Annotated in this window: 55 protein-coding genes (1 of these 55 cut by a window edge); 32 read left to right on the top strand and 23 right to left on the bottom strand. The window is 70.5% G+C overall.

The window, feature by feature from the left end; translation table 11 throughout:
- Positions 1-48: 48 nt before the first annotated feature.
- A complete protein-coding gene (locus ABT297_RS14420) occupies positions 49-345 on the bottom strand; it encodes a hypothetical protein (protein WP_350548829.1) in 297 nt (98 codons plus the stop codon).
- 251 nt (positions 346-596) lie between these two features.
- Here ABT297_RS14420 and zwf point away from each other — a divergent pair, with 251 nt between their 5' ends.
- Positions 597-2,099 (top strand): glucose-6-phosphate dehydrogenase, encoded by a 1,503-nt coding sequence (gene zwf, locus ABT297_RS14425; RefSeq protein WP_350548831.1) that lies wholly within the window; start codon positions 597-599, stop codon positions 2,097-2,099.
- A gap of 114 nt (positions 2,100-2,213) precedes the next feature.
- Here zwf and ABT297_RS14430 read toward each other — a convergent pair whose 3' ends face one another.
- Complete coding sequence (locus ABT297_RS14430) at positions 2,214-3,503, bottom strand: MFS transporter (protein ID WP_350548833.1); 1,290 nt, start codon at positions 3,501-3,503, stop codon at positions 2,214-2,216.
- Between the two features lie 178 nt (positions 3,504-3,681).
- Between ABT297_RS14430 and ABT297_RS14435 the strand changes: the two genes are divergently transcribed.
- Positions 3,682-4,803 (top strand): serine hydrolase domain-containing protein, encoded by a 1,122-nt coding sequence (locus ABT297_RS14435; RefSeq protein WP_350548835.1) that lies wholly within the window; start codon positions 3,682-3,684, stop codon positions 4,801-4,803.
- Between the two features lie 83 nt (positions 4,804-4,886).
- Positions 4,887-7,706: an AfsR/SARP family transcriptional regulator gene (locus tag ABT297_RS14440; protein WP_350548945.1), complete on the top strand. Its 2,820-nt coding sequence runs from the start codon at positions 4,887-4,889 to the stop codon at positions 7,704-7,706.
- A 52-nt stretch (positions 7,707-7,758) separates the two neighbouring features.
- Here the strand turns inward: ABT297_RS14440 and ABT297_RS14445 are convergent, their stop codons facing one another.
- Complete coding sequence (locus ABT297_RS14445; protein ID WP_350548837.1) at positions 7,759-10,980, bottom strand: AfsR/SARP family transcriptional regulator; 3,222 nt, start codon at positions 10,978-10,980, stop codon at positions 7,759-7,761.
- 294 nt (positions 10,981-11,274) lie between these two features.
- Between ABT297_RS14445 and ABT297_RS14450 the strand changes: the two genes are divergently transcribed.
- The 5 genes from ABT297_RS14450 (at position 11,275) to ABT297_RS14470 (ending at position 15,584) form a co-directional block, all read left to right on the top strand.
- Complete coding sequence (locus tag ABT297_RS14450; protein WP_350548839.1) at positions 11,275-11,835, top strand: dihydrofolate reductase family protein; 561 nt, start codon at positions 11,275-11,277, stop codon at positions 11,833-11,835.
- Positions 11,836-11,992: 157 nt separating this feature from the next.
- Positions 11,993-12,646 (top strand): flavin reductase family protein, encoded by a 654-nt coding sequence (locus ABT297_RS14455; RefSeq protein ID WP_350548841.1) that lies wholly within the window; start codon positions 11,993-11,995, stop codon positions 12,644-12,646.
- Positions 12,647-12,716: 70 nt separating this feature from the next.
- Complete coding sequence (locus tag ABT297_RS14460; RefSeq protein ID WP_350548947.1) at positions 12,717-13,898, top strand: MFS transporter; 1,182 nt, start codon at positions 12,717-12,719, stop codon at positions 13,896-13,898.
- A 65-nt stretch (positions 13,899-13,963) separates the two neighbouring features.
- A complete protein-coding gene (gene rpsL / locus ABT297_RS14465) occupies positions 13,964-14,338 on the top strand; it encodes a 30S ribosomal protein S12 (RefSeq protein ID WP_350548843.1) in 375 nt (124 codons plus the stop codon).
- A 148-nt stretch (positions 14,339-14,486) separates the two neighbouring features.
- Positions 14,487-15,584, top strand: coding sequence for a helix-turn-helix domain-containing protein (locus ABT297_RS14470; RefSeq protein WP_350548845.1), 1,098 nt, complete (start codon positions 14,487-14,489; stop codon positions 15,582-15,584).
- Between the two features lie 3 nt (positions 15,585-15,587).
- On the opposite strand, the gene ABT297_RS14475 is transcribed toward ABT297_RS14470, so the two are convergent.
- On the bottom strand, positions 15,588-16,430 hold the full coding sequence (locus ABT297_RS14475; RefSeq protein ID WP_350548847.1) for a hypothetical protein: 843 nt from the start codon (positions 16,428-16,430) through the stop codon (positions 15,588-15,590).
- 81 nt (positions 16,431-16,511) lie between these two features.
- On the opposite strand from ABT297_RS14475, the gene ABT297_RS14480 reads away from it, so the two are divergent.
- The gene (locus tag ABT297_RS14480; RefSeq protein WP_350548849.1) at positions 16,512-17,558 is read left to right on the top strand and encodes an amidohydrolase family protein; all 1,047 of its coding nucleotides are present in this window, start codon (positions 16,512-16,514) and stop codon (positions 17,556-17,558) included.
- Between the two features lie 71 nt (positions 17,559-17,629).
- Here ABT297_RS14480 and ABT297_RS14485 read toward each other — a convergent pair whose 3' ends face one another.
- Positions 17,630-18,523, bottom strand: a complete 894-nt coding sequence (locus ABT297_RS14485; RefSeq protein ID WP_350548851.1) for an alpha/beta fold hydrolase — start codon at positions 18,521-18,523, stop codon at positions 17,630-17,632.
- Positions 18,524-18,567: 44 nt separating this feature from the next.
- On the opposite strand from ABT297_RS14485, the gene ABT297_RS14490 reads away from it, so the two are divergent.
- Both ABT297_RS14490 and ABT297_RS14495 read left to right on the top strand, forming a co-directional pair.
- A complete protein-coding gene (locus ABT297_RS14490) occupies positions 18,568-19,185 on the top strand; it encodes a TetR/AcrR family transcriptional regulator (RefSeq protein ID WP_350548853.1) in 618 nt (205 codons plus the stop codon).
- Between the two features lie 451 nt (positions 19,186-19,636).
- Positions 19,637-21,082, top strand: coding sequence for a ricin-type beta-trefoil lectin domain protein (locus ABT297_RS14495; protein WP_350548855.1), 1,446 nt, complete (start codon positions 19,637-19,639; stop codon positions 21,080-21,082).
- Between the two features lie 139 nt (positions 21,083-21,221).
- Here ABT297_RS14495 and ABT297_RS14500 read toward each other — a convergent pair whose 3' ends face one another.
- On the bottom strand, positions 21,222-21,770 hold the full coding sequence (locus ABT297_RS14500; protein ID WP_350548857.1) for a hypothetical protein: 549 nt from the start codon (positions 21,768-21,770) through the stop codon (positions 21,222-21,224).
- Between the two features lie 71 nt (positions 21,771-21,841).
- Positions 21,842-22,741, bottom strand: a complete 900-nt coding sequence (locus tag ABT297_RS14505) for a polysaccharide deacetylase family protein (RefSeq protein WP_350548859.1) — start codon at positions 22,739-22,741, stop codon at positions 21,842-21,844.
- A 53-nt stretch (positions 22,742-22,794) separates the two neighbouring features.
- Between ABT297_RS14505 and ABT297_RS14510 the strand changes: the two genes are divergently transcribed.
- Positions 22,795-23,235 carry a MerR family transcriptional regulator gene (locus ABT297_RS14510; RefSeq protein WP_350548861.1) on the top strand — a complete coding sequence of 147 codons (441 nt, stop codon included), beginning with the start codon at positions 22,795-22,797 and terminating at the stop codon, positions 23,233-23,235.
- Positions 23,236-23,384: 149 nt separating this feature from the next.
- The gene (locus ABT297_RS14515; protein ID WP_350548863.1) at positions 23,385-23,711 is read left to right on the top strand and encodes a hypothetical protein; all 327 of its coding nucleotides are present in this window, start codon (positions 23,385-23,387) and stop codon (positions 23,709-23,711) included.
- 56 nt (positions 23,712-23,767) lie between these two features.
- On the opposite strand, the gene ABT297_RS14520 is transcribed toward ABT297_RS14515, so the two are convergent.
- From ABT297_RS14520 to ABT297_RS14535, 4 genes are all read right to left on the bottom strand, one after another.
- The gene (locus ABT297_RS14520; protein WP_350548865.1) at positions 23,768-24,496 is read right to left on the bottom strand and encodes an SDR family oxidoreductase; all 729 of its coding nucleotides are present in this window, start codon (positions 24,494-24,496) and stop codon (positions 23,768-23,770) included.
- A gap of 121 nt (positions 24,497-24,617) precedes the next feature.
- Positions 24,618-25,262 carry a response regulator gene (locus tag ABT297_RS14525; protein WP_350548867.1) on the bottom strand — a complete coding sequence of 215 codons (645 nt, stop codon included), beginning with the start codon at positions 25,260-25,262 and terminating at the stop codon, positions 24,618-24,620.
- Positions 25,250-26,560: a sensor histidine kinase gene (locus ABT297_RS14530; protein ID WP_350548869.1), complete on the bottom strand. Its 1,311-nt coding sequence runs from the start codon at positions 26,558-26,560 to the stop codon at positions 25,250-25,252. Before ABT297_RS14530 ends, ABT297_RS14525 begins: the two co-directional genes overlap by 13 nt.
- The gene (locus ABT297_RS14535; RefSeq protein WP_350548871.1) at positions 26,557-27,471 is read right to left on the bottom strand and encodes a CPBP family intramembrane glutamic endopeptidase; all 915 of its coding nucleotides are present in this window, start codon (positions 27,469-27,471) and stop codon (positions 26,557-26,559) included. Before ABT297_RS14535 ends, ABT297_RS14530 begins: the two co-directional genes overlap by 4 nt.
- Positions 27,472-27,631: 160 nt before the next feature.
- Between ABT297_RS14535 and ABT297_RS14540 the strand changes: the two genes are divergently transcribed.
- The 4 genes from ABT297_RS14540 to ABT297_RS14555 all read left to right on the top strand — a co-directional run bounded on the left by ABT297_RS14540 (position 27,632) and on the right by ABT297_RS14555 (position 29,794).
- The gene (locus ABT297_RS14540; RefSeq protein WP_350548873.1) at positions 27,632-28,060 is read left to right on the top strand and encodes a nuclear transport factor 2 family protein; all 429 of its coding nucleotides are present in this window, start codon (positions 27,632-27,634) and stop codon (positions 28,058-28,060) included.
- A gap of 54 nt (positions 28,061-28,114) precedes the next feature.
- Complete coding sequence (locus ABT297_RS14545; protein WP_350548875.1) at positions 28,115-28,687, top strand: dihydrofolate reductase family protein; 573 nt, start codon at positions 28,115-28,117, stop codon at positions 28,685-28,687.
- On the top strand, positions 28,684-29,058 hold the full coding sequence (locus ABT297_RS14550; protein WP_350548877.1) for a nuclear transport factor 2 family protein: 375 nt from the start codon (positions 28,684-28,686) through the stop codon (positions 29,056-29,058). The genes ABT297_RS14545 and ABT297_RS14550 overlap by 4 nt, the downstream gene beginning before the upstream one ends.
- Before the next feature lie 391 nt (positions 29,059-29,449).
- Positions 29,450-29,794 carry a DUF1801 domain-containing protein gene (locus tag ABT297_RS14555; protein WP_350548879.1) on the top strand — a complete coding sequence of 115 codons (345 nt, stop codon included), beginning with the start codon at positions 29,450-29,452 and terminating at the stop codon, positions 29,792-29,794.
- A gap of 197 nt (positions 29,795-29,991) precedes the next feature.
- Here ABT297_RS14555 and ABT297_RS14560 read toward each other — a convergent pair whose 3' ends face one another.
- Positions 29,992-31,332 (bottom strand): FAD-binding oxidoreductase, encoded by a 1,341-nt coding sequence (locus ABT297_RS14560; RefSeq protein ID WP_350548881.1) that lies wholly within the window; start codon positions 31,330-31,332, stop codon positions 29,992-29,994.
- Positions 31,333-31,381: 49 nt separating this feature from the next.
- Positions 31,382-32,434, bottom strand: coding sequence for an SGNH/GDSL hydrolase family protein (locus tag ABT297_RS14565; protein ID WP_350548883.1), 1,053 nt, complete (start codon positions 32,432-32,434; stop codon positions 31,382-31,384).
- An 848-nt stretch (positions 32,435-33,282) separates the two neighbouring features.
- On the opposite strand from ABT297_RS14565, the gene ABT297_RS14570 reads away from it, so the two are divergent.
- Positions 33,283-34,761: a flavin-containing monooxygenase gene (locus tag ABT297_RS14570; protein WP_350548885.1), complete on the top strand. Its 1,479-nt coding sequence runs from the start codon at positions 33,283-33,285 to the stop codon at positions 34,759-34,761.
- Positions 34,762-34,780: 19 nt separating this feature from the next.
- On the opposite strand, the gene ABT297_RS14575 is transcribed toward ABT297_RS14570, so the two are convergent.
- Positions 34,781-35,005, bottom strand: a complete 225-nt coding sequence (locus ABT297_RS14575) for a hypothetical protein (protein WP_350548887.1) — start codon at positions 35,003-35,005, stop codon at positions 34,781-34,783.
- The gene (locus ABT297_RS14580) at positions 34,963-35,943 is read right to left on the bottom strand and encodes a fatty acid desaturase family protein (protein WP_350548889.1); all 981 of its coding nucleotides are present in this window, start codon (positions 35,941-35,943) and stop codon (positions 34,963-34,965) included. Before ABT297_RS14580 ends, ABT297_RS14575 begins: the two co-directional genes overlap by 43 nt.
- Positions 35,944-36,040: 97 nt before the next feature.
- On the opposite strand from ABT297_RS14580, the gene ABT297_RS14585 reads away from it, so the two are divergent.
- The gene (locus ABT297_RS14585; RefSeq protein ID WP_350548891.1) at positions 36,041-36,718 is read left to right on the top strand and encodes a copper homeostasis protein CutC; all 678 of its coding nucleotides are present in this window, start codon (positions 36,041-36,043) and stop codon (positions 36,716-36,718) included.
- 33 nt (positions 36,719-36,751) lie between these two features.
- On the opposite strand, the gene ABT297_RS14590 is transcribed toward ABT297_RS14585, so the two are convergent.
- Complete coding sequence (locus tag ABT297_RS14590; RefSeq protein WP_350548893.1) at positions 36,752-37,336, bottom strand: DUF4291 domain-containing protein; 585 nt, start codon at positions 37,334-37,336, stop codon at positions 36,752-36,754.
- On the opposite strand from ABT297_RS14590, the gene ABT297_RS14595 reads away from it, so the two are divergent.
- The 6 genes from ABT297_RS14595 to ABT297_RS14620 are packed head-to-tail and all read left to right on the top strand — an operon-like array spanning position 37,335 to position 41,305.
- A complete protein-coding gene (locus ABT297_RS14595) occupies positions 37,335-37,676 on the top strand; it encodes a MazG nucleotide pyrophosphohydrolase domain-containing protein (protein WP_350548895.1) in 342 nt (113 codons plus the stop codon). The genes ABT297_RS14590 and ABT297_RS14595 overlap by 2 nt on opposite strands.
- A complete protein-coding gene (locus ABT297_RS14600) occupies positions 37,673-38,296 on the top strand; it encodes a hypothetical protein (protein ID WP_350548897.1) in 624 nt (207 codons plus the stop codon). Before ABT297_RS14595 ends, ABT297_RS14600 begins: the two co-directional genes overlap by 4 nt.
- Positions 38,297-38,322: 26 nt before the next feature.
- Complete coding sequence (locus tag ABT297_RS14605) at positions 38,323-38,862, top strand: MarR family winged helix-turn-helix transcriptional regulator (protein WP_350548899.1); 540 nt, start codon at positions 38,323-38,325, stop codon at positions 38,860-38,862.
- Positions 38,828-39,637: an ABC transporter ATP-binding protein gene (locus ABT297_RS14610; RefSeq protein WP_350548901.1), complete on the top strand. Its 810-nt coding sequence runs from the start codon at positions 38,828-38,830 to the stop codon at positions 39,635-39,637. Before ABT297_RS14605 ends, ABT297_RS14610 begins: the two co-directional genes overlap by 35 nt.
- On the top strand, positions 39,597-40,418 hold the full coding sequence (locus ABT297_RS14615; protein WP_350548903.1) for an ABC transporter permease: 822 nt from the start codon (positions 39,597-39,599) through the stop codon (positions 40,416-40,418). Before ABT297_RS14610 ends, ABT297_RS14615 begins: the two co-directional genes overlap by 41 nt.
- A 44-nt stretch (positions 40,419-40,462) precedes the next feature.
- Positions 40,463-41,305, top strand: a complete 843-nt coding sequence (locus tag ABT297_RS14620) for an SAM-dependent methyltransferase (RefSeq protein ID WP_350548905.1) — start codon at positions 40,463-40,465, stop codon at positions 41,303-41,305.
- Positions 41,306-41,330: 25 nt separating this feature from the next.
- On the opposite strand, the gene ABT297_RS14625 is transcribed toward ABT297_RS14620, so the two are convergent.
- Positions 41,331-42,362 (bottom strand): LacI family DNA-binding transcriptional regulator, encoded by a 1,032-nt coding sequence (locus ABT297_RS14625; protein ID WP_350548907.1) that lies wholly within the window; start codon positions 42,360-42,362, stop codon positions 41,331-41,333.
- A 161-nt stretch (positions 42,363-42,523) separates the two neighbouring features.
- Between ABT297_RS14625 and ABT297_RS14630 the strand changes: the two genes are divergently transcribed.
- From ABT297_RS14630 to ABT297_RS14650, 5 genes are read left to right on the top strand one after another with little or no spacing between them, the layout of a single operon-like run.
- Complete coding sequence (locus tag ABT297_RS14630) at positions 42,524-43,864, top strand: ABC transporter substrate-binding protein (RefSeq protein ID WP_350548909.1); 1,341 nt, start codon at positions 42,524-42,526, stop codon at positions 43,862-43,864.
- Entirely contained in the window at positions 43,861-44,772 is a 912-nt protein-coding gene (locus tag ABT297_RS14635; protein WP_350548911.1) for a carbohydrate ABC transporter permease, read from the top strand. Before ABT297_RS14630 ends, ABT297_RS14635 begins: the two co-directional genes overlap by 4 nt.
- The gene (locus ABT297_RS14640) at positions 44,762-45,619 is read left to right on the top strand and encodes a carbohydrate ABC transporter permease (RefSeq protein WP_350548913.1); all 858 of its coding nucleotides are present in this window, start codon (positions 44,762-44,764) and stop codon (positions 45,617-45,619) included. Before ABT297_RS14635 ends, ABT297_RS14640 begins: the two co-directional genes overlap by 11 nt.
- Positions 45,616-46,713 carry a Gfo/Idh/MocA family protein gene (locus ABT297_RS14645; protein ID WP_350548915.1) on the top strand — a complete coding sequence of 366 codons (1,098 nt, stop codon included), beginning with the start codon at positions 45,616-45,618 and terminating at the stop codon, positions 46,711-46,713. The genes ABT297_RS14640 and ABT297_RS14645 overlap by 4 nt, the downstream gene beginning before the upstream one ends.
- A gap of 3 nt (positions 46,714-46,716) precedes the next feature.
- Entirely contained in the window at positions 46,717-47,562 is an 846-nt protein-coding gene (locus ABT297_RS14650; RefSeq protein ID WP_350548917.1) for a sugar phosphate isomerase/epimerase family protein, read from the top strand.
- A 39-nt stretch (positions 47,563-47,601) separates the two neighbouring features.
- Here ABT297_RS14650 and ABT297_RS14655 read toward each other — a convergent pair whose 3' ends face one another.
- The 6 genes from ABT297_RS14655 to ABT297_RS14680 form a co-directional block, all read right to left on the bottom strand.
- Positions 47,602-48,480 (bottom strand): ROK family protein, encoded by an 879-nt coding sequence (locus ABT297_RS14655; protein ID WP_350548919.1) that lies wholly within the window; start codon positions 48,478-48,480, stop codon positions 47,602-47,604.
- 10 nt (positions 48,481-48,490) lie between these two features.
- Positions 48,491-49,519, bottom strand: a complete 1,029-nt coding sequence (locus tag ABT297_RS14660; RefSeq protein ID WP_350548921.1) for a phosphotransferase — start codon at positions 49,517-49,519, stop codon at positions 48,491-48,493.
- Positions 49,520-49,590: 71 nt separating this feature from the next.
- A complete protein-coding gene (locus ABT297_RS14665; RefSeq protein ID WP_350548923.1) occupies positions 49,591-50,658 on the bottom strand; it encodes a TFIIB-type zinc ribbon-containing protein in 1,068 nt (355 codons plus the stop codon).
- 7 nt (positions 50,659-50,665) lie between these two features.
- Positions 50,666-51,874 (bottom strand): SPFH domain-containing protein, encoded by a 1,209-nt coding sequence (locus ABT297_RS14670; protein WP_350548925.1) that lies wholly within the window; start codon positions 51,872-51,874, stop codon positions 50,666-50,668.
- 569 nt (positions 51,875-52,443) lie between these two features.
- Positions 52,444-53,325 (bottom strand): GH25 family lysozyme, encoded by an 882-nt coding sequence (locus ABT297_RS14675; protein WP_350548927.1) that lies wholly within the window; start codon positions 53,323-53,325, stop codon positions 52,444-52,446.
- Positions 53,322-54,272, bottom strand: a complete 951-nt coding sequence (locus ABT297_RS14680; RefSeq protein ID WP_350548929.1) for a hypothetical protein — start codon at positions 54,270-54,272, stop codon at positions 53,322-53,324. The genes ABT297_RS14675 and ABT297_RS14680 overlap by 4 nt, the downstream gene beginning before the upstream one ends.
- Before the next feature lie 198 nt (positions 54,273-54,470).
- Here ABT297_RS14680 and ABT297_RS14685 point away from each other — a divergent pair, with 198 nt between their 5' ends.
- Positions 54,471-55,265: a class II aldolase/adducin family protein gene (locus ABT297_RS14685; RefSeq protein WP_350548931.1), complete on the top strand. Its 795-nt coding sequence runs from the start codon at positions 54,471-54,473 to the stop codon at positions 55,263-55,265.
- 56 nt (positions 55,266-55,321) lie between these two features.
- Positions 55,322-56,180, top strand: partial view of an amidohydrolase family protein gene (locus ABT297_RS14690; protein WP_350548933.1) — the 5' portion only. The gene runs 392 nt beyond the window's last position; 859 of the gene's 1,251 nt are visible here — the first part of the coding sequence; its start codon is at positions 55,322-55,324; the stop codon falls past the right edge of the window.

Below are 56,180 nucleotides of genomic sequence, written 5' to 3' on the forward strand. Positions count from 1 at the left end.
GTCAGGTGACGTGATTGGCGACCAGGAGCCGATCCCGGGCCGGGCAGCCTACAAGTAGACGTCCAAACGGCCGGTGAAGAGACCTGAGGACTGCGGCCGCGGCTGCTGGACGGCATCGACGTTCGCCCGGGCGTCCTCGGCCCGCCTGCGCAGCCGGTCCTCGACCGTTCGCTGCTGCTGGATGCGCTGCTGATCCTGCTGCTGGGCCCGGCGCTGGTCGTCGAGGCGCTGCTGCTGCAGCCGCTCCTGCACCAGCCGCTCCTGGTCATTGTCCCGCGAGGTGGGCGGTCCCGCCGTGGTGGTCGGCACGGTGGGCGCGGCCCGCGTTACCGGTGTGATCGACATCGCGTACCCCCGTTCTGCGGCTCAATGCTCTACGCATTGGCACGACTTCTGTAGGTTACCAGAATTGTGATCATGGCGCTCGGTGAGCCAGCCCCCGCCTCGACTCGTGGCGCGTGGGTCGTCCCGAGGCCCTGACGTACTGACTACGCTTGCGAGGGGCCGCCAGAGACGCCGGTCACGTTCCGGAATCGTTGCTGCGCGTTCCGGTTGACTCGTAATGTCACGGCGGAAGTCAGACGGAGAGGCATCCCATGTCCAGCGACACGGTCCCGCAGGAATCCGACAACCGGCACGCCCCGCCGGCGACGGTGGTCATCTTCGGCGCCTCCGGCGACCTGACGCGCCGCAAGCTGATCCCCGCGATCGAGAGCCTGGCCCGGCACAACCGGCTCACCGAGCGGTTCGCGGTCGTGGGCGTGGCCCGCACCCCCATGGACGACGAGCAGTTCATCCACAACGTGCTGGGCGACCGCGGACTGTCCGGCATGCCGCAGCTGACCGGCGGGGTGCGGTATATCGCCGGCGGCTACGACGACCCCGAGACCTACAAGAGCCTGTCGGCGCTGCTCGACGAGCTCGACGAGCAGCGCGGCACCGCCGGCAACCGGGTGTTCTACCTGTCCACCCCGGCCGAGGCGTTCCCGCTGGTCATCAACGGTCTCGCCGGCGCCGGGCTCAACCAGGCCCGGGACGGCTCCTTCGCCCGGCTGGTCATCGAGAAGCCGTATGGGCACGACGAGGGCAGCGCCGGCCGGCTCGACCAGACCGTGCACGCCGCCTTCGAGGAGGCGCAGGTCTTCCGCATCGACCACTACCTGGGCAAGGACACCGTCCAGAACGTGCTCGCGCTGCGCTTCGCCAACTCGATCTTCCAGCCGATCTGGAACCGCACCTGGGTCGACCACGTGCAGATCACCGTGGCCGAGACCCTGGGCGTCGGCACCCGCGGCAGCTTCTACGAGAACGCCGGCGCGATGCGCGACATCGTGCAGAACCACGTGCTGCAGGTGCTCGCCCTGGCCCTCATGGAGCCCCCGGCGTCCTTCTCCGCCGAGGCGGTGCGCAACGAGAAGGTGAAGCTGCTGCAGGCGATCCGCCTGCCCCGCGGCCGCGACATCGACGACATCGCGGTACGCGGGCAGTACACCCGCGGCGGCACCCGCGAGGAGCTCATGCCCGGCTACCGCGAGGAGCCCGGCGTCGACCCGCTCTCGCGCACCGAGACCTACGCGGCCCTGCGTCTCGACGTGGACAACTGGCGCTGGGCCGGCGTGCCCTTCTACGTGCGCACCGGCAAGCGGTTGCCCAGCCGGGTCACCGAGGTGGCGCTGCAGTTCCAGCGCCCGCCGCACCTGCCGATCCCCGACTCGCAGCTGACCGAGCTGCAGCCGGACGCCCTGATCCTGCGCATCCAGCCGGACGAGGGCATCGCGCTGCGCTTCGGCGCGAAGGTTCCCGGCCACTCGTTCCGCGTCCGTTCGGCGAGCATGGACTTCTCGTACGACAAGACGTTCCGCGAGGAGTCCCCGGAGGCGTATGAGCGCCTGCTGCTCGACGCGCTGATCGGCGACACCACCCTGTTCATCCGCTCCGACGAGGTCGAGCAGTGCTGGCGGATCGTCGACCCGATCATCGAGCGCTGGGCCGAGGACCCGAGCCCGATCCCGACGTACGAGGCCGCCTCCTGGGGCCCGACGGACGCCAACCGCCTGATCGAGCGCAGCGGCCGCGCCTGGCGCAACACGGTGGCCTGACCCCGGCCCGTTCCCCGCGACTCCTTCGACGCCTCACGTTCGCGCCGCGGCCGGGTGGCTCACCACCTCGGCCGCGGCACACCGCTCGACCCGGGCCGGCCGCGTCCGCTGCGATCAGGCGCTGTGGTGGACGGCGACGGTCCCCGGACACGGACAGTGGCCCGGGACCGCCGTGCCAGTCCGCCACGACCGTCCGGAAGACCCCACCACGAAGGCCACCGCGGTCGTCACCGCGAGGATGAGCACGGCTGACGCGTAGATGTCGAATACCGAGGCGAGCCCGATCCACGGCACCGCGACACCCGCGAGCACCGCCGGCACTCCCAGGGCGAGGTAGGCGGCGACGTAGACCGCACCGACGACACCCGCACGCTGGTCGCTGCCCACCTCCGCGGTCAGTAGCCGGAAGACGCCGGTGAACGCGGGACCGAAACCCACGCCGACGATCGCGGTTCCCAGGTAGAACAGCGCGCTGTCGGTGCGATTGACGGCGATCAGCGTGAGCACGACACCGGCGACGAGCGTGCCGCTGCCGGAGATGATGGCCAGCCTGGGCGACCACGACCGGGTCGCGATCGAGCCGGCCGCTCCCGTGGCCGACAGCGTGAAGATGACCAACCCGCCGGCCAGGCCGGACTGTTCGTGCAGGACGTTTCGCACGATCGACGGGCCCAGGGACAGGTAGAGGCCGCTCAACGCCCAGAACGCGACGATGCACGGTACGAGCGTCGCGAACGTCGCGTTCAGCGCCGGTGGCACGCCGACGCGAGGGCGCAGCGCGGGATGCCAGCGGGTCCGCTGCGACACGGTCTCCGGCATGGCCAGCACGGCGCCCAGCCCGGCCACGAAGAAGGCGGCCAGCGCCCAGAACACCAGCGGCGCACGCGGCGGCGCGAAGGTGGTCACCAGGCTGCTGCCCAGGCCGCCGAAGGCGAGCCCGACCGCGGGCGCGACGCTGCCGGCGAGCGCCCCGGCTCCCGGGCGCTCGCGCGGCTGCACGTCGAAGAGCATCGCGCCGATCGCGCCGGTGGCGATGCCCGTGCCGAGTCCCTGCAGGAGCCGGGCGACGTAGAGCATCGTCGTGTCGCCGGCCGTCGCGAACGCGAGCATCGCGACGCACTCGATCAGCACAGCGACAGCCAGCACGGGTCGCCGTCCCAGACGGTCGGACGCCGAACCGGCCCACACGAGCGCCGCGAGCAGCGCCGCCACGTACGCCGCGTAGACGACGGTGAGCGTGGCCGTGGAGAAGTGCCACCGCGCCTGGTAAACCGCGTACAGCGGTGACGGTGCGCTCGCCGCGAACAGGAACATGACCAGGATGACCGCGAGAAACCAGAACGTCGCGGTGCGGGAGAGTCGCATCACCGCGCGGCCGGGGCCGGCGTCGCATAGATCATGCATCGACGCTATCGAAGCCGGGCATACGAGGGGTGATGCCCGGGCACACCGTGCCGCCGCCCTGGCGACAGCGGCCGCCGGCTCGGCGGGAGCGCCCGCGCACCGGTCCGCTTCGGCGGTAAGAATTCCGTAACGCCGGTGGAGATCATGGACACAAATGGCCTTTCCGAACGGAGGGAACATGCGTGACATGCAGCAACAGGTGACCGAGGCCATCCAGCAGATCGTCGCGTCGGGCCAGGAACGTGGGCTTCAGGTGGCGGTCTACCGGCACGGCGAACAGATCGTCGACGCGACCGCGGGCTACGCGGACACCGGTCGACCCGTCACCTCTGACACGCTGTTCCACGTGACTTCGACCGGAAAGGGGCTCACCTCGACGGTCGTCCACGTCCTCGTGAACGCCGGCGCGCTCAGCTACGACACACCGCTTGTCGATCTGTGGCCGGAGTTCGCGGCCAACGGCAAGGATCGCACGACGGTCCGCGACGTGCTGACCCATTCGGCCGGTGTGCCGGCCGTGCCCGCGGACACGAGGCCGGAAGACCTCTGTGACTGGGACGAGATGTGCGTACGGATCGCCGGGGCGACGCCGTGGTGGGAGCCTGGGACGCAGACGGGCTACCACCCCCAGTCGTATGGTTACCTGCTCGGCGAGCTCGTCCGCAGGGCGACCGGGCAGACCATCTCCACGCAGATGCGTGAGCGCGTCGCCGGCCCGCTCGGGGTCGTCGACGAGTTGTACTTCGCGGTGCCCCCGAACGAGCTCGGGCGGGTGGCTCGGCACGAGCAGGCCGAGGGCGAGCACCTGACCGCGGAGATGGCGGCGGCGCTGGCCGAGTCCGTCCCGTTCTTCCGCGTTCTCGACGGCTGGACAGCGGCGCCGCCGCACGCGATGCCGGACGCCGGCTACTGCAACCGGGTCGACGTGCTCACTTCCGAGATTCCCGCGGGCGGTGTGATGTCGGCACGTGCGATCGCTCGCATGTACGCGGCGTTGATCGGGCCCGTCGACGGCGTACGACTGATCCCGCAAGCCCAGTTCGCGGAGGTCGGCGCCGTCGAGGTGGGCGGAGTCGACGCGGTGCTCGGTTTCTCCGTCAAGCGGGGCCTCGGCTACGACGTCGGCTTCCAAGGCCCGCTCGACAGCCCCACCCTCTTCGGCATGGCCGGCAGCGGCGGCACCGCCGCCTTCGCCGATCCGGCCACGGGCATCGCGGTCGCCGTCGCGAAGAACCGTGTGACGGCCGGCGACTACAGTTCGTTCCTGGCCATCAGCGCTATTGTTGCGGAGTACCTCTGAGGACCGGGCTCCAGCCCGGCAAAGCCGGCACCGCGGTCTCATCTGGACGATCGGACCGCAAGGTCAGATCGCGATTGGGGACGATGGAATTCGGCGTTTTAGGACCGTTGCTGGTCAGGTCCGATCATGGGCAACCGCTCGACGTCTCCCGGCCAAAGGTTCGCCTGCTGCTGACGATTCTGTTGGTCCACGCAAACTCCGGGGTCAGCGTCGAAACGCTGATCGACAGCCTCTGGGGCACGCAGCCGGTGCGGTCGGCACGGGCAAATCTGAAGTCGTACGTGGCGGCCCTCCGGCGTGCCCTCTCGTCGGAGGGCCGTTCGGAGGCGCCCGTTCGTACGGCCGCGAACGGCTACTCGATCCATGTCGCGGCGGAGTCGCTCGACCTGCTGGTCTTTCAAAGGCTGGTGGAGGAGGCGGCACGCGCGCGCCAGGTGGGTGACCACGAGGCGGTCGCGGAGCGGCTCGGGTCGGCGCTCGCGCTCTGGCGCGGCAGCGCGTTCGAGGACGTCGCGGCACTGCCCGACGTGCTCGTCGAGGCCGCACACCGGTTGGAGGAGCAACGTCTGACCGCGATCGAGGACCTGGTGACGGCCCGGATCGCGCTCGGGGAGCACTCGGAGGTCATCGGCCAGCTCCATGCGTGGATCGCGCGGTACCCGCTGCGGGAGCGGATGTGGGAGCAGTTGATGCTCGCCCTGTATCGTGACGGCCGGCAGGCGGAGGCGCTGGCGGTGTACAAGCGCCTGCGTGCCCAGCTGATCGAGGAAATCGGAGTGGAGCCCGGGCCACCGCTGCGGGAGCTGCAGAAGCGAATCCTGAACGCGGACCCGGCGTTGCTCCTGCCGCAGAACCGGGTGCGCCGCGAGCCGCCCACACCACACCAGCTGCCGATGGACGTCGCCACGTTCGTCGGACGCCGGACCGCCCTGGACACGGTGCGCGAGCTGCTCGACGAGGGCGACACCGCACGACGCGTGCCCGCCGTCGTCATCCACGGCGCGCCGGGAGTCGGCAAATCGGCGTTCGCCGTGCGCGTGGCCGGCATGTTGACGGACCGGTTCCCCGACGGGGAGCTGTATGTCAACCTGCACGGCGCGACGCCCGGCGTCCCTCCGTTGAGCGCCGGCGAGAGCTTGGGCCGGCTGTTGCGTGCACTCGGCGTCGACCCCGGTCACGTCCCGCAAACCGCGGACGAAGCAGCCACGCTGTTCCGGACCCTGGTCGCCGGTCGCCGGATGTTGATCCTGCTCGACAACGCGTCCTCCGCCGCGCAGGTCCGTCCGCTCATGCCGGGAGGCTCGGGATCACGGGTCATCGTCACAAGCCGGGACGAGCTGTCCGCCCTGGACGGAGCGGAACATGTCCGTCTCGGGCCGCTCAGCGTCGACGAGGCGCAAGAGATGCTCTCGTTGCTGCTACCGGCCTCATCCGCGATCAACCGCGAGTCGACTCGCGCCCTCGCCGAGCTCTGCGACCGCCTGCCGCTGGGACTGCACATCGCCGCCGCGAGGCTCAGGGCCAGAGCGGACTGGAACGTCGACAATCTCGTCTCCCGTCTGTCGGACGCGCGGGAGAGGCTCAGCGAGCTCCGGGCGGGGGACCTTGCCGTCCGTACCAGCCTCGGGGTGAGTTTCTCGATGCTGCGACAGAGCGAGAGCGCGGTCGATCGGGCCGCCGCACGGGCCCTGTGCCAGCTGAGCGTGCTCGAGGTCGCGTGCGTGGACCTGTATGCCGCGGCCGCGGTCATGGAAACCACGGCGGCGAAGGCGGAACGGGTCCTCGAGCGGCTGCTGGAGTCCCACCTGGTCGAGGTCGAGGCCGGCGGAAGGTTCCACAGCCACGACCTGGTCAGGCTCTTCGCGGCCGAACGCGCCCATCACACCATGAACCACAGTGTCCTCACATCGACGGTCACCCGCGGCATGGCGTACTACCTGGCCACCTCGCGGCACGCGACGACGCTCGTATACCCGCGCCGCGCGCACGGGCCGGTGCCGGACTTCGTCTCACCGGCGCGGACGTTCGCCGACCCGGACGAGGCCGAACGATGGCTGGAGGTGGAGCGTGAGAATCTCGTCGCCGTGACCCGGCAGGCCCTGCGTGGCGACGATGAACAGGCGGCGTTGGGCGTGGGGCTGACGATCGCGCTGCACTGGTTCTTCGCGAACTCGGGCTACCCGAGCGACGCGGTGCTGCTCACGGAGTCGGCTTTGCCGGTGACGACGCGCAACGGTGACCGCGCATCGGAGGCGTATGTGCGTGACAGCCTCGGGCTCGCCCTGACCGTGCGCGGCCTCGTGCCGGAGGCACGTCGTCAGTTCCAGCTGGAGCTGGAACTCTGCCGTGCGATCGGCGACCGTTTCGGTGAGCAGCGGGCGTTGGGAAATCTCGGCCGGTCCTATGTGCTGGACGGCCTGGCGGAGCAGGCGGTGCCGCTGTTCGAGCAGCAGATCCGGATCGCACGCGAGCTCGGTTTCGAGGTGGGGGAGGTGTTCGCGCGCCTCTCCATGGCGCGGGCCTACCAGCAGCTCGGGCGTCTGCATGACGCGATTGAACTGTTGCGGGCGGCAATTGCCTGGTGCGACGCCACGGGGGATGACTATTTCGGGGCTTCCGCGCTCGTCGACCTCGCTCAGATATACATGGACGCCGGCGACGTCCGTGAAGCCGTCGACCTGCTGCTCGGGAGCCTCGAACGCGCGCGGCGGTCGCGCTACCGGCTCGGAGAGGTATGGGCGTTGACCGGTCTGTCCCGAGGATGGCGCCTGCTCGGCTCACCGGACCGGGCACTGGTCTGCGCGCGCGAAGCGTCTGCCCTGGTCCGTGCCAGCGGCTATACCCGGGCCGCCGAGGCGATCCGCGAAGAGTACACGCATGCGCTCAGCGCCGTCGGGCGGTGAAGGTGAGGCATGGGCCGGTGACGAGGGCCGGTCGGCGCGATGGCGCCGCCGGTCACCTCAGCACCTGCTTCGTCTCGCCGGTGCCGGTCGGCAGGTCGTCGGGCGCCAGGTCGAGACCCCGTTCGAAGTCGGCGTCGAAGTCCCCTCCCAGGGCGCCGCGGGCGGCGGTCGTGGTGCGCTCGAGGTCCTCCCGCTCGGTGGCGGTGACGGGCTTCCCGGCCGGCTCGCGGGCGGCCGAGGCGGCGCCGAGCAGCGTCGCGGCGGTGTGGTGGTCTCCGCCGGCCGCGGCCGTGCCGGCCAGGGCCGTCAGGGCGGCCGCGATGTCGCGGGCGGCGCCGAGATTGCGTGCGATCCGCAGCGCTTCGCGGTGGTGTTCCGCCGCCGTGGTCAGATCGCCGCGGTGCTCGGCGATGTGGCCCAGCTCGACGAGGACGCTGGGAACGTAGAGGGGTTGGCCCGCTTCGGTGTCGCGGTCGGCCGCGGCGTCGAGCAGCGAGCGGAGGTGTGTCGTGGCGCTGTCGTAGTCGCCGGTGCGCCGGGCTGTCCAGGCCAGACCCATGGTCGCGAAGTGAGCGAGCAGGGGCGCGCCCTGTTGCTCGGCGAGTGCCAGAGCTTCGCTGCTGTGTGCCAGGGCCTGCGGGTAGTCACCGCGTTCCATGGCGATCCAGCCCAGCCAACCGAGGTGGCCGGCGACGTCGGCCCAGAGGCCGAGTTCGCGGGCGATGCCGAGTCCTTCGGTGTGCAGCGCGACGGCGGTGTCGTGGTCACCGCCCAGGCTGGCGTAGGCCCCGAGCCACTCGGTGGCCTGCAGCACACCCCAGCGGTCACCGAGCCGGCGGAAGAGCGCGGCGGCGCGGGTGCCGTCGCGGGCGACCGTCTCGGCGTCACCGCGGATGTAGGCGAGCTTGGCCAGCAGGGTGAGGGTCGCGGCCGTACCCCAGATGTCGTTGGCTTTGTCGAAGCGGGACAGGGTGTCGTTCAGCAGGGTCTCGATCGCGGTGACATCGCCGAGGTCGATCTCGGCGTAGGCGAGGAACCATGCGGCGCGCGCGTAGGCGTCGTCGTCGGCGGTGTCGTCGAACTCGTGCAGCGCCGCTTCGTGGCGCGCGGGCCAATCGCCCACGTCACCGAGCAGGAAGGCGAAGCCGGTCTCCCATGCGATGGCCCTCGCCCGCGCCGATGCGGAGCCCGGTTCGGTGCCGACGGCGAGCGCGGCACGCAGCGCACGGTGGGCCTCGCCGAGGCGGCCGCGTAGGAACCAGTACCAGGCGAGCCCGTTGACGAGCCGCAAAGCGGCCTCGCCGGTCCGCTCGCGGATGGCGAAATCCAGGGCGGTCCGCAGGTTGGCCGCCTCGGCGTCGAGGATGTGCAGCCAGTGTGCCTGGTCAGGCCCCCGCACCAGGAGCTCGGCCTTCTCCGCCAGCGCGATGTAGTAGCGAAGGTGGCGCTGCCGGGTCGGGCCGAGGTCGTCGGTTTCGCGGAGGCGGTCGAGGCAGTACGCGGCGACGGACTCCAGCAGCCGGTAGCGGGGCGCGTCGGTGTTGCGTTCGACTCGCACCACCAACGACCGGTCGACGAGGCGGGCGAGCAGATCCGGCACGTCCTGCGGGCCGATGCCGGCGGCGGCGCAGATCACTTCGGCGGCATCGAGCGTGCAGCCGTCGGCGTGGACGGCGAGGCGGCGCAGGACGATGCGTTCGGGTGCGGTCAGCAGCCGCCAGCTCCAGTCGATGGTCGCGTTCAGAGTCTGGTGGCGGGGCTGGCCGCCGCGGTGTCCGGGCGCCAGCAGGCGGAACCTGTCGTCGAGGCCGGCAACGAGTCGCTGGATGCCCAGACCGCGCACCCGTGTCGCGGCAAGCTCGAGCGCCAGCGGGAGGCCGTCGAGGCGCCGGCAGAGGGCGGCGACCAGGCCGGAGTTGGACGGGTCGAGGATGAACCCCTTGTTGGCGGCCGCGGCGCGGGCCACGAACAGTCGTACCGCGCTGGAGCCTCCCGGGTCGTCGGCGGCCGCCGGCAGGTCCAGCGGCGGCACCGGCCAGACGACTTCGCCGGGCACGTTGAGCGGCTCGCGGCTGGTGGCGAGGATCACGAGATCCGGCGCCGCGTGCAGCAGCCGGGTGGCCACGGCGGCGGCGTCGGTGATGAGGTGCTCGCAGTTGTCGAGTAACAGCAGCATCCGGCGGGGCCGCAGTGCGGCGGCGAGCCGGTCGACGGGAGGTGCGGTCCCGGCCGCGGTGTCTCGAAGGCCCAGCGTGGTGATCACCGTGTCGACGACCGCGTCTTCGCCCTCGTCGACGGCGGCGAGCTCGATCAGCCAGGCCCCGTCGGGGAAGGACGGCTGCGCGCGACGTGCGGTCTCAAGCGCGAGCCGGGTCTTGCCCACGCCGCCCGGACCGGTCAGGGCGACCAGCCGGTTGCCGTGCACCAGGTCGGTGACCTCGATGATGGCCTCGTCGCGGCCGAACAGATCGGTGACCGGGGTGGGCAGGTTGCTCGTCGGCTGCGGTGCCGGTGGTGCTGCCGGCGGCGCGTCGAGCGCCGGATCCTGAGCCAGGACCGCCTGATGGAGCGCCGCGATCTCGGGTCCTGGTTCGACTCCGAGCTCCTCGACCAGCTGGGATCGAAGTTCGGCATACGTCTCGAGTGCCTCGGTCTGCCGGCCGGACCGGTAGAGGGCCAGCATGCGCAGCCCCCGAGTCCGCTCGCGGAGCGGGTTCTCGCCCACCACGTCGGCCAGCGAGTCGGCGACCGCGGCGTGCCGGCCCAGCGCGAGCAACGCCTCGGCTCGGTCGTCGACCGCCGTCAGCCGCTGTTCCTCCAGGCGGGCCAGTGCGACCTCGGCGAACGTCTCGTCGCGGTGGTCGGCGTAGGCGGGCCCGCGCCAGAGCGCGAGTGCGTCGTTGAGCAGGACGGCGCGGGCGTCCGCCCGCGCCTCGTCGGCTGCCCTGGCGAGCAGGGCGGCGAACTCGGTCGCGTCGACCGAGCGGGCGTGCAGCGTGAACCCGGCCGGCCCGGACCCGACGAGCGCCCGGCTGCCGGGCTCGATGTCGTCGAGCGCCTTGCGTAGCTGTGACACCTTGACCGCGAGCGCCGCCGGCGGGTTGCCCGGCGGGTTGTCGCCCCACAGCTCATCGACGAGGCGGTCCGTCGGCACCGGTTGGCCCGCTCGCACCAGCAGCGCAGCGAGCAACGCGCGGACCTTCGCGCCGGGCACCGAGACCGTGCGCCCGTCGTCCGCCCACACCGCCAGCGGGCCGAGCACCCCGAAACGCATGTAATCCACCCTCAACAGACAGGTGCCGGGCATACCCGGCAGTGCGGCACTTCAGGCCCGGCGGCGAACCGATGATCCGTCGGTGGCTACAGTACGTGGCCACCTGACCGATGCGCCGACGATAAGGCTTCCCCGAACGCGCGCGTATCGGCGCCGCCGTCGCATCAGCCGAGCGGCCGGCCGATTCGTGCGCCAGAAACCGATCGTAAGAGGACGGTAAGCGGTATCCGGCAGCCTGGAGGCAAGAGATCGCGGCCGTCACACGGCGGCGCCGGACGGGAAGGATCGCAGAACGTGGGCAACCTGATCATCTCCACCTTCATTACGCTCGATGGTGTCCAGGAGAACCCGCAGGATTGGTCGCTCGACTTCTGGAGCGTCGAGTACGGGCGCTACGCGCGGGATCTGCTGTTCGAAGCCGACGCGCTCATCATGGGCCGGGTGACCTACGAAGGGTTCTCGCAAACGTGGCCGACGGTCGACGACGCGGGCACCCCGATGGCGGGGTACGCGAGCCGCATGAACAGCATCCGCAAGTACGTCGTCTCCCAGACTCTCGACAAGGTCGCATGGACGAGCACCGAACTGCTGGAGGGCGATCTCGTCCCGGCCGTTCGCGCGCTCAAGCAACAGCATGAGGGAGCGATCGTCGCGTATGGGTCGGGCGGCGTGGCGCGGGCACTCGCCGGCGAGGGTCTGGTCGACGAGTTTCGTCTCTGGATTCACCCGGTCGTGCTGGGCAAGGGCGAGTCCGTCTTCGCGAGCTGGCCCACAACGCAGCTGGATCTGGTCTCCCAGACCCAGCTTCCCAACGGGGTGATCGTCCTGTCCTACAGGCCGAAGAAGACGGCCTGACATCGGGGAACGAGGAGCGCCGAGTCTTTGGCGCTCCTTTTCGTTGTACGCCACGATGCGGGCGCCGCCCTCAACGTGTGCCGCTCGCGCGCTTTCCGGTGTGCCGGCCCGCCGCATAATCACCGCCAGTGCCGGCGCCGAGTGAAACGAGCAGTTGATGCATGTAGTCGTACGGCCGCGAGTGCTCTATTTCGGGACTCCCGTGGTCCTTATCAGCACGGTGAACGAGGACGGCTCGGCGAACCTGTCACCGATGTCCTCCGTCTGGTGGATCGGCCAGTCGTGCATGCTCGGTCTCGACGAGACGTCCAAGACCACGGAAAACATCGCGCGGACCGGAGAGTGCGTGTTGAACCTGCCGTCTTCGGCGATGGTGGACGCGGTCGACCGACTGGCACTGTTGACGGGCAGCGAGCGGGTGCCACCGCACAAGCTCCAGAAGAAGTACCGGTATGAGCCCGACAAGTTCCGGGCGGCCGGGCTCACCGCATGGCCGGCCGACGAGGTCGCGGCGCCCCGGGTCGCCGAATGCCCCATTCAGCTCGAGGCGCGGGTCGACCGGATCCATCCCTTCGCCGAGGACGGATCCGGCGTGGTGGCGATCGACGCCCGGATCGTGCGGGTGCATGTCGACGAGGAGCTGCTCATGCCCTCGAACCCGCGGTACATCGATCCGGACAGGTGGGATCCGTTGATCATGAAGTTTCTGGAGTTCTACGGCGGCGGGCAGAACGTGCATCCGTCACGGCTCGCCGAGGGCTGGGGTGCGCCGTCGAGAACTCGCGAACGGCAGCCGGACGGGACGGCATGACCCGGTAAATCGCACCACACGAGCGCCGCCTCCAGTACAGTGCTCAGTTGACTTAACGTTGTTAAGTTTCGTGATCGGCCTGATCGGATTCGCCCTGGCGTCGGTCATGGCCGGCCTGACCCCCACGGCCGGGTTGTTGTTCGCCGGTCGTGCCGCGCAGGGCGTTTTCGCCGCGCTGCTCGCCCCCGCCGCATTGGCGATCATCTCGGCGACGTTCGTCGAGCCCCGGGAGCGCGGCGTGGGATTCGGCGTCTATGGGGCTCTGACCGGCGCTGGAGCGGTGATCGGGCTCCTCGTCGGCGGGGCGCTCACCCAGTACTTCGACTGGGGTTGGTGCCTCCTGATCAACGTACCGATCGCGGGCTTCGCGCTGGCCGGCAGCCGGGCCGTCACGGCTGATCGCCCCGTCCGCCGGGTGCGTCACGATCTCCTGGGCGCCCTCAGCAGCGTCGCCGCCATGACTGCTCTGGTATTCGCTCTCGCTGAAGTCGCCGGCCGAGGCTGGGCCGACCCGCTCGTTCTGACGCTGCTGCTGGTCGGGGGGTTGATGCTGGTCGTGTTCACCATCGCTCAGCGAACAGCCGCGCAGCCGCTGCTGCCGCTGCGGGTGCTCCTCGACCGGACCCGGGGCGGAGCGTTCCTCGCGATCGGGTTGCCGCAGCTGGCGCTGTTCGGATTCTTCCTGGTGCTGACCTATTGGTTCCAGCAGCTCCTCGGCTACTCGCCGATCAGCGCCGGGCTGGCGTTCCTGCCCCTCGCGCTGGCGATCGCGATCGGCTCGACGCTGATCGCCGGCCTGCTGGGGCCGCGACTTGGGACCCGCCACTTGATCATTCCCGCACTCGTGGTGATGGCCGCCGGAATGGCACTGTTGGTCGGACTCACGCCCGGCACGCCGGAGCTGTACCTCACCCGGTTCCTGCCCGCCGAGATCCTGATCGGTCTCGGGCTCGGCTGCACGATCACCCCCGCGGTCGCGGCGGCGACCAGCGGGGTGGGCGACGACACCGGTGCGGCATCGGCCGCCGTGAACGCCGCCACGCAGCTCGGCGGCTCGATCGGTACCGCGCTGCTCAACACCGTCGCGGCGATTGCCACTGCGAACGCGATCCGCGCGGCACCTGGCCAGAACGAGATCGACGGCGCCATCGTCGCAGGTTTCGACGCTGCTCTGTTGACCGCGGTGGCCCTCCTGGTGCTGGCGGCCGTGGCTGTCGCCGTTGTCATGCCCCGCACCTCCCGGAGCGTTTGACCCTCCCACAGAGGGAGACGCGATGCTGAGGGTGTCGGTTCGCCCAAGATGCGCAAAGGGGCACAATGCCAACGATCCAGCAACTGGTTCGCAAAGGTCGCAAGAAGAAGCCGAAGGCGTCCAAGACGCCTGCGCTGAACGGCAGCCCGCAACTCTCCGGGATCTGCGTTCGGGTTTATACGACCACGCCCAAGAAGCCCAATTCGGCCCTGCGGAAAGTGGCGCGGGTGAAGCTGTCGAGCGGCGCGGAGGTCACCGCGTACATACCAGGGGAGGGGCACAACCTCCAGGAACACTCGATGGTCCTCGTCCGCGGCGGACGGGTGAAGGACCTTCCCGGCGTCCGCTACAAAATCATTCGAGGGGCGCGGGATTCGGTAGGAGTGCGCGGGCGTGGACAGTCTCGCAGCCGCTACGGATCCAAGCAGAAGAGTCCGTAGTCGCCGGCCCGCCGCGTGCGACCCGCAGGCTACGGGCCGATAACCTGCGATACGGGCGATGTCGGTCGGCGGTCCGCCCCGCGAGGCGGCGGCCGGACGCCATGCCCGTGGTTGACTCTCCCACGATGGGAGACCCGATGGTGGAGGCGTGACGGTAGGCGACGAGGAACTGCTCAGCATTGGCGACCTGGCCAGGCGGTCGGGTCTGCCGGTCAAGCTCATCCGGCGCTGGTCCGACTGCGGCCTGCTGTCTCCGGCCGACCGCACCCGGGCCGGATACCGTCGCTACGACGCACGGGCCGTAGCGCGCCTCGAGTTGGCCAGGACGCTGCGGGAGCTCGGTCTCGGTCTGGCGGCGATCCGCGAGGTCGTGGGATCGGAGCGTGGCCTGTCCGAGGTAGCGGCCACGCACGCCGACGCGCTTGACGCTCAGATTCGCACGCTGCGGCTCCAACGCGCTGTCCTGCGTTGGGTCGCAGCGCATCACTCGACCGCGGAGGAACTCGCGGTCATCAGCGATCTGACCCGGCTGTCCTCCGCGGAACGTGCCGCGATGATCCACCGGTTCGTCGCCGAGACGGTCAAGGGTCTCGATGTGCCCGACTATCGCGACCGACTTCGGGCCGCCACGCCGGAGCTGCCCGACGACCCGACAGCGGAACAGGTCGACGCGTGGATCGAGCTCACTGACCTCATTCAGGACCCGCAGCTGCGAACGGCGATGCACCGTGTTGCCAGCTACGCGGATGAGCACGCACCGGGCCCGCACGAAGCCGCTGAAACGGCAGCTGTCGAACGAGTGACCGAGATGTGGACCCAAACGGTGTCCAGGGCGCTGGCGGACAACATCTCCGCTGACTCGCCGGACGCCGAGCGGATCGTCGCGGAGATCGTCAAGATTTGGCTGCCCACGCAAACGGGGATCGGCGAGGACTGCCGCGAGGCCAGGCACAGGCTGCTCGAGCAACTCGAGATCGCCGCGGACGCTCGCGCGGAACGCTATCGGCAGCTGGTGTGCATCATCGGTGGTAAGCCAGCGCCACCGAGCATCGCCGCTGCCGGTCGGTGGCTCGTCGTCGCCCTGCGCGCGAATCCGCAACCAGCTTCCAAACCCACGAGCACGCGAGCGTCCGCCACGGCCCGGCAACGAGCGCTGAATCCGGTGCCACCCCACCGGCGCCGGTGGTACCGCGTGGTCTTCACCGCGAACCGGAAACGACACGCAGTACCCTCGACAAGCGGATAGCGCTCAACCGGCATCGGTGCCCGGGATCAACACGGCGGTGCTCCAGTCACCAAGAAACGCGCTCGAATCGAGGTCCAGGGCGATGTCCAGGTCGCCGCCGTAGCTGATGCCGCCCAGTCGGCTGACTTCGATGTACCACGGCGACAGGCCGTCGCGCACTCCGTCCGGGGACATACAGGTGCCACCCAGGTGCTCGGCGTGGAAGACGTCGAACCTGTCCGGCACGTCGACGTAGGCGTCGGCGTCGGCGTCGGCGTCGGACGGGAAGCTGACCGGTGCCACGCCCGCGTTGGGGTCGTCGCGGGGGACCAGCCACAGGGAACCGAACTGGCCGTGCCTCGCCCTCCAGGAGCTGCTGTCGAACTCGCCAGCGGCGAGCGAGGGCGCCGCGGTGGGCCGGTCGACCCGTGGTCCGTTCAGCTCCGCCTCGGTCAGCCACACCATGGCGAGCAGGGACGCGACGCCATCGTCGGCGATCTGCAGTCGCGGGTGAGCCCTGGCCTGGGCGAGCTCGGCCCAGAACGGGTGCCCGGGCTGACCGACGTCGGCGGACGACCCGGCGATGACCGCTGTGACCTGCGGCGATGGATCCTTGAAGTAGAGCTCGTCCGCCCATTGGAATACCGCGACGGCCACCAGGTCGGGCCCGCGCCGCCGGTACGCCTCGGGCAGCCGCAGCGTGAAGCAGTGCAGCATCGGCTGACCGGTGCGCGGGGAGCGCGGCCAGGCCGAGACGTCGATGCCCGGCCCCGCCGGGCCGGCCCACCCCGCCGGCAGCCTGGGCCGGTCGCCGGCCTCCTCGGCGACATTGTCTTCGGTCCAGATGTCGAACGCCTCGATCCTCACGGGCCGGACAGTAGTACACGCTGGCTTCTAACATGCTTGACCATCTGCCCGTCTGGGTGGGATTCGGTACGGGGGTGTGGTGTGGTGGCAGTGCTGCGAATCCGCGGTTTCGCTCTTCCCGAGGGCGAGCCGGTCGATCTCTACGCCGACGGTGATCGGTGGACCTCGGATCCGGTGGCCGGTGCCGAGCTCGTCGCCGAGGGCTGGATACTGCCCGGACTGGTCGACGCGCACACCCATCCCGGGGCCGAGACGCCAGGCCAGCCACTGGATGTCGCCGTCTTGAGGGAGGACCTTCGGGCACATTTGGACTCCGGAGTCACGCTCATCCGTGCGCCCGGTCTCGCGGGTGACCCGCCTGAGTGGTTCGGCCAGGCGGACGAAAGTCCGCGAGCCGTCCACGCCGGCCCGTGGATCGCTCAGCATGGACAGTTCATGGAAGGGTGGGGCCGCCGCCCGGAGCTGACCGACCTGCCCGCCGTCGCGGCCGAGCAGGCAGCCCGCACCGGGTGGGCCAAGGTGGTCATCGATTGGCGGCCTGACGACGACGTCGTGCCGGTCGGAGTGCTACGCGAGGCTGTCACGCGCGTGCATGCGGTTGGTGGGCGCCTCGCCGTGCACTCACAGCACGCGGCAGGCGGAATGGCCGCCGTCGAGGCGGGTGTGGACTCCGTGGAGCACGGCATGGGCCTGAACCCAGACCTGTTACCGCGTATGGCCGAGCAGGGCATCGCGCTGACACCGACACTGTCGGTCATCACCGCTTCCCTGGCGGCGATCACCGCCGATCCGGAACGCGCACGCAGCAGCTGGTACGTGCCCGGAGCAAGCGCGCACGCCCGGCTCACCGCTGCCGCCGTCGAGGCCGGGGTCACCGTGCTGGCTGGCACGGACTCACGGCCGCATGGTGGCATCGCCCATGAGATCCGCGCTCTCGTGGCTGCCGGCGTATCGCCGCATGAGGCGCTCGCCGCCGCATCCTGGACGGCCAGGTCCTACCTCGGGTTGCCCGGCCTGGTGGACGGAGCCCCAGCGGACGCGGTCGTGTTCGACGTCGACCCACGGACCGATCTCAGCCAACTCGACAAGCCACGAGCCGTCATCGTCCGCGGAAAAGCGATTCGATAGCGGTGCGGGTCAGGAGATCCAAGGCGGCCTCGTACGCCGTTGCCACTGGCCGAACACACGCCGACCGTTCCCTACGAGATCGACTCCGTGGTACGGGCGAGGTCGATCGCGCGAGCGGTCACCAGGTCTACCGAATGCAGCGGCAGGTCGTGGCTCGCACCCGGCACGATCTCCACCCGCACGTCCGGCATCACCCGCGCCGCACGCTGCGCGACCTGCCGGGCGTCGTACATGACGCTGTGTTCGCCGAGCATCAGGTGCACCGGAAGCGTCAGCGTCGCGAGCTCGGTGTCGGTGAGCGGCGGCGGTAGTGGCAGCCGGCGACGGTACGCCGTGGAGAGCTTCACCAATTGTACGAAGTCGTCGTCGAGCAGTGTGACGTTGCGCAGGTGGCCGGCCATGCGGCGCCGCAGTCGATCCGGCGCGTGGCTCGCGAGGCCGCCGAGGATGACCCAGCGCAGGAATCTGGCGGTGATGCGTCCGAAGCCGGCCGGGTCGAGCAGGGTCAGTGTTGCCGCACGACCGGGCCGGTGCAACGCGTGCTGCATCGCGACCCAGCCGCCGTTGGACGCGCCGATCAGGTGGGCGCGGTCGATGCCGAGGCCGGTGAGCGCCTGTTCGAGCCAGTCGGCCAGGTCCCGGCCGTCGGCGAACGGCCGGGTGTGGGTCGAGCCTCCGGGCTCGCCGGGGGGATCGAGTGTGATTACCGGCCGTGCCGCCTTCAGCGCGGCGATGTGTCGGTGCCACATCAGCGAGTTGCCGCCCGCGCCGGGCAGCATGACGAACGGCGCGACATCGCGGGACTCGCCGTCGAGCAGGGCCCTGGTGGTGCCGTAGTCCGTCGGCACCTCGGACGTCGTACGGGCCGGCCACAGCCGGTCGAGCATCGACTCGTAGGTGGCCGAGAACGCGAGGCGCGCCTTCTCACTGGTGAAGGCGCTGATCCGGGGTTGTTGCGTCTTCATGATACGAGCGTATCAACAAATGTTGGGGCGTGATACACCTAGGCGTGCCCAAACGCGTCGACCACGACGAACGCCGCCGCCAGATCGGCGAGGCGCTGCTGCGCATCGCGCACACCCGTGGCCTGCAGGCGGCAAGCATGCGCGAGGTCGCGGCCGAGGCCGGTGTGTCGCTGCGGCTGGTGCAGTACTACTTCCACACCAAGGACGAACTGCTGCTCGGCGCGCTGGCATACCTGGGCGAGCAACTGTCGGCGCGGGTGACCAGGCACATCACCGAACTCGGCAGCCCGCCGACGCCGCGCGATGTCGTGTACGGCACGCTCACCGCGATCCTGCCCACCGACGAGGAGAGCCGGCGGCTGACCCGGACCTACACGGCGTACTACGCCTTGGTCCTCGATCGGCCGAACCTCGGCACCGAGCACGGCGCGACGTATCCGGACGCGGTCGAGCGGTTCCTCGCCAAGCAGGTGCGCGCCGCGCAGGAGGCCGGTGACGTCGACCCGGATCTCGACGCATCGATCGTGGTCGCCGGCCTGCTCGCGCTCACCAACGGGTTGGGCTCCAGCGTCCTTGGCGGTCAGCGAGACGGCGCGGCGGCCCTCGCCATCCTCACCTACCACCTCGACCGGCTCTTCCCATCCGGCGGATCGCGGCGCTGATGCGTTTTAGAACTGCAGCTCAGCACTGAGAGTGACCGTCAATTGGGCGCTTGGCATCGCGAGAAGCCGAGTTCGGGCGGCGCGGGCCGTGCCTGCGATCTGCGTCGCCCGACCATCATGTTCGCCGTGATCACGGAGTAAAAATGCACACGGAGCAGCACGTTCGCTCCGTGATCATGGAGAAGTCCGTGCACTGTGGGCGCCGGACGCATGACCACGGAGACTTTGCTCGGCGGACTGCCGCTGCCAGCCAAGTGACGGTCGCTCTTAGTTTACGTCGAATATTGACTTGCCTCGGGTGTCGGCATAGCCTCCGGTAGATCTGTTAACAGTCTTGACAGATCTGACCTCTGCCGTCACCCACGCGGTCGGCCGGGGACTGCTCCCGCCCGACACGGGACCACCCCCATCACACGGTCCGGTGCGGGCGCCGCCCAGAAAGGGACCGCACGTGACACCCTCAACCACCGCCCGACGCCGGCCGCGCCGCCGCGTCGGGCTCGCCATCGGCGCGACGGTCGCCACCGTCATCGGCGTGACCGTCGCCGGCGTGACGGCCGCCTCGGCCGCCTCCACCGGGCCGATCACCGGATTCGGCGGCAAGTGCGTCGACGTCGCCGGTGCCAGCTCGGCCAACGGCACCGCGGTACAGCTCTGGACCTGCAACGGCACCACCGCCCAGGCGTGGACGGTCGGCAACACCGACAACAGCATCCAGGCACTCGGCAAGTGCCTCGACGTGGCGGCGGCCAGCACCGCGGACGGCGCCAAGGTGCAGCTCTACGACTGCAACGGCACCGGCGCGCAGAAGTGGACGGCCAGCAACGGCCAGCTCGTCAACACCGGCTCCGGCAAGTGTCTCGACGCGACCGGGGTCAGCTCGGCCGACGGCACCCGGCTGCAGATCTGGACCTGCGGCGGCGGCGCCAACCAGAAGTGGACGCTGCCCGGCGGCGGCCCCACCAACCCGCCCACCAGCACCCCGCCGACGACCACCAAGGCGTTTACCTTCGCGCCCTACATCGCCACGTTCATCGGTGACGACGTGGCGAAGTTCGCCACCGACAGCGGACAGAAGTTCTACACGCTCGGATTCGTCAACGGTACCGGCAACTGCCAGCCGATCTGGTCGACCGACGACAACCGGCTGCGGGGCAACGTGGCCCGGCTGCGCGCGATGGGGGGCGACATCATCGTCTCCTCCGGCGGCTGGGACGCGGACGACCTGGTCAACCACTGCTCGACACCGGCGGCCGTCGCCGCCGCGTACCAGAGCGTGCTGACCGCGTACGGGACGACCTACCTGGACATTGACGCCGAGCACGGCACCGTGCACAACAACCTCGACCGCGCGGTGGTCGACAAGCGCAACGACGCGCTGAAGATCATGCAGGACAACCTGCGCGCCGCCGGCAAGACGTTCCACCTCTCGTTCACGCTCGGGGTCACCCCGGCCGGCGGCCTCAGCGGCGAGAACCTCTACGTCCTGCAGTCGGCGGTCGCCCGCGGCCTCACATTCGAGGTGGTCAACCTGATGACCATGGACTACTACGACGGCGTGTCCGGCAGCCGGATGGGTCAGGCCAGCATCGACGCCTTGAAGAAGGTTCAGGGCCAGCTGAAGGTGCTGCTGCCCGGGCGCAGCGACGCGCAGTTGTGGGCCATGATCGGGGCAACCCCGATGATCGGTCAGAACGACAACCCGACCGAGAAATTCACCCTGGCCGACGCGCAGCAACTGCTCGCCTTCGCTCAGCAGCAACACATGGCCCGGCTGAGCTTCTGGGCGATCAACCGCGACTTCGGCTGCGCCACCGGCACCCTGAGCGCCTCATGCAGCGGCATCAGCCAGTCGAACTACGCCTTCAGCAACATCTTCCGGCAGTTCACCGGCTGAGCATCGCCTCGACCGTTGGTCAGGCCGCCGCTCGAGCGGCGGCCTGACCAACCCGGCCAACACTCGGCCTGATCCGCCCCGGCGACGACACCGGCTGACCGGCTTCGCGCACTGACGAAGAACCGGAATTGGTACGATCTCAGAAGACGTATGCGTCGTGCTCCGGGAGCTGGTGGTGTGTCACCCGGGTATTTCCCTCGTGGCCCGGGCGCCAAGGTTCGGCTGATATGCCATTCGAGTCCCGGCCGTTGTAGACGTGCAGACCGATGCCGGTGAACTCGATCCACAGACCCTGCGTGGACCAGCCGGCGACGTTATCCATCGGCAACTCGCCGCTGAGGTCCACGTCGCCTCTGAAGTACGGGCTCTCGGTCACCGCCCACCCGGTCAGGACGCGGCTGGCAACCGCGGCGAGCGGGTCGAGCTCCGACGAGCGCCACTCGTGCGGCCAGCCGAGTCTGAGTGGCGGGGTCCTCAAGTCGATGGTGTTCCAGGTGATCGACAAGGAGTTCCCGGCCTGCCAGGCGAGCTCCAGCTGAACACCGCCGTCGAACACCAGCACGAGCGGGATGTCGGAGTCCCACTGGTCACGCTCCGGGTGCCAGCCGGTCCAGCCGGCCTGCAGCCGCCGACCCACGAGCGCGAGCAGGTCAGAGCGCTGGCGGCGCAGTTGCGTCGGCGCGGCCACGAAGTCGGACCGTCATCCGGACATGGCCTCGTCCCAGGGCTTCGACCCGTCGTCGTCCTCCACAACGCTGATCATACGGATCTCGTCGCCGCCACACTCGAGATGTAGTGCTCGGCGATCTCGTCGCTGGTGGTCAGCCAGATGTCGGGTTGCGCCGCGAGGTACGCCAACGCCTGGTCCAGGTACTTGGCCCGGAACGGCTGACCGGTGACGAACGGATGCAGCGCCAGTGCCATGACCCGGCCGCTGTGTTCGGCGTCGGCGTGCAGCTGCTCGTACTGATCCTTGACGATCTGAACGAACTCCGGTCCGGTGGTCCCCTTGCCGAACAGCGGGAGGTCGTTGAGTTCGACGGAGTACGGAACGCTGATCATGCCGGGGACGTTCAGCCGGTAGGGCTGGTCGTCGTTGGTCCAGTCCAGCAGGTAGCTCAGGCCGAGTTCGGCGAGCAGGGCCGGGGTGTTGAACGTCTCGGTCAGCCCCGGCCCCATCCAGCCGCGCGGCGGCCGGCCGGTGGCGGTGGCGATGGTGTCGACGATGCCGGTGAGGAAGCGGCGCTCCTCGTCGAGGGGCATCCCGGCCTGCAGGATCGAGTTGGTTCGCCCATGCGCGAGCCAGGCCCAGTTCCGGCTCAGGCCAGCCTTGATGATCTGAGGGTAGTGGTCCGCGACCGCGGAGTTCAGCAGGACACTTGCCCGGATACCGTACCGGTCCAGGCTCTCGATCGTGCGCCAGATCCCGACCCGGACGCCGTAGTCGCGCCAGCCGTAGTTGAGCGCGTCCGGCACCAGGTCCGCCGTTGCGGGCCAGATGCTGGTCGACGGGCGGTCGAGCAGGAAGTGCTCGACATTCAGCCCGACATAGGCGGCAACTCGGGCGCCGCCGGGCCAGCGGATCGCCGGCCGTTCGGTGATGGGGCTGTAGTCGAACAGCGTGTTTTCCGCAGTGCTGGGCAGGTTGGTGTTCGCCATGCCCGGACGGTATAAGTTGACATTGATGTCAGGTTCAAGCCCCGGGAAGTGTGATGCGGATCGGTGAGCTGGCGCGGCGCACCGGGGTGAGCGAGCGGTCGTTGCGCTACTACGAACAGCGGGGCTTACTGGTGGCCGACCGTACGTCCGGCGGCCATCGCGACTATCCCGAGCAGGCGGTCGACCGGGTCATCCGGATTCAGGAGTTGTTCGCCGCGGGGCTGCACAGCAGGAAGATCGCGCGGTTGCTTCCGTGCATGCGCGACGCCGACGGTGGCCCCTCGGAGATCGCCACTCCGCAGCTGGCCGCCGACCTCGCCGCCGAACGGGACCGCATCGACCGGATGATCACCGAGCTGGCCAACTCCCGCGACGTACTCGACGAAGTGATCAACGCGGCATCGCGCCGCCAGATCGAGGAGGACGCGCCTCGCGCAGGCCGGTCAGGACGCTGCCGACGCGACGACCGGTTCACGGGAGCGGGGCCAAATTGACCGGAACGCGCAGGTTCTGGAGATGGGTTGCAGTCGGCGTCACGGCGGCTGTCGTCGCGGGAGTCGGGTACTGGTTCCTCCGCGACGACCGGGTCTCCCTTACTTCGGCTGAGGTCGTTGGTGCGTGGTGTGGCCCGGGCGGTAGCAGTATGTCCTTTACCGCCGATGGGGCGTTCACCTTCGCGGGCGTGGACAACGAGGTGCTGCGGCCGGCTGAGGAGGGGAACGGCTACAGCTCGGGGTCGGGCACCTGGATCCTGGCCGCGCCGATTGTGGACCGCAGGGGGCCGCTCACGCAGGTCGACATGACCTTCCGCGCGATGAACGGGCGCCGGGAGGCGTACGGCAACCGGTTGCGTTCCGAGCGCGGCGACGGCCGTCTCCTGCTGTACTACTTCATCGGCGACCCCGACTCGGGCCGGATGTACGTGTTCCGCCGCGGGAGCATGCCCTCCTGCCCGGTTGATGCGACGTAGCGGCGTCTTGCGGTGGTGCGGGGCCCTCGAAGGATCGAGGGCCGCACCGCATTGAGTCAGGACTCGTTGACCGAGATAAGGCCAATATCGACCATCGTCGCAATGCGGCTTTGCGATGTGGCGAACAGGACGACGTCCGCTACGTCGTCAGGGGAGAGATATCCTGCGGTGGCGATACCCTCTGGTGTGCGTCCTCGCCCAACGGCGAAATCGGTCTTGATGCCGGCGGGGCAAATGACACCGACCTTGATCCCAAATGGTTGCAGCTCCTTGCGGAGAGCTCGCGAAAACCCGACCTGGGCGTGCTTGGTGGCGCAATAGATGGCTTCTCCGCCGTACCCGTCCAGGCCGGCCTGGGAAGAAATCGTAAGGATGAGACCGCTTCGCTGCGCGATCATCGTATCCACGACGGCTCGTGTGAAAACGAACGTGCTTCGCATGTTTGTGGCCATCATCTGGTCGAAGAGATCAACATCCGACTCGACGAGGTCTGCGTAGTGCCCCATGCCGGCGTTGTTGACCAGAATGTCCACCCGCCCGAACTCGGCTATCGCGAGGTCGACCACGGCGGTCGCGGTCTCTGCGCTGACGGCGTCGCCGGTAACGTGCCGGTAGCTGCCACTGACGGGCTCAGGGGTGATCGCGCCGACCTCGCGTTCATCCCGGCGCGCGACCCCGATAACGGCGGCACCCGCCGCGGCAAGCCGTCTCGCCGTCGCTCGCCCCACTCCGCCGGTGGTGCCAGTGACGACGGCTACCCGTCCGGTAAGTGCACTGCTGTCCATTGCGTCCTTTTTCTACCGTTTTTCAAGCACTCAATCTCGGGGTGGCCCCCCTCATCATCCCTCGAGGTTAGCGACAGACCGAGGCTAGGCTGACGCGTCCACCGCGCCGCTGGAGAGAACTTCAGGAGCGCAGGTAGGTGACGACGGCCAGGATGCGGCGGTTGGTGTCACGGTCGGTGGCCAGCTCGAGCTTGGTGAAGATCGACGCGACGTACTTCTCCACGGAACTCTCGGACAGGTGCAGCACGCCGGCGATGGACTCGTTGGACCGGCCCTCGGCCATCCCGGCGAGCACGTCCCGTTCGCGCCCGGTCAGGCCGGCCAGCCGATCGGCCCGGCGGCTGCGACCGAGCAGTTGCCGGACCACCTCGGGGTCGAGGACCGTGCCGCCGGCGCCGACCCGCTCGACCGCGTCGAGGAAGTCGCCGATGTCGGCCACCCGGTCCTTGAGCAGGTAGCCGATCCCACCGTCGGCGTCGGTGAGCAGGTCGGCGGTGTACCGCTCGACGACGTACTGCGAGAGCAGCAGGATCCCGGTCCCCGGCCGCGACGCGCGGACCGCGACTGCGGCCCGCAGGCCCTCGTCGGTGAACGTCGGCGGCATCCGAATGTCCACGACGGCGAGGTCGGGGTGGTGCGCGGCGACTGCGTCGAGCAGGGCGTCGGCGGTGTCGACGGCGGCCACGACGTCGTGGCCGGAGTCGGTCAGCAGGCGCCGCAGCCCGTCGCGCAGCAGCGCGGCGTCCTCCGCGATCACGATGCGCACGGCAGCTCCACGGTGACGGTCGTCGGTCCGCCGGCCGGGCTGTCGAGGGTGAGCCGGCCGCCGAGGCTCTCGGCCCGGTCGACGAGCCCCGCCAGCCCGCCGCCGGCCGTGATCGTCGCACCGCCCGCGCCGTCGTCGCGCACCCGCACCCGCAACACCGCCGCGTGCCGGGCCACGACGACGTGGATGCGCCCGGCGCCGCTGTGCTTGACCGCGTTGGCGAGCAGTTCGCCGACGCAGAAGTACGTCGTGGACTCCAGCGCGGCCGGTGGGCGCCGCGCGACGTCGAGTTCCAGCGTGACGGGGATCGGGCAACGCGTGACGAGCAGCGGCAGCGCGCCGTCGAGCCCGAGGTCGGTCAGCACCGCGGGGTAGATGCCACGGGCGAGGTCTCGCAGCTCCGTCAGCGCCTGCTTGGCCTGCTCGTGCGCGACGGCGACGTGCCGGGCCACCGCCTGCGGGTCACCACCGCCTTCGAGCGCCTGCCGGGCCTGCCCGAGCTCCATGGCCACGGCCACCATCTGCACCTGGGCGCCGTCATGCAGATCCCGCTCGATGCGCCGCAGGTGCGCCCCGGCCTGTTCAACCGCCTGGTCGCGGCGGCGTTCCAGCACCTTCGCCAGGTCGGGCCCCGCGGCCGGCCGCAGCATCCACCGCAGCCGGAGCCGTTCGACGGCGGCCAGGGCACGCACGATCCAGGCCGCGGCGACCAGGCCCGCGAGCCCCGCCAGGCCGATGAGCAGTGGCTGCGGCCCCGCGTCCGGACGCCACCGCAGCCCGGCGACCTCGAGCCCGTCCCAGCCGTCTGGGGTGTACCGGTACCACACCGGGTAGGTCGCCGCGGCGGCCGGCAGCGCCCAGACGAGGACGGTCGCGTACGCCATCGCGATCGCCAGCGGGCCGGTGGGAAGCAGGAACGCCAGCAGCCGCCAGCCGGTGACGTCGGTGAGTCCGTCGCGGACCCAGCCGACGACACCGGTCGACCGCCGGTGCGCCGCGGCCGGCTCGGCGAGGTCGAGCCGGAGCAGCACCCGAGCCCGCCACCGCTCGACCCGCGCGGCGAGCCGGGTGCCGCGCACGAACGCGGCCAGCACGGCGAGGCCCACGACCGTGAGCCCGGCGAGCGTCGCATAGCCGGTGAGGCCGATGTAGCCGACCATGAGCGCACCGACGGGAGCGCCCAGCAGGAGATGCCCGCTGTACCGCCACGTCTCGGCCCGCACGGGCGCCAGTAGCACCGCGACCAGCCGGGATCCGGTGCTGGGCGGGGCCGGCGGGCCGTTCATCGCTGCCGTCACGATTGGGTAGTCAACCACGCGGCACGGGTGCGGCGCCCTCCGCCCGCGGCCGACCATCGGGCCAGCACCAGCACACCGGCGGCGACGACGGCGAGCGCGACGAAGTTCAGCAGGCCCGCGTCGACGTTTCCGGTGCCGCCGACGGCCCATCCCGGTCCGGTCAGCCGCAGTTGCATCAGCGCGTCGCCGTGGTCGGGTTCCGTCGCGGTGCCGACACCGAACAGGTAGTCCTGAGCCCAGTTCCAGCCGCCGTGGATGCCGATGGCCGCCCACAGCGAGCCGGTGGTGACCCGTGCCGCGGTCAGCAGCGCCGCGAACAGGACGAACTCGGCCATACCAGCGGCGAAATAGCCGATCGAGGTCACGCCGCCGAACAGGTGCAGCAGCGCGAACATGCCACCGGCGACCAGCGCCGCGACCGGTACCCGCATCCGCTCGGTCAGGTTGGCGAACACGTACCCGCGGAAGGCGACCTCCTCGACCGCGGCCCGCAGCAGCACCAGGACGGCACCGACGATCACGGCGAGCGTGGCGGACCGCGTGCCACGGGCCGTCCACGACCATCCGTCGACCCGGGCCCAGCCGACGCTCACCTCGAAGCCGAACCAGAAGGCGATGGCCGCCACGCCGACCCCGAACCCGGCGGCGAGCCCGACCAGCTCTCGCCGCCCGGGCAGCGCCATCCCGATGTCGGCCCAGGGCCGCCGGTCGAGCCGCCGTCGGAAGAGATACGTGACGAGTACCGTCACCGCCAGCGCGGCGACGGTCGCCAGCACCACGACCGGGGTCGTGGCCCCGGAACCGACGATGCCGAAGGTGACCACCGCCGCGGCGGCGAACACGCTCACCAGATAGACGGCGAGTCGTAGGGGCAGGCGCAGCCGGCGCTGCGAGTCGACCAACAATCGCATGGGCTCGACGCTATGGAGCCGGGCGGAGCGGCCCTAGCCGGTTGCCCACCGGATCCGATTGAGGCCAGCCTCAACACTCGCTCGATGCCGCGGCGCCCCGCATCCGCCGCACGAATGCCGTTTGTATGCCGGCGAAGGGCATAATCGCACAGCCAGAGCGGTGGACCCGGGGGAGAACGTGAACCACATCGAATGGATTGAGCGCTACCGGACGGCTTGGCTCACCAAGGACGCGGACGCGGCGGCGAGTCTGTTCACCGAGAACGGCTCCTATCTCTCGTCACCGACTCGACCCCCACATGTCGGATCCGCGGCGATCGCCGCCTACTGGCGCAAGGCGACGGCCACCCAACGCAATCTGGACCTGCGGTTCGGCCGGCCGGTGGTGGACGGGCGCCGCGTGGCGGTGGAGTGGTGGGCCGTGATGGAGGATCCGGACTGGCAGCCCGAGGCCGACAACGCCCAGGTCACGCTGCCGGGCTGCCTGATCTTGCGGTTTGACGACGAGGGACGGTGCGAGGAGCTCCGCGAGTACTACAACCCCGCCTTCGCGGAAACGCATCCTCCGCCGACCGGCTGGGGTCTGTAGCGGCCGGCAGCCGATCGTAAAGGGACGGTAAGCGCCATTCGCAGCATGGGTTCCATGGCGGGCACAACAGGCCGCCATCTGATCGTCTCCACGTTCGCCACCCTGGACGGGGCGCAGGACGATCCGATGGCCTGGTCGCTCGACTACTGGAGCGACGAGTATGGCCAGCGCGCGCGTGAACAGCTGTTCGACGCCGGCGCGCTGCTCATGGGCCGGGTGACCTACGAGGCTTTCGCGGCGACGTGGCCGTTGGTCGCCGACGACGGGACCTCGACCGCCGGCTCGGCCGCCCGGATGAACAGCATTCCCAAGCACGTCGTGTCGTCCACCCTCGACACGGTCGGATGGGAGAACAGCGCATTGGTGAAAGGCGACGTCGTCGAGGCCGTCCGCGAGCTCAAACGCCAGCCGGGTGGCGCAATCCTGATGTACGGCTTCGGCGGTGTCGCCCGCACGCTCGTGAAGCACGGCCTCGTCGACGAGATCCGCACGTGGGTCCATCCGGTCGTGCGCGGCCGCGGCGAGTCCATCTTCACGGGCTGGCCCGAGACGCGGTTGCGGCTCGCGTGGTGGTCCTCGCTGCCCAAGGGCGTCATGATCATGGCACACCGTCCGGAGGAATCGTGACCGATGCAGCCGTGCTCCTGCTCGCGCTGGAGCAAGACCTTTGGCGGGCCAACCGCGACGGCGACGCCGACTTCTACCGCGCGAACCTGACCGACGACGCCCTGCTGGTGAGCCGGTTCGGGATAGCGTCGAAGAGTGCGGTCGTGCCGATGATCGCGGCCAACCGCAACCCGTTCGTGCGGACGGAGCTGTCCGGCCAGCAGGTCCGGTTCCTCGGCCCGACGTCCGCTCTGGTCACCTACCGCGCCGACTACACCGCCCGCGTCGACGGTGCCGACGTCGACCTGTCGGTGCTCGCCACCACCGTCTACGTCGAGCGTGACGGGCGATGGCTCGTCGCGTTGCACCAGCAGACCCCATTGGGGTCGTGACCGCGCCGTAGCCCTCGCGTTGCGACCAGAAGCCGGCTCCGAGCGCGGCACGTCGCCGCGCCTCGCCGTCGGCGGGCACACCGAGCCCGACCGCGTCGGCGGTCCGGGTGCCGACGGTGGACCCGGCCGGATGCGAGCGGACCCAGCCACGCCGGCGGCCGTAAAGAAACGGTAACGCCGCTGCGCAAGATGGTGTGCGGCGGGCCGGGAGCGCCCGACCGGGTCGACGTACTCATCTCCGGCATCCCGCCGGCGGCGTAATGTCGGGTTTCCGGTCACGCGCGGGCTCGGCATGGCCGGCAGCGATGGCGAAGAACCGGGTCACGGCCGGCGACTGCACGGCGTTCGCGACTATCGGCGTCGTGGCGAAAACAGCTGAGGAGTGCAAACCATGACCGACATCGACGAGTACGTCGCGGGTCAGCTCACCGCCCCGCAACAGGCGATCGTGGCGGAGCTGCGCACGCTGATGGCGCGACACGCGCCCGGCACACGGGAGGTGATCAGCCGCGGGTCGCTCGCCTGGGAGGGCCGCAAGATGGTCGCGATCGTCAGCCGCAGCAAGACCCACATCACGCTGGCATTCGCACGCGGCGCGGAGTTCACCGATCCCCATGGCCTGCTCGAGGGCATCGGCAAGACCACCCGCCATGTCAAGCTCAAGTCGGCATCCGACGTGGACGATGCCATCTTGGCCGATTACGTACGGCAAGCGCTCACACTCGATCAAGGCTAGGCACGCGCGGTCTCGCGATCGCCCTCGGTGCAGTTCATCGATGCCGAAGTGAATATCCAGCGGCACACGCGCGGGCCATTTCGGCTGCGAGCCCTCCGCAACGCGGTGACCGGCCCGCCGGAACAGATCCAGCGGGCCGGTCAGGTGCGTCACACCGTTGACGTGGGGAGAGGGTTTCTCGCCGAGGCCGGCTCTCGTCACACGATTGCGGCGAACAATCCCAGCGGGTCGTAGCGCTTCCGAACGACCTCGAGGCGCTCGCCGATCTCCCTGGGCCACACGGCGGCGAGGCGTTCCGCGGTAGCGGGAAGGCCCATGAAGTTGGGGTTGTTCTCCGAGGCGAACCAGGGCTCGGCCACCTTCGTCCAGTCCGCGGCAGCTGCCGGCATCGCCTCGTCGAACAACTCCTGGCGCACCCCGACGAGTCCGCAGGTGAAATCCGCGCTTCGACCGGCGACCGCCGACCCGTCTTCGACGTCACGCTGGGTTGCCACGCCGAGGTGCCGCAGCTCGGCAACCGTGAACGGGGTGTCCGCGTACGGGCCGAAGGACGCCAGGAACAAGGCGATGAGGTCCTGGTCGATGTCGGACAGCAGGTTGCCGTAGACCTGGCTCGGGCCGGGCCGGGTGGGATCGTTGTGGATCTGAGCGATGTCGGCCGCCTTCAGGACGCCGAGCCTGTCGAGATAGACGGGGGCCGCCGACCGCAGAGGTGCCGCCAGACGCTCGCCCTCCGAGGCATCGCCGGGGAACGCGAATCGCAGGCTCAGCAGGGTGCGGCCCCGGGTCGCCTCCGGCACGACAGGAAGGTTTGGGAATCGAGTGATCGCCGCGCTCGTGCTGACCCGGTCGTCCGCGGTTGTCGTGTAGTCGGCCCATGCTCGCAGCGCCGTCTCGATGTGGGGCCCCTCGTAGAGCAGGTTGCCGCCATAGAGCGACGCCAGTTCGACCAGACGCAAGCGGACCTCGGTCACGACGCCGAGACCGAATCGTCCCCCGCGAAGCGCCCAGAAGAGGTCCGGCCGGTTGACGCGGTCCGCCGTCACGACTTCGCCGGTGCCGGTGACCACCGTGAAACCGTCGACGTAGTCGGTGGCGAATCCATGGCTGCGCGCCAACGGGCCCAGGCCTCCGCCGAGCAGCAGCCCGACGACACCGACGGTCGGCGCCGCGCCGGCGATCGGTGCCAACCCGTGCTCGGCGGCCGCGGCCACCACGGCGCCCCAGGTCACCCCGGCGCCCACCGTGGCGGTTCCGGACGCCGGATCGATCGCGACCCCGTTCATCCGGCTCGTCGTGATCATCAGTCCGGAGGTCACCGGGACGGCGGCACCGTGGCCGGTGGCCTGGACGCTGACCTTCCATCCTTGATCGGCCGCGCGCCGGACGGCTGCCGCGACGTCCGCGGCCGATTCGGCACCGACCACCAGGTCGGGAGTGTGTGTCGTCGCGACGTTGAATGCGGCGACCTCCTCCGCGTAGCCCGGATCCTGTGGTGCCCACGTCGGAGCCGCATGGTGCTGGTTTTGGTTTTCCACCGTTTCCCCGTTCGGGTCGTATCCAGTTCGATGCAGTGAGCAGGGTCCGTCAGCGCAACGCTCGGCTGACGGCTCGAGCGATGAGGTCGGCTCCCGCGTCGTTGAGGTGCAGACCGTCGCCGGAGTCGAAAGGCGCCGCCAACGCGTCGGCGTCCTTGGGATCCGCGAGCAGCCGGTCGAGATCCACCACGGCGTCGTACTCGCCGCCGCCGCGGATCCAGCTGTTGAGCTGATCTCGCACCGCTTCCTTCTCCGCCGAGTAGTAGCCGGTGAAGTTCTTCATCGGCGTGACGGTCGCCCCGACGACTCGGACGCCGACGCGGTGCGCCGACCGGATGAGCTGCCGATGCGCGGCGATGAGATCGGGCGCGGACACCTCGCGTGACGCGCCGCATCCGAAGTAGTCGGGGTAGCCGCCGGCCCCGATGTCGTTGACGCCCACGAGCACCACGACGGTGCGCACCCCGGGCTGGCTCAAGGCGTCGCGGTCGAAGCGGGTGACAGCCCGCTCGCCGTAACAGGGGGAGTCGGCGAGCAGCTTGTTGCCGCCGATTCCCGCGTTGACGACGCTCACGTGCCGGCCTGAGCGCAGCAGGAGTTCGGCAAGTTGGTCGGGATAGCGATTGTCGGCACCGGCGGTCGACCCGTGCCCATCGGTGATCGAGTCACCGAACGCCACGACGGCTCCCGGCGGTGCGCCGGCGCCGGATACATCGACGCCGGTGATGAAATAGCGGGAATGGCTGGTCTCGCCGCGGAACGACGCGGAGCCGAGGTCGTACCGGTGGTCGCCGTCCGCTCGATAGGTGGTTGTCAGCCCGTCCTGATGAAAGGTCGCCGGCCCGGACGGCGTCTTGAAGTAGAGCGTGATCGCCAGCGCGTCGAGGGCGGTTACCCGCAGCGCCGCCGGCTCGGACACTACCGATCGACCTACCGGTACCACCGTCTGCTCGCCGTGGCCGAACCGCAGTACCCGGACGGTGCCCGGCTGCACACCGGCGCCGGTGGTGGACTGTGCGATGGTCGCGCCGGTGAGGCGCACGGGTGCCGACCCGTAGGCGTTCGACAGCCGAATCCTGACCTGGGTCCCGCCGGCGTGCACCCGGACGACCTGTCTGACGGACTGGTTGGTGAATCCGTTGAGCGACCAATTGGGTCCGTCGAACGGGTTCCCCGGTATCGGGGCGTGCGGGGACGCCCCCCACGCCGCGGTCCATCGCGAGGAAGGCTGATGGTGGCCGGTGGCGGCTGCGGCGGGTTGACCGGCGACCGCCACCGCGCTCGCTGCCAGCGCCGCGCCGACCAACGACGCAACACACCTGTGAATGAACATGAAAGCCCCCTTTGCCGCGCACTCCTGCGCATGACGCCACCATGCTTGCGGAGGCTTACGATTCCTTTACGATTCGCGCCTTTCGATCACCTACGGGTGCGGCTGTCGCGTTTCCGTGGTGGCTTTCAGTCATCGGCGGATCGCGAGGAGTGAGCTACAGGCCGTAGGTCCGGAGGCTTTCCGTCCAATTCCAAGGCGCCGGGCTTTCCGCACCGAAGACAAGTCGGGCGAGGTCAAGACGTCCCCAAGCGGCGCCATTGAATCGCGGATAAATCCGTTCCGCCGCCGAACCCCGAGGATCGCCCCCGCAATCACATAGGGTGCCAGCCGATCACCACAATCTTCGGAGCGGGCGCGGCGGGCGCGGCAGACAACGTCTTTGACATCATTACCGCCGGGGGTACACACAACCCGCTGAATCGGCATACGGCAGCGGTCAGGCCGGCTCGCGCGGCACGGTGCGGAGGGTCCCGAGGCCGTCGCTCCCACATCATCGTCCCAGGGTGGTGACAATGCACACTGGAAACCGGCGAACCCGGCGCGTTTCACCCTTGGCCCGGCGACGACGAACCGCGACGCTGAAACAAGCGCCCGACGACCGTCACCCGGAGGTGCCAATGCCCGAGGTCGAACACCTCGACGTCGTCATCGTCGGCGCTGGGCTCTCCGGCATCGGCGCCGCGTACTACCTGCGGCGCTCCCACCCGCACCGTCGCTACGCGATCCTCGAGGCCCGCGGGGCCAGCGGCGGCACGTGGGACATCTTCCGCTACCCCGGCGTCCGCTCCGACTCCGACCTGCACACGTTCGGGTACGACTTCCGGCCCTGGCGCGAGGAGCGCTCGATCGCCGAGGGCCCGGCGATCCTGCGGTACCTCCGCGAAACCGCGGCCGAGCACGGCATCGATCGGGCGGTGCGCTACCACCACCGGGTCGTCGCCGCCTCGTGGTCGTCGCCCGACGCACGCTGGCGGCTGGAGGTCCAGCGTGCCGACACCGGCGAGCGGACCGCGCTGACCTGCACCTGGCTGTTCTGCGCCGGCGGGTACTACCGCTACGACGAGGGGTTCACCCCGCACTTCGAGGGCCGCGAGCGTTTCCGCGGGCCCGTCGTGCACCCGCAGGCGTGGCCGGAGGACCTCGACCACGCCGGCAAGCGCGTGGTCGTCATCGGCAGCGGCGCCACCGCGGTCACCATGCTGCCGGCGATGGCGCGCACCGCCGCGCACGTGACGATGCTGCAGCGCACCCCGACCTACGTCCTCTCGGTGTCGTCACGAGACACGCTGGCGGCCCGGCTGCGCCCGCTGATCGGCGAGCGCCGCGCGCACGCGACCGTGCGACGGCTGAACATCGCCCGGCAGCGGGCCGTGTGGCGGTTCTGCCGCCGGTACCCGCGCGCGGCGCGCCGGTTCATCCGGTGGACCAACGTCCGGCAGCTGCCGAGGGGCTATCCGGTCGACGAGCACTTCAACCCGCCGTACGACCCCTGGGACGAGCGGCTGTGCTTCGTGCCCGACGGCGATCTGTTCCGGGCCATCCGGGCCGGCACCGCGTCCGTGGCCACCGGCCGCATCGCCACCTTCACCGAGACGGGTGTACTGCTGGAATCGGGCCAGGAGCTGCCCGCCGACATCATCGTGACCGCGACCGGCCTCAACGTGCGGGGGCTCGGGGGCGTCGCGCTCAGCGTCGACGGTGCGCCGGTCCGCCTGCCCGACACCGTCGCCTACAAGGGCGTCATGCTGTCCGGGGTGCCCAACCTCGCGTACGCGATCGGATACACCAACTCGTCGTGGACGCTCAAGGTCGGGCTGCTGTGCGAGTACTTCTGCCGCCTGCTGTCCCACATGGACGAGCGCGGCTACGACGTGTGCCGCCCCGAGCCGGCCGACCCGGGCATGCCGACCCGGCCGCTGCTGGACCTCGACGCGGGCTATGTCCAGCGCGCCATCGGCGAGCTGCCCCGCCAGGGCGACCGCGAGCCGTGGCGGACCTCGATGAGCTACCAGGCCGACGTGAAGCTGCTGCGCCGCGGGGCGATCGCCGACCCGGAGCTGCACCTCAGCTCGAGCCGCGCGACGGTGGCGGCATGACGGGGTACGGCTGAGCACGTCACGCTTCGAGGGCGGCTCGCAGCGTCCACGACTCCCGGCGCGGGTAGCCCGGCAGCGCGATGCGCCCGGTCGCCCACAGCAGGGTGAGCCCCGGATCCTCGTCGCCGCCGACCGGCGGGCGGCGGGACACGACGCCGGTGTGTGGGTCCCAGGCCGCTTCGGCGGGTCCGGCGAGCAGCCTCAGTGACGCGTCGAGGGCGCGTCCGACATCTGCGCTGTCCATCCTGGCACCGTATCGGCGGCCGGTGGCGGGCGCACGTCGTCGGCCGTGGCCGGGACCGGGCCCTGGAACTGGCGGGCGACGGCGGTGAACCAGCCCAGATGTAACTCGTCGCGGTCGGCCGCGAACGCGGTCCGCAGCTCGTGCCAGCGCAGGCCGGGGTGGCGGTGGTGCACGCTGTGCAGGTTGAAGGCCAGCACAAAGTACTCCAGCGGCCGCGGCAGGCGCAGGTTCATCGCGTCGAGCGGGCGCTCCAGCCGGGTGCGGTAGTGGTACGCGTTGTCGGCCAGCGACACGATCAGGGCCCGGGCGCCGACCGCGCTCCACAGCAGCCACGCGTGGCCGCCGTAGGCGATGGAGGCGCCGGTGTACGTCACGATGACCGCCAGCGCCTCGAGCCGGAACCGGCGGAGGTTGTCGCGGCGGGAGACCCGCTCGAACAGCAGGCCGCTGACCGAGTCCAGCGAGTCGGTCTTGCGCACCAGCATCCGCCAGCCGGGCCGGGGGAGCAGGACCAGCAGCACCGAGGCGAGCTCCGCGACGTACAGGCCGCCGAGCAGCCGCGGGTAGTAGGAGCGCGCCGCGGCCAGCCACGTCGTGCGGGCCGGGTCGTAGACCTCGGTGCGCTCCCGCTGGGTGCGGCTGTACCGGTGGTGCAGCAGGTGCCCGGCCTTGAGCAGGGTGAACGGGCCGCCGTAGCCGACCGCGAGCACGCGGCCGAGCAGGTCGTTCCAGCGCCGGTCGCGCAGCAGGATGCCGTGGATGCCCTCGTGGATGAGCGACCACAGCGGGACGGTGGTGAGCGCGACCGGCACGAGCAGCCAGGCCCAGCGTGCATCGAGCGGGAGCAGCAGAACGGGCAGCGCGACGAGCTGCAGCAGCAGGCTGGCGAGCGCGGCACTGGCCAGCGCGATCGCCAGCGCGGACTGACGGCGGACCATGAACGCACGCTAACCGGGCGAAGGAACCATCGAGTGACTTCCTCGCGAAGCTTTCCCTCGGTACTGCCGGAAGCGACGCCCTGTCACGATTGGCCGCATGCTGCTGGAGATCATCGCGCTGGACGCGCTCGACGCCCGCAACGCCGCGGAGGGCGGCGCCGACCGGGTCGAGCTCGTCAGCGACATGGCGGCCGGCGGGCTGAGCCCCGATCCGCGGACCGTCGCCGCGGTGCGCGCCGCCACGGCGCTGCCGGTCCGCGTGATGCTGCGCACCGCTCCCGGCTTCGCCGCCGACCTGGCCGCGCTGCTCCGCGTGGCCCGGGACCTGCGCGCGGCCGGCGCCGCCGAGTTCGTGCTGGGCTTCCTGGACGCCGCCGGGGGCGTGGACCGGGCCGCGCTGGACGCGCTGCTGCCCGCGCTGGACGGCGCGCCGTGGACGTTCCACCGCGCGATCGACCACGCCGCCGACCGCACCGCGGCCTGGCGGGCGCTCGCCGGCCGGCCGGGCCTGGACGCCGTGCTCACCGCGGGCTCCCCGGACGGCATCGGCGCGGGCCTGGACGTCCTGGCGGCCGAGGCGACGGCCTACGGTCACCGGATCCTGGCCGGCGGCGGCCTGCGCGAGGACCATCTGGGACGGCTGGTGGCGGCGGGCATCACGGCGTTGCATTCCGGCAGCGCGGCGCGCCCGGGCGGCGCCTGGACGGCCCCGGTCGACCCGTCGCGGGTGCGCCGCCTCAGGACGCTGTTCGCCGCCGCGGCGAACGAAACATAGGAACGGAGTGAACGTGCTGCTTCTTGTGCATGTTCACTCCGTGATCATGGAGGTCCCGAAATTACGCTCGGCCGGCAGCAGCGCCCGGGCCGTGTCGAGGTCGCCCGCGCGCACCAGCCCGTGAACCTCATGCGCGAGCTCGGTGACGTCGGTGAACCCGACGATCCACTCGTCGGCGTAGCGCCGCACGGCCTCCCCGCTCAGCCCAAGTTGCAGCGAACGCCGCTGCGGCATCGGCCGCAGGTGCAGGTCGCGCTCCGGGTCCCACTGCACACGCACCGGGCTGGCGCGCAGCTGCCGCTGCCACTCGGCGCGGCTGCCGTGCACGCCGTGGTCGTAGTGGCTCAGGCAGGCCCGCGCGAGCGCCCACTCGAACCCGTCGCGGCGCATCTCGACGGCGAGGACGTGCTCCTGGCCCTCCTTGGTGGCCCAGCCGCTGCGGTACATCATCCACAGGAACGACGGCTTGACCCACGTCATCCTGTCACGCTCGAACGCCCCGGTGAAGCGCCCGGCGGCCAGCGCGGGAAGGGCGATCCCCGGCCCGTACGCCTGGTAGACCGTGATGGTCTCCGCGGAGTACACGGCCCGGATCTCCCGCGTCACGATCTCCGTCATGCTGAGCATTGTGGACGACTCCCGACCCTTCACGCTCGCCGATTTGCCCGGCGTGGGCGCCGACGTGGCCGCCAAGCTGACCGCCGCCGGCTTCACCGAGGCGCCCCATCTGCGCCAGGCGCTCGCGCTCGCCGAGGAGGCCGGCGAGTTCGTCGGCGCCGTGCGGCGCCACTACGGCATGGCCCGCCGCTCCGGCCCGTTCGAAGACGTCGAGGCCGAGCTGGCCGACGTGGTCATCACCGCCTTCGTCACCGCCCACACGATGGGCATCGACCTCGAGCGGGCCGTGGCCGCCAAGCTCGGCGTGGTGTACACCCGCGGCTGGCGGGAGGAGCGGTGAGCTGGCTGGAGATCGTCGGCTGGGCCGGCTCGGCGCTGCTGGTGTGGTCGCTGCTGCAGCGCCGCCTGCTCCGCCTGCGCGCGTTCAACCTGGTCGGCTCGGTGATCCTGATCGGTTACAACGCCGGCGTGCGGGTCTGGCCCATGGTCGGCCTCAACCTCACCCTGGCTGCCATCAATGTCTGGCAGCTCTACTCCCTGTTGCGCACCCGCCACGACGAGCACAAGTACCAGGTGGTGCAGGTCGGGACCGACGACAACTTCCTGGCGCACGTGCTGCGGGTCCACTGGGCCGACATCGCGAGGTTCAACCCCCGCTTCCGCTTCGACGATGAGCGCCGGCTCGTGTTCCTGACGCTGGACGCCGATGTGGTCGTCGGCGTGCTCATGCTGCGCCCAGACCCCGAGGACCCGCAGGTGGCGCAGGTCGAGCTGGACTACGTGACCCAGCGCTACCGCGACCTCAGCCCGGGCGAGTTCGTCTTCCGGCGTAGCGGGCAGCTGACCGCCCACGGGTTCCGCCGGGTGCTGACCCCGCCGGGCATGGTCGCCCCCTACTACGCCCGGCTGGGCTTCCGGCCGGTCGGCGACCGCTACGCCCTGGAGCTCCCTGCTGATTAGCTCTGCTAACGAGGTATATTGCTGATATGGGTCACGAGGGCCTGGCCGACGCGCTCGGTGCGCAGCTCGTCGGCGTGCGCCGCGTGCTGCGCCGGCGCCTGCGCGCCGACCTGATCGCGGGCTCGGACGCCCGGGCGCTGACCGGCGGCCAGGTGGAGCTGCTGCGCCTGGTCGAGTCCGCACCCGGCATCGGCGTCGGCGCGGCCGCGCAGCAGCTTCGCCTGGCCGGCAACTCGGTCAGCACGCTGGTCAACCAGCTCACCGGGGCGGGCCTGCTGCGCCGGGACAAGGACCCTGCCGACCGCCGCTCGGCCCGGTTGATGCTGACCCCGGCCGCCATGGTGCGTCTGGATGCATGGCGCGCCGCGCGGGTGTCGCTGCTGGCCGGCGCGCTGGGGGAGCTCGACGGCCACGAGCGCGACGCGCTCGCGGCGGCGGTGCCCGTCCTGTCCCGCCTCGCCGGCATCCTGGCGGCCGACTCACAGCCTAGTTTCCTAGGAAGCGATACCGAGTGTGGCGAGGGAGACCGCGATGACAGTGGCGACAGTGGCGACAGCGGCGGTTGAGATACGCGGGCTGCGGCACCGGTTCAAGGAGACGGTCGCGGTCGACGACCTGTCGCTCAGCGTCCGGCCCGCCGAGATCTTCGGCCTGCTCGGGCCCAACGGCGCCGGCAAGACCACCACGATCCGGGTGCTGACGACGCTGCTGCCGCCCCAGGCGGGGGAGGTGGCCGTCTTCGGGCTCGACGTGCGGCGCAACCGGATGGCGGTGCGGCGGGCGATCGGATACGTCCCGCAGGCGCTGTCCGCGGACGCCGCCCTCAGCGGCCGGGAGAACGTGGCGCTGTTCGCGCGGCTCTTCGACGTGCCCCGCGCCCAGCGGCGCGGCCGGGCCGAGGCCGTGATCGAGGCGATGGGACTGGCCGAGGCGGCCGACCGGCCGGCCGGGACGTATTCGGGTGGCATGATCCGCCGGCTGGAGCTGGCGCAGGCCCTGGTGAGCGCGCCGCGGCTGCTGGTGCTGGACGAGCCGACGATCGGGCTCGACCCGGTGGCGCGCGCCGGGGTGTGGGAGCGCATCACCGGGGTGCGGGCGGAGACCGGGATGACGGTCCTGGTCACCACGCACTACATGGAGGAGGCCGAGGAGTACTGCGACCGCGTCGCGCTGATGCACCGCGGCCGGATCCGGGCGCTCGGCACCCCGCGGGAGCTGATCGCGTCGGCGCGGGGGGAGAGCCTGGACGACGTGTTCCGCGAGTACACCGGAGACGATTTTGACTCAGGAGGTTTCAGCGATGTCCGCGCAGCTCGTCGCACCGCAGGCCGTCTCGGCTGACGCGCGGCCCGCCGGCCCGGTGCGGGTGCTGCTGACCCGCATCGGGGCGATGTGCCTCGTCGAGCTGCAGAAGCTGCGGCGGGACCGGACCGAGGTCGTCACGCGGGCCGTCCAGCCGGCGCTGTGGCTGATCATTTTCGGCCAGACGTTCACGCACCTGCGGGCGATCCCGACCGGTGGCATTCCGTACCTGGACTTCCTGGCGCCGGGCATCCTGGCCCAGTCGGCGCTGTTCGTGTCGATCTTCTACGGCATCCACATCATCTGGGAGCGCGACGCCGGGGTGCTGGCGAAGCTCATGGTGACGCCGACCCCGCGGGCGGCGCTGGTGACCGGCAAGGCGTTCGCCGCCGGTGTCCGGGCGTTGGTTCAGGCGGCGGTGGTGATCGTGCTGGCCGCGGTGCTGGGCGTGGCGCTGACGACCAATCCGCTGAAGCTGCTCGGCACGGCGCTCGTGCTGGTGCTGGGCTCGGCGTTCTTCTGCTGCCTGTCGATCACCCTCGCGGGCCTCGTGCTCAAGCGGGACCGGCTGATGGGTATCGGTCAGGCGATCATGATGCCGCTGTTCTTCGCGTCGAACGCGCTGTATCCGGTCTCGGTGATGCCGGGCTGGCTACAGGCGCTCAACCACGTCAATCCACTCAGTTACGAGGTCGACGCGCTGCGGGGGCTGTTGATCGGTACCCCGGCGCGGCTGCCGCTCGACGTCGCCGTGCTGGTCGGGTCGGTCGCGGTGGCGGTGTTCGCGGCCTCGGCGATGCTGGGCCGGCTCACCCGATGATGCGGCTCACCCGATGAGCCGGTGATGGACTACGATGTGCGCTCATGACGGTGGATGGCGGCATCGACGAGCAGGCCGACTGGTCCGAGCGGATCGACACGAGCACGCCGCACCCGGCCCGGCGATACAACTACTGGCTCGGCGGCAAGGACAACTTCGCCGCCGACCGTGAGTCGGGCGACGCCATCGCCAAGGTATTTCCCGCGATCCGCACGACGGCCCTGGAAAACCGTGCGTTCCTGCGGCGGGCGGTGCGGTTCCTGACCGCCGAGGCGGGCGTGCGGCAGTTCCTGGACGTCGGCACCGGCATCCCGACGGCGAACAACACGCACGAGGTGGCGCAGTCGATCGCGCCGGAGTCGCGGATCGTCTACGTCGACAACGACCCGATCGTGCTGACGCACGCCCGTGCGCTGCTGACCAGCACGCCGGAGGGCGCGACCGCGTATATCGACGCGGACCTGCGCGACCCGGCCTCGATTCTGGCCCACGACAGCGTGCGCGGGACGCTCGACTTCGACCGGCCGATCGCGCTGATGCTGATCGCGATCGTGCACTTCCTGTTCGACGAGCACCGGCCCTATGAGACGGTCCGCCGCCTGGTCGACGCGCTGCCGTCGGGCAGCTATGTGGTGATGACGCACGGCACGAGCGACCTGGTGCCGCAGACGATGCGCGAGCACGTGGAGGGGGAGATCCGTTCCGGCCGGCTGCGCCTGGACGCGGTGCCCCGCTCGAAGGACGAGATCGCCCGCTTCTTCGAGGGCCTGGAGCTGGTCGACCCGGGCATCGCGCCGATCGTGGAGTGGCGCCCGACGGTGCCGCCGGAGGACCGTCCGCCGCTGGCCGACACCGCGCTGTACGGCGTGGTGGCCCGCGTCCCGTAGGCCCGCCGGGGGCCGGCGGAGGCGGTCAGCGCCGGGGCACCGGGCCGGTCGATCCGCGCACGGTCAGGTGCACCGGCAGCATGACCTGCTGGCGGGTGGTGGGTGACGGTGCGGCCGTGCGGTCCAGCCGGGACAGCAGCATCGACACGGCGACCCGGCCGGCCTGCTCGATCGGGGCGGTCAGCGTGGTCAGCGGCGGGTGGCAGAAGTCGGCGCCGAAGATGTCGTCACAGCCGACGACGCTGATGTCCTCCGGGACGCGGACGTGGCGCTCGCGCAGACGCTGCAGGATGCCGATGGCGAGCAGGTCGTTGAAGACGATGCACGCGGTGGCGCCGGTGTTGAGCAGCGCGTCGGCGGCGGCCGGGCCGGAGCCGCGCCCGGACGGGAACGGGCCGATCCGGGTGAAGGTCAGGCGGTGGCGGTCGGCGACGGCGTGCATCGCGTTCCAGCGGGCCTCGTTGGGCCAGGAGCGCTGGGGGCCCGACACATAGGCGATGTCGCGGTGTCCGAGTGACAGCAGGTGCTCGGCGGCCTGACCGATGCCGGCCGGGGTGTCGATGATGGCGCTGGGCACGCCGCGGACGTTGCGGTTGATGGTGACGAGGGGGATGTCCCCGGCGAGGCGGGCGAGCTCCTTGTCGGGCAGGCGGGACGCGGCGAGGATGGCGCCGTCCAGGGAGCGGCGCATGTTGTGCAGCATCTCGGCCTCGAGCTCGCCGGTGTCCTCGGTGTCGATGAGCAGCTGGGCGTAGCCGGCCGCCTTGAGCTGCTGCTGCGTGCCGCGGATGACGCCGAAGTAGAACGGGTTGGTGACGTCGGAGACCAGCACGGCGATGGCCCGGGTGCGCCCGGACGACAGCGCGCGGGCCGGTGAGCTCGGCACGTAGCGCAGCTCACGGGCGGCGGCCTCGATGCGTTCGCGGGTGGCGGCGTTGACCCGGCCGGGGTTGTTCAGCGCGCGGGACACGGTCGACGCGGCGACGCCGGTGGCCGCGGCGATGTCGTTGATGGTGACCGGGCGTTTCCCGTCGGCACCGAGGGGCAGGGCGGGCATGGCGCACAGCAAAGCAGGTTTGGCAAAAGATGGCAAACGATTGCCGCCACCGGAGCTGCGCTGATAGCTTCGCCTCGATCCGCTGGTCAAGCAGCATCGATGCGCCGCCGACACCCCCAATGACCCGGCGGCTCACCGCTCACTGAGGAGTGGACACCCCCATGAACCGATTGAAGATCATCGCCATCGGTGCCGCCGCGGCTCTGGCGCTCGCGGCCTGCGGCGACGACGCGAAGAGCGACGGCAGCGCCGACGGTGCGCTCAACGGCGCCGGCAAGACCCTCAACGTCCTGATGGGCGCCAACACGATCTACCCGCAGCAGCAGAAGCAGTGGTTCACCGACATCAGCAACGCGTTCAAGGCGCAGACCGGCGCCGAGGTGAAGTTCGAGACGTTCGCCTCCGCCAACGAAGAGCTCACGAAGATCCAGACGTCGGTCGTGTCGGGGCAGGGCCCGGACATCTACGCGCTGGGCACCACGTTCACCCCGACCGCCTACTCCACCGGCGCCTTCCTGGAGCTGCAGGACGCCGACTGGCAGAAGGCCGGCGGCAGGGACCGGTTCCTGCCGGCCACGTTCGGCATCTCCGGGCCCGACGCGCAGCACCAGGTCGGCATCCCGTTCGCCAGCCGCCCGTTCGTCATGGCGTACAACACCGAGCTGCTCAAGGCCGCCGGCATCGACAAGCCGGCCGACAGCTGGGACGGGCTGCGCGAGCAGGCCAAGAAGCTCACCACCGGCGGCACCTACGGCCTGGCCGTCGCCTACGCCGACGGGTTCGACCCGTGGAAGTTCATCTGGGCGATGAGCGTGCAGGCCGGCAACCCGCTCGTCGCGGCCAAGAAGGCGTCGCTGGACAACCCGGTCACGCTGAATGCCTACGAGACGTACCTGGGCTGGCTGGCCACCGACAAGGTCGTCGACCCGGCGTCGGTGGGCTGGAAGAACGCCCAGGCGATCGCCGACTTCGGCGCCGGCAAGGCGGCGTTCCTGCCGATGGTGTCGGCCTCGTCCAAGGTCACGCTGGACAAGTCGCAGGTGGCGGGCAAATACGCGTACGCCGTCATGCCGACGATCCCGCCGGGGCAGACCAGCCGGCCGTCGGGCGGCGTCGGCGCGACCAGCATCCTGTCCGGCGACAACCTCGTCGTGGCCAAGTACAGCAAGAACAAGGACCTCGCGCTGGCCTTCATCAAACTGATCACCGGCGCCGAGCAGCAGAAGTCGTACTACCGGACGTTCGGTGACCTGCCCACCAACGCGGCCGCGGCCAAGGAACTGCAGTCCGACCCGGCCCTGGCGGCGATCGTCGACTCGGCGGGCCGCTCGGCCGGCACGCCGTTCAACGGCGGCTGGAGCAAGGTGCAGCTGGCCCTGCTCAACGTGGTCGTGCAGTCGATCCCGGACCTCAAGGCCGGCAAGGTCGACGAGGGGCACCTGAAGTCGCTGGTGGGCGCCGCGCAGAAGGACGCCCAGAGCGCCGTCGACGAGGCGAAGTGACGACGATCGCGCGACGCGCCCGGACGGCCCGACCGGCCGGCCGGGCCGTCAGCCGGCGCCAGCGTCCGCTGTGGATGCTGGCGCCGGGTGGCGTCCTGCTGCTGCTCGTCATCGTGCTGCCGCTGGCCGTCGCGCTGCTGGTGTCGACGCTGGATCTCAACCAGTACACGCTTCGGCAGTGGACCGACGCCCCAGGCGTCGGGCTCGGCAACTACGTGAAGGCGTGGCGGGAGACGGCGCTGCCGCACGCGATCCGGGTCACCGTCGGCTACTCGGTGATCGTGACCGTGGCCGCGGTGCCGGTGGGCCTGGCCGCCGCCCTGGCCACCCAGCAGCGCTTCGCCGGGCGGGCGCTGGTCCGCTCGGCGTTCCTGATCCCCTACGTGCTGCCGGCGTTCGTGGTCGGCACCGTCTGGCGCACCATGCTGCAGACCGACGGGCCAGCCAACGCGCTGTTCGGCGAGCAGTACCTGTGGCTCAACGGGCCGCGCAGCTACTGGGTGCTGGCGTTCGTGCAGCTGTGGACGTCGTGGCCGCTGCTGTACCTGCTGGCCCTGTCCGGGCTGCAGGGCATCGCCGAGGACGTGCACGAGGCCGCGGCGCTGGACGGCGCCGGCTGGTGGGCGAAGCTGCGCTATATCGTGCTGCCGCACCTGCGCGGCGTGCTCGCCCTCGGCATGGTCATCGAGTTCCTGCACACCCTCAACAGCTTCACGCTGCCGTACGTGCTCTTCGGCGTCCCCGCCCCGCACGACGTCGAGGTGCTGCCGGTGCTCACCTACGTGGAGAGCTTCCAGAACTTCAAGTTCGGGCTCAGCGCCGCGATGGCGGTGCTGTCCCTGGTGCTGGTGGCGATCCCGCTGTCGGTGTACCTACGAGCGGTGAGGCTGAACCGCGATGAAGACTGACGTCCAGCGCCTGCTGCCCCGGGGCCTGCAGGCGGCCGTCGTCGCGCTGCTGCTCGTCTTCGCGCTGACGCCGGTGCTGTACATGCTGTTCGCGAGCGTCAACGACGACCTGGCGGTGGCCCGCGGCGAGTTCTGGCCCAGCGCCTTCCGCCCCGGCAACTACCTCGACCTCTGGAACACCGTCGAGCTCAGCGACGGCCTGCTCAACAGCGTCCTCGTCGCCGGCGGCGTCGCCGTCCTCTGCGCGCTGGTCTCCGTGACCACGGCGTACGTGCTGGTGCGCTTCTCCTTCCTCGGCCGCGGCCTGGTCCTGCGCGGGCTGCTGGCGCTGCAGAGCATCCCGGGCACCCTGATGCTGCTGCCGGTGTTCGTGCTGTTCGCCAACCTGGCCCGGGTGCTCGGCATCGACGTCATCGGCACCCGATGGGCGCTGTTCGTCACCTACCTGACCTTCGCGCTGCCGTTCTCCACCTGGGTCATGGTCACCTATCTGCGCGGGCTGCCGCACGAGCTGGACGAGGCCGCCCGCCTCGACGGCGCCTCGTCGTGGCGGATCCTGCGCTCGATCGTCATCCCGCTCAGCTGGCCCGGACTCGTCGTGTCCGGCATCTTCGCGTTCCTGCTCGGCTGGAACGACGTCCTGTTCGCCTCCGTCATCACCGACGCCGACACCCGCACCGCCGCCGTGGCGCTGCAGGTGTTCGGCGCGACCCAGGAGGGCGGCGCCATCCCGCTCTACGGGCAGCTGATGGCCTCCGCGCTCGTCTGCGCGCTGCCGGTGGTGGTCTTGTACCTGGCGTTCCAGCGATTCCTGGTGGGCGGCCTGACGGCCGGAGGAGTGAAATGAGTTCGGAAACGACGCGGCTCAACGTGGCGATCGTCGGCAGCGGCATCATCGGCGCCAACCACGCCGAGGCGATCGGGCGGCATCCGCGGCTGCGGGTCGCCGCGCTCGTCGACGCCCGCATCGAGGCCGCCGAGGGCCTCGCCGCGAAGATCGACCCGCGCCCGGCGTGCCATCTGACCCTGGCCGAGGCGCTGCGGGCACAGCCGATCGACCTCGTCGCCATCTGCACCCCCAGCGGCCTGCACGTCGAGGCGGCCGAGCAGACGCTCCGCGCCGGGGCGCACCTGCTGGTGGAGAAGCCGCTGGACACCAGCCTGGCCAAGGCCCGCGAGTTCGCGAAGGTGGCAGTGGAGGCCGAGGGGCGCGGCCTGGTCTGCGCGATGGTCAGCCAGCACCGCTTCGACCCGGCGATGGTCGCCGTCCAGGCCGCCGTCTGCGACGGGCGGCTCGGCCGGATCACCTCCGCCGTCGTGTCCATGCCCTGGTGGCGCGACCAGGCGTACTACGACTCCGCCGACTGGCGCGGCACGTGGGCGTACGACGGCGGCGGGGCCCTGGCCAACCAGGGCATCCACCTCGTCGACCAGATGCTCGCCCTGCTCGGCCGCCCCGAAGAGGTCTACGCCCGCACCGCGCTGGTCTGCCACGAGCGCATCGAGGTCGAGGACCTCGCCGTGGCCACGATCCGCTTCGCCGGCGGCGCCCTCGCCGTGCTGCACGCCACCACCGGCGCCCACCCCGGCCTGCCGGTCCGCCTCGCCCTGCACGGCACCGGCGGGTCCGCGATCCTGCAAGACGACCAGCTGGAGTACTTCCACTCCGCCACCCCCGGCGACCTGGACCTGGCGCCGGGCGAGCGCCACGGCGCCCCGAAGGCCGCGGACGGGTTCGTCGTCGGGCACCTGCGGCAGTACCAGGACATCGTCGAGGCGATCGACACCGGCCGGCCACCGGGCGTGCGGGTCGCCGACGGTCTGCTCGCCCTCGCGCTCGTGCGGGCCGTCTACGTCTCGGCCACCCTCGGCCGCCCCGTCGACTTCGGCCAGGTCCTCGACGGCGTCTTCGACGACGTCACCGTCACAACCCAGGAGTAGCACGTGAGGTTCTCCGTCTTCACCGCCTCGACGCCCGGCTGGACCCCCGAGGAGGCCGTCGCCAACCTCGCCGAGCAGGGCTGGGACGGCATCGAGTGGCGCGTCACCGACCAGGAGCCGGCCGACGCGCCCGGCTTCTGGGCCGGCAACCGCGCCACCTGGCCCCTCACCGGCCTTGAGGACCGCCTCGGCGACATCGACCGCCTGACCCGCGGCTCGGGCCTGGACTACTCCGGCATCGGCGGCTACGCCCGCAGCTTCGAGCGCGACGACGTGGCCCGGCTGCTCGCCGCCACCGCCGCCCTCGGCGCCGGCCGGGTGCGGGTCACCATGCCGCTGCTGCGGACCGGCGACTACCGCGACCTGTTCGCCGGCGCCCGCAAGGACCTCGAGTGGGCCACCGCCGAGGCCGCCCGCCACGGCGTCGCCGTCCTCGTCGAGCTGCACCACGAGACCATCGCCGCGTCCGCGTCCGCCGCGCTGCGCCTTGTCGACGGGCTCGACCCGGCCGCCGTCGGCGTCATCCACGACCTGGGCAACCTCGTCATCGAGGGCCACGAGGACCACCGGGCCGCGTTCCAGCTGCTCGGCCCCTACCTGCAGCACGTCCACGTCAAGAACGTCGCCTGGCACCGGACCGGCACCGCCGCCGACGGCACCGTCTCCTGGAGGGCCGACTGGGCGACGCTGCGCGAGGGCCAGGCCGACGTCGGTGCCTACCTGCGGGCCCTGCGCGAGCACGGGTACGACGGCTGGGTCACCCTCGAGGACTTCTCCACCGCCCTGCCGCTGGCCGAACGCACCCGCGACAACCTCGCCTACGTGCGTTCCCAGCTCGCCGCGGCCTGATCGGTCGCCGACCACCGCCGCGGACGCGCGACGGCGCCGTCAGGCGTCGGTGCGCCCCGCGTAGGCGGCGCCCAGCATGGCCGAGCGCTCGGTGTCGCGGACCGGCCGGGCCGGCACCGCCAGGCCCAGCGCCGGCTCGATGAGGTCCCACGCGCCGACCATCGAGCCGCCGAACACCACGACCTCGCCGCCGAAGCGCTCCAGCCACGAGGTGAGCAGCCGGCCGAGGACGCCGAAGGCGGCGTCGACGACCTCGCGGGCGTCCTTGTCCCCGTCCCGGGCGAGCGCCGCCAGCCCCCGCATGCCGTCGACGGTGGTGCCGGTGCGGGCCAGGTATCCGCGCACCAGCGCCCGGTCCGACACGAGATCCTCGATGTTGACTCCGTCGACGTCGCAGAAGTGGATCTCGCCGTCGAGCGGCACGTCGGGCCCGCTGGAGACCACGGCCCCGTCGGCGAGCCACGACGAGCCGATGCCGGTGCCCAGCGTGATCGCCACGCTCCGGCTGGTCCCGGTCGCCGCCCCGTCGATCCACTCGCCCAGCAGGAACGCATCGGCGTCGTTCACGAACGTGAACGCTTCCGGCTCGGCGGGGATCGCCGCCGCCAGCGCCGCGCGCAGGTCCACCCCGTGCAGGTGGTCGAACTTGCCGACGCCCTCGTGCAGCGACACCCCGGCCGCGTAGTCGAACGGCCCCGGTATCGCCACCGCCCACCGGTCGGCCGGCCCGGGCAGCAGCCGCTTGGCCGCGTCCGCGAGCACCCCGACGATCGTGTGCGCGTCCTGCGCCGGATCGAGCTGGTGCCGCTGCTGGTCAATGATGCGATGACCGGCGACCTCGACGCTACCGGCGGTAACGTGACTGCCGCCGATCTCGAGAACCCGCACGGGGTTGGAAACGGATAGGGTGCCCTGCACGAAGTAAACGTTATCGTACGGCTGAATCGTTGATCTGATCCGTGTACGGGTACGCCGTGTGCTTCGACGTGTGGATCAGTCCGGCGAAGAAGTCGTTCATCCGCACCGCCGTCGCCGCGTCGCGCAGGATCAGGCGGCGGGCCTCGACCGGGGCGTCGTCCAGCTCGGCCGGCAGCGCACCGGTCGCGGCCTCGGCGACCAGGGCCTGGGCGCGATCCCAGTCGCCGGGGGAGCCGAGCGTGAACGTCAGCCACGTCGCCAGATGGCCGGAGGTGAAGTCGCGGTCGTAGCCGGCGTGGGCCCGCAAGAACGAAACCTCGTCCGGTGCACGGGCGAACGTGGAGTGCAGGGCCAGGCCGAAGTCGGTGAGGTACACCCGGCGGCCGTCGGTGAGCAGGTTGCCCATGTGGGCGTCGAAGTGCAGCAGGCCGCCCGCGTTCATCGCGGCGAGGCCGGCCTCCAGCTGGGCCGCCACCGCCGCGCAGAGTTTTCCGTCGCCGCCGGCCAGTCGCTCGGTGAGCCAGGGACCCAGCTCGTACGGGATACGCTCCAGGAACAGCACCAGCGCCGACCCGGCCGCGTTGAGCTCCGTCAGCCGCCGGCGGACCGCCGCCGATCCGTCCCAGAACGCCACCCGCTCCTCCACGTCGACGGCCTCGGCCGGGACGCGGGGCAGCACGCGCCAGTGGTACAACAGCGGAAACCCGGGATGGCGGCCCGAGCGCACCCAGGCCGTGGTGAGGCGGTGCGCGGTCAGCTCCCGCCACGCACCGAATCCGGCCGAGCCGATGCCGTACTGGTAGAACCCAGGCAGCCCGAACAGGTTCCCGGTGTCGTGCGGCGCGGCCAGCTCGGTGGTGGTCAGCGGGACCTGCTTGACGAACACCGGCACCCCGTCGACGTCGAGCCCGGCCGTCTGTCCGCCGACGCCGGCGCCGAGCGGTGTGGCGGTCGCCACCAGCGCTGTCAGGGTGTCGTCGTCGAGGTCGGCCAGGGCCGGCGCGGCGCGCGCGAACGCCGTGGCGCGGTGATCGATCACGGACGCAGTCTGTCACCCGGCGGCGGCCGGTGGGGGGGCGCGTCCGGACGGCGCGCCCCCGGCACACGGCGTCAGTGCTTGCTGGCCGCGTACAACCCGATGACCGCGACGATGACCACGATCGCGGCGATGATGGCCAGGGCGATCTTCAGGGCGCTGTACGGGCGCTCGCCCGCGACCTCGCCGGTCACGCCGTTGACCTGGATGTGGTACGTCTTGCCGGCATACAGGTAGTAGGCGATCCACACCGGCAGCAGCATGAGCTTGAACGTCACGTCGTTGTACTGCGTGTGGATGCGGTCGACGCGCTGCTCGTCGCCGCCGATGTCGTGGCGGCAGTCGCTCTCGATCGCCGGGGCCATCTTCTGCTTGGCCGCCTCCAGGCCCGACTCCGGCTCGACGTCGTAGCGCAGCGTCTCGTGCCCGGCGAGGTACTCCGGGCGATACGGCTGCGAGTCGAGCAGCGGCCACGGGTCGAGCGCGTCGAGGTGCTTCGGCGAGACCTTCGTCGTGCCGGTCACCAGCACGTCGTCGAAGTCCCGTGCCACGGTGCCGCTCGCGTAGTGCCAGCGTGTCTTCTGCACCTGACGGGTCTTGGTCTGACCGTCCTCGGTGTAGGTCTCGGTGACGTAGTAGTGCTCGCCGCGCTGGCCCACGTAGTCCGAGACGGTCCGGGTGTCGTACGTCCAGTGCGGCAGGTACATGCTCTTGGCGGACTCCGCCTCGGTCACCTTCTTCAGGCCCGACGGCGCGAACCAGCGCGACGAGGCCCACTTGCCCAGCGCCTCGCGCAGCCGGCGCCGGTCGAGCACGAAGGGCAGCACCGCCTCCGGGACCACGAGGTCCTGCGGGTTGAGCTGGGCCACGACGGGGGCGGTGCAGAACCGGCAGCGGTCGGAGATGGCGTCACTCTCCGTCTGCGCGCCGCAGTTGCGGCAGACGAAGACGTTCTTGGCCAGCATCGCCACCGGCTTGCGCGGCAGGCTGATGAAGTTGAGGTAGTCGTGCTCGCGGACTCGCGCGCCGGTGGACTGCAGCACCGTCTCGTGGCCGCAGTAGGGGCATTTGAGCACGTTCGTGCCGGGCGCGAACTCGACGTTGGCGCCGCACCCGGCGCACGGATACTGGCTCTGCGACATGGTCGGATCAGCCCATCGGGGGCAGCGGCGGGGGAACGGCACCGAAGAGGTAGCCGAGCTCGGGCACCTGACCGGCCGGCGCCCAGTTGCCCATGCCGTTCTTCCACACGAGCGTGTCGCGGTTGATCTGCCCGGTCTGCACCTGCGCGCCGAGCGCGCCGGCGTCGAACGGGCCCGCCTGGGCGCCGTTGATCGCCGCGTACCACTGCTCCTGCTGCGGCAGCGGTGGCGGCGGGGCGGCCTGGGGAGCGGGCTGCGGCGCGTACTGCGGCTGCTGCGGAGCGTATTGCGGCTGCTGCGGCGCGTACTGCTGTTGCGGCGCGTACTGCTGTTGCGGCGCGTACTGCTGCGGTCGCTGTTGCGCGGCGTTCATCGAGTTGGCCACCTGCTGCGCGGCCGCCATGCCCAGGCCCAGGCCGAAGCCCTCGCCCGCGCCGCCCTGGTTGTTCGCCGCGGCCTCCATGGCGTTGGCGGCCTGGAACTTCGTGTACTGGTCCAGGTTGCCCAGCACGCCCATCGAGGTGCGCTTGTCCAGCGCCTCCTCGACCTCCGGCGGCAGGGAGATGTTCTCGATGATGAACTTGGGGATCTGGATGCCGTAGCCGGCCAGCTCCTGGGTCAGCACCCCGGCCAGCTTCGTGCCGATCGTGAGCTGCTGCGCGGCGAGGTCGAGCACCGGCACCTGCGCGGTGGCCAGCGCGCTGCCGAGGTGGCCGACGATGAGCTGGCGCAGGAACTCCGACACCTCCTCGGTGCGGAACTGCGGGTCGGTGCCGACGAGCTCCTTGAGCAGCTTCTCCGGGTCGGTCACGCGCAGCGAGTAGGCGCCGAACGCCCGGATTCGCACCATGCCGAACTCCGGGTCGCGCATCATGACCGGGTTCTGGGTGCCCCACTTGAAGTCGGTGAACTGCCGGGTGTTGACGTAGTACACCTCGGCCTTCCACGGCGAGTCGAACCCGTACTTCCAGCCCTTCAGGGTCGACAGGATCGGCAGGTTCTGGGTCTGCAGCGTGTACGTCCCCGGGACGAACACGTCGGCGATCTGGCCCTCGTTGACGAAGACCGCGACCTGAGACTCGCGCACGATGAGCTTGGCGCCCATCTTGATCTCGTTCTGGTAGCGCGGGAACCGCCAGACGATCGTGTCCCGACTGTCGTCGAGCCACTCGATGATATCGATGAACTCGCCCTTGACCTTGTCCCACAGTCCCACGTCGTCCCCCTTGCATCCGGATCACCGAGCGTCGCAGACCCTAGCAACAGTTTCCGTGAGGAACGCAAGGCTGTCGGGCAGACGCTGTTATGTATTTCAGCGTATGAGTTGCCTCGCGTCAGTCAGGAACCGGGCAGCCGCCGCGGCCGCCGGCATCGTCGGCGAAGGTCACGGATTTGGTATACCGCGCCAGGATGGCCAAGGCGGGCTCCGCGACAGACGTCATGGACATATCAGCATTGAGAGCTGCCGTCAATTGGCTGGCAGCGGCGGTCCGCCGAGCAACGTCTCCGTGGCCATGCGTCCCGGCGCCCACAGTGCACGGGGTTCTCCGTGATCACGGAGCGAACGTGCTGCTCCCTTGTGCATTTTTACTCCGTGATCACGGCGAACATGATGGTTGGGCGACGCGGATCGCAGGCACGGCCTGCGCCGTCCGAACTCGGCTTCTCGCGATGCCAAGCGCCCAATTGACGGTCACTCTTCATAGGAAATGTCCGTTGTTCGCCGCCGTCCACCGCCGGCCTCAGAGGCGATGCGGGCGCGACTCGAAGCCTGGAACAGCGTCCTCAGCCGCCGGGCGGGGGCGGCCAGGCGAGCGCCCGCAGGCCGGCCGGGCCGCCGTTGACGACGTCGCGGTCGTGGCTGTGGCGCTGCTCGGGGTCGCCCGGCCGGTACTGCCACAGCGCGAACGTGCTCCAGCCGGCGGGCAGCTTCGTGGCCTTCGCCGAGTAGTTGGCGATGTCCAGCGGATAGTCGCCGTACGAGGCGTCGTTGCCGGTGCACGGGTTCCACCAGTAGGTGTTTGTGTAGATCATCGGCTTGCGGCCGATACCGGCCTCGATCCGGTCCACGAACGCGCGGATCCACGCGCGCAGCTGTTCCGGGGTCAGGTCGTAGCAGTCGCCGGTCCCGACCCCGGCGTAGGGCCACTCGAGGTCGACGAACGGCACGAGGGTCCGGGCGTCGCGGGTGAACCTCGCATGGCGCAGGAAGAACTCCGCCTGGCCCACCGGGTCGCCGCGGTCGGGGCGGGCGTAGACGTAGGCGCCGACGTACCGTCCGGCGGCCCGCGCGGTGGTGTAGTCGGCCGCGAAGTGCGGGTTGACGTATCCGGTGCCCTCGGTGGCCTTGACGTAGACGAACTGGCTGCCCGCCGCGACCTCGGTGGGCCAGTGCACGGTGAAGCGGCGGTGGTCGTGGCTGGACAGGTCGATGCCGCCGATGGGAAAGCCGGCTGGGCGCCCGGCCTGGATCGCGGCGACCGCCTGCGGCGACGGCGGCTCCGCCGGCAGGAACGCCGGGCGCCCCGGCGACACGGCGCTCACCCCCCACAGGGAGCCGGTCACCAGGAGCAGCGAAGCGGCGACGGTCCGGCGCCGCCAGGGCGTCCGCGCGATGCGGAGACGCCGCCCCGGCACCGCGCCGCCGGGCCGCCACCGCGTGGTCACGGGGTGACGGCGTCGTGGAGGTTGCGCATGGCCATCAGCGAGGAGCGCACCTCCTGCAGCAGCTCGGTGGTGCTCAGCGGGCGCCCCCACGCCCGCGTCGCGAGGTCGTCGAAGCCGACCGTCTCGATGCCGCAGCCGTAGCGGAGGCCGAGCAGGCGCACGGCGTCGCAGTGCTGGTGCCGGACGTACGGGTCGTTCGTGACCAGCAGTATACGCTCGGCCGCGCTCGGTGTGCATACGTGCTCGGCCCATCCGACGAGGGTGTCGGCCGTGTTCGCCCGGCGCGGCGGCCGGGTCGACGCGGCGGCGAGCACGTGGACCTCCTCGACGCCCGGGCGCGGGCCCGGCCAGACCCGGTGCCACCAGCCGTCACCCTCGTACGCGGCCGCCGGCTCCGCGAGGTTGAGGAACTGGCGCAGCCCCACCATCATCATGTCGGCCTCGGTGTCGATCGGGCCGAGCCCGAGGCGGATGCCCTCGCGGTGCTCCCGGTCGTCGCGCCACCGCAGGCTGCCCAGCCCGGCGAGGGTCCGGGCGCGCAGGTCGCCCTCCAGCAGCCGGGCGACGTAGTCGGTCCGGCCGAGGGCCACGCGGATCCCGCCGCCGAGGACGACGACGTGGTCGTAGCCGTCGCGCGCCGGGCGGTCGCGCCCGCCGAGGCCGAGCACGTGGATCAGCTCGCGCAGCCGGGTGTCCAGGTCGGGGCCGTAGTCGAGGTGGGCGGTGTCGAACCGTTCTCTCACCCCGGCCCGGAAGTCCCAGACCTGCGAGAACTGTGCCGCCCACGCCAGCGCCGGCCCGACCGGGCCGGGCGGCACGCGGCCGCCGAAGTGCCCGACCAGCTCGGCCATCGCCGGCGAGGTCACCCATGCGCCGATCGAGGCCGCCACCGCCGCCGGATCGGGCCCGCCGGGCTCGCACGGTGGCAGCGGGAACGGTTCCGTCACCGCGCAGACACTACAGACGGTCTCGTGGATCGTGGGTGGAAGGAGCCCGCTCCATGCCGTATTTGGCCCGGGCCGGCCGTATCTGACCCGGGCCGGGCGCCTCCCGCACCGAAAGACCAACCAAGCGATTGCTTGCTTTTCGCGGGACACCTTGCTAAATCTTTTAAAAGATTAGTTCTTAACCGTGAGGGAGGGGACGTGTCAGCTGCGACGGACACCGCCGCCGAGGCGCAGGTCAAGCAGGGAGGCACGGCTGTCTGGGCGCCGCGCGTCACGCCGCCGATCGGGGTGGAGCTCACCGAGCCGCAGGCGCTCGCGTGTGCCTTCCGGATCCTGGCGCACGACGGCTTCAGCGAGAACATCGCCGGGCACATCACCATGCTCAAGAACGACGACGGCGACATGTGGATCAACCCATGGGGGTTGTGGTGGGACGAGGTCTCGGCCTCGGACCTGTGCGTGGTCGACCGCGACGGCAAGGTCGTCGAGGGCCGCTGGGACGTGACGCCGGCGTTCCACATCCACACCGAACTGCACCGGGCGCGGCCCGACGCGCGGGTCGTGGTGCACAACCATCCGTACTACGTGAGCGTGCTGGCCGCCGTCGGCGTGCTGCCCGAGATCGTGCACCAGACCGGGTCGATGTTCGACGGCGACCTCGCCTTCGTGCAGGAGTACACCGGCGAGGTCGACGACGCCGAGCTCGGTGCCGATCTGGCCCGCCGCATCGGCGACAAGTCCGTGGTCATCCTGGCCAGCCACGGCATCATCGTCACCGCGCCCACCATCCAGGAGGCGACGTACCGCTCGGCGAGCATCGACCGGGCCTGCCGCCTCGCCTACGACGTCATGCTGCTCGGCCGTGACCCGCTGGCCATCGGGCCCGGGCTGCGGCACGGCATGAAGAAGTCGCTGCTGGAGCGCGGTACCGACGTGTTCTGGGCCGGCGCGGTGCGCTCACTGCTGCGCCGCGAGCCCGAGGTATTGGACTAATCCGGACTAATCCGGACTGAGCTGGACTGTTCTGAACCGACAGGAGCGACACCCCTATGGCATCCATCGACGAGCTGCTGAGCAACACCGGATTCACCACCGCCGACCGGAACAAGGTCACGTTCCTGCCCGACCCGCCGCGGCAGGAGCGCAAGTACACGTTCATCTCCGTCGACGACCACATCGTCGAGCCGCCGAACGCCTTCGAGGGCCGCATGCCGGCGAAGTTCGCCGAGCAGACCCCGCACGTCATCGAAAAGGACGGCAGCCACGTCTGGGTGTACGACGGCAAGGAGTTCCCCAACGTCGGGTTCAACGCCGTCGTCGGGCGCCCCGTCGACGAGTACAGCATGGAGCCGAGCCGCTTCACCGACATGCGCCGCGGCTCGTGGGACATCCACGAGCGCATCAAGGACATGGACCTCAGCGGTGTCTACGCCTCGCTGTGCTTCCCGTCGTTCCTGCCGGGCTTCGCCGGGCAGCGCCTCCAGCTGTCCACAAAGGACGCCGAGCTCGCGCTGGCCGCCACCCGCGCCTGGAACGACTGGAACATCGAGGCGTGGTCCGGCGCCTACCCTGACCGGATGATCCCCTGCCAGCTGCCGTACTTCCTCGACCCCGAGGTCGGCGCCCAGGAGATCTACCGCAACGCCGAGCGCGGCTTCAAGGCGGTGACGTTCACCGAGGCGCCGCACATGCTCGGGCTGCCGTCGCTGCACACCGGGCACTGGGACCCGATCATGCGGGCCTGCGCCGAGACCGGCACCGTGGTGAACCTCCACATCGGATCGTCGGGCACCTCGCCGTCGACCGCGGAGGACGCGCCGCCGGACGTGGTGGGCGTGCTGTTCTTCGGCTACTCCATGTTCTCCGCCGTGGACTGGCTCTACTCGCGCATCCCGGTCCGCTTCCCGG

The organism is Dactylosporangium sp. NPDC000555 (assembly GCF_040300025.1).
Taxonomy (GTDB): domain Bacteria; phylum Actinomycetota; class Actinomycetes; order Mycobacteriales; family Micromonosporaceae; genus Dactylosporangium.

What these genes read in the sequence shown, in the direction of transcription:
- ABT297_RS14420 (WP_350548829.1), bottom strand. Translation starts at nt 345, where the DNA reads ATGTCGATCACACCGGTAACGCGGGCCGCGCCCACCGTGCCGACCACC.
- zwf (WP_350548831.1), top strand. Translation starts at nt 597, where the DNA reads ATGTCCAGCGACACGGTCCCGCAGGAATCCGACAACCGGCACGCCCCG.
- ABT297_RS14430 (WP_350548833.1), bottom strand. Translation starts at nt 3,503, where the DNA reads ATGCATGATCTATGCGACGCCGGCCCCGGCCGCGCGGTGATGCGACTC.
- ABT297_RS14435 (WP_350548835.1), top strand. Translation starts at nt 3,682, where the DNA reads ATGCGTGACATGCAGCAACAGGTGACCGAGGCCATCCAGCAGATCGTC.
- ABT297_RS14440 (WP_350548945.1), top strand. Translation starts at nt 4,887, where the DNA reads ATGGAATTCGGCGTTTTAGGACCGTTGCTGGTCAGGTCCGATCATGGG.
- ABT297_RS14445 (WP_350548837.1), bottom strand. Translation starts at nt 10,980, where the DNA reads ATGCGTTTCGGGGTGCTCGGCCCGCTGGCGGTGTGGGCGGACGACGGG.
- ABT297_RS14455 (WP_350548841.1), top strand. Translation starts at nt 11,993, where the DNA reads ATGCATGTAGTCGTACGGCCGCGAGTGCTCTATTTCGGGACTCCCGTG.
- rpsL (WP_350548843.1), top strand. Translation starts at nt 13,964, where the DNA reads ATGCCAACGATCCAGCAACTGGTTCGCAAAGGTCGCAAGAAGAAGCCG.
- ABT297_RS14485 (WP_350548851.1), bottom strand. Translation starts at nt 18,523, where the DNA reads ATGAAGACGCAACAACCCCGGATCAGCGCCTTCACCAGTGAGAAGGCG.
- ABT297_RS14505 (WP_350548859.1), bottom strand. Translation starts at nt 22,741, where the DNA reads ATGGCGAACACCAACCTGCCCAGCACTGCGGAAAACACGCTGTTCGAC.
- ABT297_RS14510 (WP_350548861.1), top strand. Translation starts at nt 22,795, where the DNA reads ATGCGGATCGGTGAGCTGGCGCGGCGCACCGGGGTGAGCGAGCGGTCG.
- ABT297_RS14515 (WP_350548863.1), top strand. Translation starts at nt 23,385, where the DNA reads ATGTCCTTTACCGCCGATGGGGCGTTCACCTTCGCGGGCGTGGACAAC.
- ABT297_RS14520 (WP_350548865.1), bottom strand. Translation starts at nt 24,496, where the DNA reads ATGGACAGCAGTGCACTTACCGGACGGGTAGCCGTCGTCACTGGCACC.
- ABT297_RS14535 (WP_350548871.1), bottom strand. Translation starts at nt 27,471, where the DNA reads ATGCGATTGTTGGTCGACTCGCAGCGCCGGCTGCGCCTGCCCCTACGA.
- ABT297_RS14545 (WP_350548875.1), top strand. Translation starts at nt 28,115, where the DNA reads ATGGCGGGCACAACAGGCCGCCATCTGATCGTCTCCACGTTCGCCACC.
- ABT297_RS14555 (WP_350548879.1), top strand. Translation starts at nt 29,450, where the DNA reads ATGACCGACATCGACGAGTACGTCGCGGGTCAGCTCACCGCCCCGCAA.
- ABT297_RS14570 (WP_350548885.1), top strand. Translation starts at nt 33,283, where the DNA reads ATGCCCGAGGTCGAACACCTCGACGTCGTCATCGTCGGCGCTGGGCTC.
- ABT297_RS14575 (WP_350548887.1), bottom strand. Translation starts at nt 35,005, where the DNA reads ATGGACAGCGCAGATGTCGGACGCGCCCTCGACGCGTCACTGAGGCTG.
- ABT297_RS14580 (WP_350548889.1), bottom strand. Translation starts at nt 35,943, where the DNA reads ATGGTCCGCCGTCAGTCCGCGCTGGCGATCGCGCTGGCCAGTGCCGCG.
- ABT297_RS14585 (WP_350548891.1), top strand. Translation starts at nt 36,041, where the DNA reads ATGCTGCTGGAGATCATCGCGCTGGACGCGCTCGACGCCCGCAACGCC.
- ABT297_RS14595 (WP_350548895.1), top strand. Translation starts at nt 37,335, where the DNA reads ATGCTGAGCATTGTGGACGACTCCCGACCCTTCACGCTCGCCGATTTG.
- ABT297_RS14590 (WP_350548893.1), bottom strand. Translation starts at nt 37,336, where the DNA reads ATGACGGAGATCGTGACGCGGGAGATCCGGGCCGTGTACTCCGCGGAG.
- ABT297_RS14605 (WP_350548899.1), top strand. Translation starts at nt 38,323, where the DNA reads ATGGGTCACGAGGGCCTGGCCGACGCGCTCGGTGCGCAGCTCGTCGGC.
- ABT297_RS14610 (WP_350548901.1), top strand. Translation starts at nt 38,828, where the DNA reads ATGACAGTGGCGACAGTGGCGACAGCGGCGGTTGAGATACGCGGGCTG.
- ABT297_RS14615 (WP_350548903.1), top strand. Translation starts at nt 39,597, where the DNA reads ATGTCCGCGCAGCTCGTCGCACCGCAGGCCGTCTCGGCTGACGCGCGG.
- ABT297_RS14620 (WP_350548905.1), top strand. Translation starts at nt 40,463, where the DNA reads ATGACGGTGGATGGCGGCATCGACGAGCAGGCCGACTGGTCCGAGCGG.
- ABT297_RS14625 (WP_350548907.1), bottom strand. Translation starts at nt 42,362, where the DNA reads ATGCCCGCCCTGCCCCTCGGTGCCGACGGGAAACGCCCGGTCACCATC.
- ABT297_RS14630 (WP_350548909.1), top strand. Translation starts at nt 42,524, where the DNA reads ATGAACCGATTGAAGATCATCGCCATCGGTGCCGCCGCGGCTCTGGCG.
- ABT297_RS14640 (WP_350548913.1), top strand. Translation starts at nt 44,762, where the DNA reads ATGAAGACTGACGTCCAGCGCCTGCTGCCCCGGGGCCTGCAGGCGGCC.
- ABT297_RS14645 (WP_350548915.1), top strand. Translation starts at nt 45,616, where the DNA reads ATGAGTTCGGAAACGACGCGGCTCAACGTGGCGATCGTCGGCAGCGGC.
- ABT297_RS14665 (WP_350548923.1), bottom strand. Translation starts at nt 50,658, where the DNA reads ATGTCGCAGAGCCAGTATCCGTGCGCCGGGTGCGGCGCCAACGTCGAG.